Source organism: Prescottella defluvii (genome assembly GCF_000738775.1).
Taxonomy (GTDB): domain Bacteria; phylum Actinomycetota; class Actinomycetes; order Mycobacteriales; family Mycobacteriaceae; genus Prescottella; species Prescottella defluvii.
Genome location: NZ_JPOC01000057.1, coordinates 1 through 57671, shown reverse-complemented (window position 1 = coordinate 57671; position 57671 = coordinate 1). Strand labels below are relative to the sequence as shown.

Sequence of the window (57671 nt, the reverse complement as noted above, 5' to 3'; positions counted from 1 at the left end):
GATCGGCCCCGATGGCCTCGAAGGGAAGTGGGTGGTCGATCAACTGAACCTGATGGGCATGCGGAATCTTGCCCTGCGGCTCGGTCCGACCGAGGTTCTCGGGATGATCGCCAACACTATTGGCGTCGGTCGCCCATCGGAGCGGGCGACCCGCGACGCACTGGAGTCTGGAATGCTGCCGCCGCTCCTGGAACGATTGCTCGACTTCCAACCAGTCGGTGAGCAGTAGGCGGCCGCCGCATTCGCTGCTGAAGAACGGGGGGACAGGCAATGATGGATCGCGCTACTCGCGTACCGGAAGACGCCCTGGCGGCGCTGAACCCGCAGGATGTCGCTGAGTTGCGGATGCTCGTCGAACGAATTCGACTGCACGAAGGTGAATTCGGATACGTGAAGCGTTCGGAGCCGACCCGGGCTGGCGTGTTGGGGTTCGGCTACACCGTCGAGGATCCGTTGGTCACCGAATCGGTGCAGTGGCTTCACACCCACCGGTTGTTGGAACCCGCGTTCGTCGGACTCGCGAAACCAGCTGTCGAGCGACTGCCGGAGCGCGGAGATGTCGGCCCGGTGGTGGCAGGCTTCGATGTCGCCGAGGTGCTGGGATTGATGACGAGACTGGTTCTCGCTGATCGATTCTGCGAGGGTGCGCTCGTCGGCGTCTTCGACAATGGCACGATGCCGGCACTGTTCGATCGTCTACTCGTTCTGGCCACTGAGTTGTAGTCGTGGCACCTGTCCGAACCGTCGGTGGCACCTGTCACAATCACGTCAGAATCGGCGGGCACCCAGCCTGTCCCTGCACCGCACCAGGAAGATGATGAACGCCGTAACCCCGTACCTTCGTGTCATTGCCGGACTCTTCGCCGGCGTCGCGACCTGGCTGGCGATCGTCAGCCTCGTGCAACTCGACTTCGGCTCCGTCGCGATCTTCCTGATCATGGCGGCGGGCCTGTGGTACCTCGCCATCGGAAGACCGATCCGCGATCACTTCGCGCGGATCAAGGCCGAGAAGGACGCCCTGGCCGCCCGCGCCCAGGCCGGGCACGAGGCGTTCCTCGCCGGCGATACGTCCGCGGCCTTCGCGCCGCCGCCGGAGGCGCCGGCGAAGAAGCCTGTCCGTCGGGGTGTCGTCATCGCATCCGCATTCGCTGCTGTGTTCGTCCTGATCGGGATCATCGGTGACATCAGCGATGGACTCGACCCTGACTCGTCGACGGAGGACACCACCAAGACGTCCGCGACACCGGTTCCGGCGCCTGCGGCACCTGCACCGCCCGCAGCACCCGCCGTGCAGGCACCGCTTGCCCAGCAACCGACTTCGGCCGCATCGGCCGGTACCGGTACGGCGCAAGCGTTGATGCCGAACGTGATGTGCATGAACCTGCAGAAGGCGCAGGACACGATCCAGGAGGCCGGCGTTTACTACTCGCAGAGCGAGGACGCGACAGGCAAGGGGCGCATGCAGATCTCGGACCGCAACTGGGTGGTCGTGGCACAGAATCCCGCAGCCGGTGCCCCGATCTCCGAGGGTGACGCGATGCTGTCGGTCGTCAAGCAGGGGGAACCCGGAGACTGTTCCTGACACGCTCCGGCGTGCGTGAAACTGAAACAAAGGATTGAGGATTGACCAGTTCGGTAGACGATCTGAATGCACTGCTGGATCGGGCCCGGTCTGCCGCTCGGGCATTGACCGACGAACTCGAGTTCGCGCTCGCACTCGTCGCGGAAGAGGAATCCCTGGAGGTGAATCTCCAGCCGCGCGTACTGGCCTGGAACCGCGCCCGCACCGAACTCGCAATGGCTGTGTTCGGTGAATCCGACTTGCCTGCAGGCAGGTTGGCCGCCTGCGAGACGGCCATCGTCGACCGACGCCGTGTCGCTCAACTCGAGGAGGAGTACCGGCAGGCCGAGGCGGAGCTCCGCTACCTCGAACAGTCCCCGAGCGGCCTCGTGAGCGAACTTTCGGCCCTGATCGAGAGCAAGCGCGAGCGGGTGGCGAAACTCGAAGCGGAACTGGACGTCATTCGCCCGCCCAAGCCCGTGCAGCCGTCCGAACCTGTGCGGGCGCAGCAGTCGACACCCAGGCCGACCCCGAGCCCGCCGCCGGCTCCGAAGGCGAAGGTGCAGGCACAACCGATCCCCCGCCCGGCGCCGGTGCCGAAGGCGGTGCCCGCGCCGCAGCCGAAACGGTGCGGAGTGTGCCTGGAGGTCAAGAATCTGTCGCGGTACGAGGACCGTTGGCGGTGCGGAACGTGTCTTCCCCTGGAGAGGGAGATCGCTTCTTCGAAAAGGGCTCTCGCTGCGCTCGGGGCGCCGCCGCTCGAGAAGGCCGTACAGAGTGAGGTTGCCGGAATGGCCAGGATTCGAGCGGAAGGTCGGGAAGCGATCCACGCCCTCGCATCGCGGCGACGTCAGCCGCCCACCGCCGCACCATCCGCGACCAAGCCGAGGATCCAGCGCAGCGTGCCGCAGAAGTCCTCCACCTCGACAGGCAAGCCGCGCGGACGCAGCGTTCGCTGATTCGGCAGACCGTTCGTTCCGGCTGGATCTCGGCAAACGCCTGAGATTGTCGGCCAGGCGGACTAGAGTCGAAAATATGTTCGATTCAGGGGTGTTGATGGAGACGGCGGACGCGGACGTGGCCGCCGTCCTCGTCGCGAGGCATGCCCGAATCGCGAGGGAACAGTTCGGTGAGATCGACGCGGTGACGACGCTGTTCGTCACCCGCTGCGAGGAGGACGCGCGGCTCGGCCGGAACGAGGCGCACCACGGCGAATTCGCGCACGTCGAGGTCGCCGGCATTCTGGGGCTCACCGAGACGGCGGCGCGGCGAATGATCGGACTCGGCTGTGATCTGCGGTGGCGCCTGCATCAGGTTCGTGCACAGTTCCAGGCCGGGCGGATCGATCTCGCGAAAGCCCACGCACTGTCCGAGGCGCTGGCAAACGTGTCCGACGACAAACTCGAGGAGATCGAGCGCTGCCTGCTCGACGGCGCGGATCGGTCGAGCACCACCCGGCTGAAGGAACGCGCTCGACGCCTGATCGCCCGACTCGATCCCGACGGCGCGCGGGAACGACGCCGGCGTGCCACCGAGGACCGCGACGTGCGCGTGATCGCCGGCGAGGACGCAATGTCGCAGCTCGACGGACTGCTCCCCGCCGAGGACGGCCGTATCCTCGCAACCAGACTCCGTGCCATGACCTTCGACGCCTGCGGGCGCGATCCGCGGACGCAGGCCCAGCGTCGTGCAGACGCCCTCGTCACGCTCGCTTCCGGTCACACCCACCTCGAATGCCGGTGTGGACGAACGGATTGCACAGCGCGCGTCGACACAACAGCGAAACGTGGCTCCGGAGTCCAGATCCAGGTCCTCGTCGGGGTCGACGCAGCGACTCTGCTGGGATTCGACGACGCTCCCGGCTACCTGTCGGGCTACGGCGCAATTGATGCCGACCTCGCCCGCGAACTTGCCGCTGATGCCACGTGGAAACAGGTCCTCACGCTGTCCGCAGCCGACCGCGCGATGCTCAGCGGGAGCGGCGACACCGGGCCGGTCCTCGGAATCGGCCCGGCTCTGCCGTCACCCGCGCACTCCCCGCAAGCGGTCGCCTCGCGAACCCGAGAACGCTTGCGGGCAACAAGATACCGGCCGAACACGCAGTTGGCGGAGATCGTCAGGACCCGGGACGGTGTGTGCCGCTTCCCGAATTGCGGCGTGCCCGCCACCGCGTGCGACCTCGACCACACCGTCCCGTTCGATCACGACAACCCCGACCGCGGTGGACTCACCATTGAATCGAACCTGGCGTGCCTGTGTCGAACCCACCACCGGCTCAAGACACTCGGCTACTGGACCGTCCGCCAAGTCGGGGCCGGCCGACTCGAATGGGTCGACCCCACGGGCCGGGCCACCGAGACACGTCCGGAGGGGCCCTTCTCCGATCCGATGTCGCCGTCGAGCCTGCGGGCCGGGGGCGATCCACGACTCGCCGCTCGACTCACCGACAGGGACACTCTCCGAAGGCTGAACTACACGCGCGCCGAACTCGACCTCGACTTCCTCCTCGAAAGCCACATCCCATTGCAGCAACGCAGACGCCGCGGATCCGAGCAGAGACGGGCCGGCCACCACAACTCGACGGACACTACGGGCGCTGCAGCACCGTTCTGACGCCGGTGGGCGGCCGGCGGCGCCGTCGGTGCACGTTCACTCGGGCAGCCATCCCACCGGCCCCCAGGTCGATTCGGGGTGGTCACGCTCCGCCAAGGTCGTGAAGACGTCGGTGAGTTCCGCGTAGTCGGCGTCGTCGAAGTACCTGTCGAAGATGAGTTGCGCGATGGTGTTCATGAGGCTGAGGGGTAGTGCGATGCGGTGGCTGTCGGCGATGTGCAGGCCGGCGAGGATTGCCTCGTACGGTTCGCCGCAGGAGACGGCGTTCCGGACCAGGCGCACCAACTCGTCCGGTGCCGAGTCCACGGCCTTGCTCAGGTCGGTCGCCGCCGGAAGCACCAGATTCCTCGGATAGTCGTCGGGCAGTTCGTTGAACACCACGCCGTCCCCGCTGAGCGGATACGCGGTGACCACCTGCGGTTCGGAATCCGGTCGGCGCCGCCACACCACACAGATCCACACGCCGTCGAATTCGCGTTCGTCGAACACCGTGCAGCCGATGACCGTTCGCGCCAACGGTTCGACCGTTGTCGACTCGATCCGCTCCATCACCGTCTCCCGCGACCAGGTGGCGGGAAACTCGGTCTTGCCCGGCAGTCCCACCCCGGCACCGTGACCGCCGGCGGGCGGTCGGTACAGGGTGGCGGCGAACTGCTCCGCGAGTTCCCGCGACGACGGCGTCACGACCGGTTCAGGATGCTCCTCGGCCCAGTCGTCCACGCCGTTGCGCCGCAGCCACTCCCGCGGCCCGAGCTCGCCGATCTCGTCCGCGAACAGGCTGACGACGGGCAGCGGATGCGCATGCGACGGCGCCCCCCATCCGTCGCACAGGGTGCGGATGCGCGCGTGCGACACCAGCAGTCGGTACACCGGCTGCGCCGCCCCCGGGACGGCGTCGGCAGCGTAGGCCGCGAACTCGAATCCGTCCCTGCCCGCGCCGATGAAGAGCTTGCGCCCGTCCGGGTCGGCACCGATACCGAGAAGCATCACGTCCACCTCGGCAGGCCGGTGCACACCGAGACTGTCGTGCCGCATCCCTCCCGTGCCGGCCACTGACGTCCGACCGGCCTGCCAGAGAACGAGATCGAGGAACAGCTCGCGTACCAGTCGCCGGTCGTCCGCATCGAGATCACTGCCGACCCCCGACGGCCGGAGCAGCGCGTCGTGCGCATCGCACCACTCGGCGACCGTTCCGCCGGCGCTGGCGATCACCGATCGGATGGCCGCCACCCGATCGGCGTCGCGAAAGTTGTTCCGGCCCAGAGGTTCGACGCGAACCCGAGTCCCGGGGATCAGCCTCCAGCCGGTGTACGGCCCGATGCTCTCCGACACCGGAGGGCCGTTCTGCTCGCGGGACTCGGCGAGATGGTCCCAGATGGCGTGGGCGCTTGCCGGCCGGGCGTCCAGCAGGCCGCTGTGGTCGTCGAGCCGGTCGAGCAGTTCGTCGAGCACCTCGCGGGCCGGGACGGCGGTGTAGTGGCGGGGATCCCGTCCCTGATGCCAGATGCCGGGGATGCCCGTGACGTGATAGACCACGTCCGGGTCGGGTGAGGCGACGAGCGCGTCGTCGTTGCAGCGGGTGATCTCGATGCGGTCGGATACCGGCTGCGCGAGATGCCGCCAGAGTGCGCAGGCGTCGGAGTAGCGGAACGCCGACGCGGCGGATTCCACCGCCGCGGCGTGCGGTGCGGACATCCAGTCGGGCCGGATCGCACCGCTGGCCCCCCAGTGCGCGGGATTGTGCGTGTGGACGATGCCGCGCCGTGGTCCCACGGCGTACTCCAGTGTGGCGATGCGTTCGGCGGCCGAGCCGGACATGTGTGTTCCTCCCCTTGATCTGCTGACGAAATGAATCGGGCGGGCGCGGGCACCCCCCAGCGCTCGCGCCCGCCCGGTCGGGCCGCTAACGAAGTGCGACGCGCGAGCCACCCGAGAACACCGAGTCGTGCAGTTCCATCTCGGCCGGCACAGCGTCGGCGGGCATGTCGAAGACGACCTTCATCGTCACCTTGTTGCCGGGGTTGATCTCGTCCCAGAACGAGACGTCCGATTCGAGGGCGATTCCCGCCGACGTGTCGGCGGTGAACTTGCGCCCCTGGGAGTCGTACATCTCCTGGTCGCTCGGGCTCAGGCCCTTCGGCTTGTCGGAGGTGTTCTGCACGGTCATCGTCACGACCACGAACTGCCCCTGCGCCTTCTCGGTGAGGAACGGGTTGTCGCCGACCGTGGACAGGCCCGACTCGACGCCGGTGACGACGAACTCGAACTTGCCGTCGCGGACCGGTGCGTTCAGTCCCGGCAGCGCGTCCTTCACGGCCGGCGCGGCCGGCGCGGCCGGTGCGGCCGCCGGTGCCGCGGGTGCTGCCGCATCGCCGGCGACGACGGCTGCTCCCGCGGCCTGGCCGGTGGCGGGCTTCGGATCGTCCTCGCCGCCACTGCCGATCGCGCCGATCACGACGACGGCCGCGATGGCGCCGACGATCCACGGCCACTTCTTCGACTTCTTCGCCGGCTGGGCAGGCGGGGGAGTGGCCGGGAACTGGTTCGGCCCAAGGGGATTCTGAGGAGCAGTCATGGTGGGTCCTTCGGATGGAGGTCGAGTGAATCGGACGCGGGGCGTCCGTCGCCACGTTCGGTCGCAACGGACTGACAGGTTCGTTGCGGTGATGTCCCCATCGTGAGGAATGAACGAGGGCAATACCAAGGAGAAGTCTGATAACCGGGGTTATCAGTGAGGTTGAAGTGACCAATGAGGACGCCGCCGGGTGCCCGGTACTGTTTGCCCTGTTGTGTTGTTGTGAGGGAGGACATGGCAGTGATCGAAAGCCGCGCGCTGACAGAGAACGATTGGGAGCAGATGGCCCTCGACGTGCTCGGCGAACTCGGGTGGAAGCCCACCGCGGGAGCGGAGATCGCGCCGGGTTCGGGCGAGCGGGCGTCGTGGGACGAGCTCCTGATCGTGCCGCGCCTGCGGGCGTCGATCGCCCGGTTCAATCCGTACCTGCCCGACCACGTCGTGGACGAGGCAGTGGCCGCCGTCGCGACGGCCGGCTCGACCGATGCCATCGCCGAGAACGAGGTGATCCACCAGTTCCTCACCGAGGGTCTCCGGAAGATCACCTACGTCGACGAGTCGGGCGAGGAGACCACGCCCACCATCCGGCTGTTGTCTGCGGAACCGGACGACAACGACTGGCTCGCCGTCAACCAGGTGACGGTGGTGAAGGGCGACCATCACCGGCGGTTCGACATCGTGCTGTACCTGAACGGGATGCCCGTCAGCGTCCTCGAACTCAAGAAGGCCGGATCCGAGAACACCGGCCTGGTCCAGGCGCACGCGCAGTTGCGGACGTATCTGAAGGAACTCCCGCTCGCCTTCAGATTCGCTGTCTTCAACGTGATCTCGGACGGGATCACCGCGCGATACGGAACGCCGTTCACGCCGTTCAACCACTTCTCGCCCTGGAACGTCGACGACTACGGCGTTCCTGTCACGACCGAGTCCCTGACCGACGGCGCGACGCCGCTCGACACCGCGCTGCACGGACTGTTCAACCAGGAACGCTTCCTGCAGCTGCTCCGGAACTTCACCGCCTTCGACCGGGACGAGAGCGGCCTGCTGAAGCGGATTGCCAAGCCGCACCAGTACTTCGCGGTGAGCAAGGCTGTCGGCAAGACCGTGCAGGCGGTGGCCGACAACGGCAAGGCCGGCGTCGTGTGGCACACGCAGGGCTCCGGCAAGTCCATGGAGATGGAGCTGTACGCCAACCAGGTGATCCGGCATCCGGCGCTCGCCAACCCGACGGTCGTGGTGATCACCGACCGCACCGAACTCGACGGCCAGCTCTACGAGACGTTCCTGCGGTCGCGGCTGCTCCCGGAACAGCCGCAGCAGGTCCGCAAGCGGGAGGACCTGCGCCAGGAGCTGTCCGGCCGCACCACCGGCGGCATCTACTTCACGACGTTGCAGAAGTTCGGTCGCACCAAGGAGGAGCGGGATTCCGGTGCCAGTCATCCGCTGCTGACCACGCGCCGCAACGTCATCGTCATCGTGGACGAGGCGCACCGCAGCCACTACGACAATCTCGACGGCTACGCCCGGCACCTGCGGGACGCGCTGCCGCACGCGACGTTGATCGCGTTCACCGGCACACCGATCTCGTTCGAGGACCGCAACACCCAGGACGTGTTCGGCCCGACGATCGACACGTACGACCTGACGCGGGCGGTCGAGGACGGCGCCACCGTCCCGATCTACTTCGAGAGCCGGCTCGTCAAAGTTGCTTTCGCCGAGGACATCTCGGAGGACGATCTCGACGCCTCCGTCGACGAGGCGACGTTCGGGCTCGACGACACCGAACGTGACCGGATCGAGAAGAGCGTCGCGGTCATCAACGCCGTCTACGGTGCCCCCGCCCGGTTGAAGAAGCTGGCCGCGGATCTGGTCGAGCACTGGGAGATCCGCCGGGCCGCGATGCGCCCGTTCGTCGATTCCCAGGACGATCCGACGGCGACCGGGAAGGCGATGATCGTCGGCGCCACCCGCGAGATCTGCGCCAACCTGTACCGGGAGATCGTCGCACTGCGCCCGGACTGGCACAGCGACGAGCTGTCCACCGGGCGCATCAAGGTCGTCTACTCCGGCAACGCGAGCGACACGGCGCCGATCAGCGATCACGTGCGCCGGGACTCGGAGAACGCCGCGATCAAGAAGCGCATCAAGGACATCGACGACGAGCTCGAGCTGGTCATCGTCAAGGACATGATGCTCACCGGCTTCGATGCGCCGCCGCTGCACACGATGTACCTCGACCGGCCGCTCAAGGGCGCGTTGCTGATGCAGGCGCTGGCGCGGGTCAATCGCACGTTCCGCGGCAAGCAGGACGGACTGCTCGTCGCCTACGCGCCGCTGGCCGACAATCTCGCGCACGCGCTGGCGGAATACACCGAGACCGATCGGCAGCAGAAGCCGATGGGGCGCGACATCGACACCGCCGTCGACACCGTGAAGAATCTCATCACGATCATCGAGAAGATCCTGCACGGATTCGACTGGAATGCGCGGCTGCAGAAACCCGGTCGGCGGGCCTATGTCGATGCCGCCAATGCGACCGTCAACCATCTGCGCGATCCCCGCAATCCCGAGAACCAGGTGGGGGAGGGCGAGGAGACCCTCGCGGCCCGCTATCGCAAGTTCGCGTCGCAACTGTCGCGGGCATGGGCGATCTGCGGCAGTCAGGAGGCGCTCCGCGAGCAGGTCTGGAAGGCGCAGTTCTTCGAGGAAGTGCGCATCTACATGGCCAAGTGGGATGCGGAGGAACGCTACGCGCGGGGCCAGGCCGTACCCGAGGACATCCAACGGGCGCTGCGTCAGTTGATGGCGGCGTCCGTCGAATCCGGTGAGGTCCTCGACATCTACGACGCGGCGGGGATCCCGAAGCCGTCGCTGGCGGACATCAACGTCGACTTCATCCGCAAGGCGCAGGACGCGAAGAACCCCAATCTGGCGATCGAGGCGTTGCGGAAGCTGATCAACGACGAGGCGCGCAAGTCCGCCAAGCACAACGTGGTTCGGCTCCGGGCCTTCTCGGAGAAGCTCCAGACGTTGATGGTGAAGTACACCAACAGTCAGCTCACCTCCGCCGAGGTGATCGCCGCGCTGGTGGAGATGGCGAAGGAGGTGGCCGCCGAATCGAATCGCGGCAGTCACTTCACGCCGCCCCTCGACGAGAACGAACTGGCGTTCTATGACGCTGTCGCGCAGAACGAGTCGGCGGTCGAGGGGCAGGGCGAGGGCAAGCTCGCCGACATCGCCCGGGAACTGGTCTCGGTGATGCGCCGGGACGCGTCGACCGACTGGACAGTCCGGGAGGACGTCAAGGCCCGCCTTCGGTCACAGATCAAGCGGCTGCTGACCCGGCACGGGTATCCGCCGGACCGTCAGCCGGACGCGATCAAACTGGTCATCGAGCAGATGGAGGCCATCGCCCCGACGATGGCGGCCTGACCGTGGACCGGCTGCGCGGTCAGTGCAGCCGGTTCTGGGCGGCCTCGAGGCCGAGTTGCAGGACCAGCTCGGCAGCGTCGGCGGCTTCCTCGCACACGAGGTCGAGTTCCTTGCGTTCGACGCTCGAGAACGGCTTGAGGACGTAGTCGGCGGGATCCTGGCGTCCCGGCGGCCGGCCGATGCCGACGCGGGTGCGCAGGTAGTCCTTGGTGCCGAGGGACTGCGAGATCGAGCGCAGCCCGTTGTGGCCGCCCTCGCCACCGCCGAGCTTGAGGCGGATGGTGCCGAAGTCGAGGTCGAGTTCGTCGTGTACGACGACGATGCTCTCCGGCTTCACGGAGAAGAAGCGGGCGAGCCCGGACACCGCCCCACCAGACAGGTTCATGTACGACCGGGGCTTCGCGAGGATCACCTGCCGGCCCGCGATCCGGGTCTGGACGATCTCGGCGCCACTGCGCTTGTGGGCGCTGAACTTTCCGCTCACTCGCCCCGCGAGCACGTCGGCCACCATGAAGCCGATGTTGTGGCGGGTCTTCTCGTACTGCGGTCCCGGATTACCCAGGCCGACGACCAGTGCGGTGCCGGTCTCGTCACTCACCGAGGTGTCCTTTCACGATCCGTGTCGTACAAAGCAACGGCGCGCCGAACCCGAATCGGGTTCGGCGCGCCGCACGACGTTCAGCGTGGAGCTGCTCAGGCCTCGTCGGCCGGAGCCTCGGCAGCAGCCTCGGCCTGAGCGGCGACGATGTTGACGAGCAGCAGCTCGGCATCGTCGGCCAGGGTCGCGCCCTCGGGCAGCGCGACGGCACCGGCCAGGAACTGGGTGCCGATGGCGGCACCGGCGACGGAGATCTCGACCTGCTCGGGGATGTTGAGCGCCTCGACCTCGAGCTTGATGGTGGTGACCTCTTCGGTGACCAGCGCGCCGGGGCCGGGGATGCCGGTGACGACGACGGGAACCTCGACCGAGACCTTCTCGCCCTTCTTGACGATCAGCAGGTCGGCGTGCTCGATGTAGCGGCGGATCGGGTGGACGACGACCGACTTGGTCAGCGCCAGCTCGTCCTGGCCGTCGATGTCGAGGGTGATGACGGCGTTGGTGCCGTGCGCACGCAGGACGGCGGCGAACTCGCGAGCCGGGAGGTTCAGGTGCTTGGGATCGGTGCCGTGGCCGTACAGGACGGCGGGAACCTGGCCGTCGCGGCGAGCACGACGGGCGGCACCCTTGCCGAACTCGGAACGAGTGGAGGCTACGAGGCGGTTTTCGTCAGACATGGTGAACGGCTCCTACAACTCACGTGAGATTTCGCTGGCGGTCGATCGTGGTCGCGGGAGAGCCGGACTGACACGGACGGACGGCCGGGGAGCAGTACAGACTGCTCGAGCGGAGCCGTGGCCGCGTCGATCACGGTGATTCAGCGTAAAAGTACTTCGCGAATCGCCCTCGCCGAGACAACTCGAAACACTTTACCGGACGGCCTGCGGAAACGGGGAATCGGCCCGGCCGACGGCGAGGCGTCGACCGGGCCGATTCGGCGAGGCGTGAGTGTCAGGCCTTCGCGGCGCTCTTGCCGGCGCGGCGGCCGAAGAAGCTGCCGTCACCCAGCGAGGCGCCGCTGGCGTAGCCGCCGGCGGAGACACCCGAGGTGCAGCGACCCGCGGCGAACAGTCCCGGGATCGGCTCGCCGGAGACGTGGAGAACCTCGGAGTCGACGCTGGTGCGCAGGCCACCGAGGGTGAAGCCGCCGGTCATGCCGCGCAGGTCGATCGCGGCGACGGGGGAACCGATCGGCTTGACCCATTCGGTCTTCTTGCCGAACAGCGGATCCTCGCCGTTCGCGGCGTGGCGGTTGTAGACGTCGACCGTCGCCTGCAGCGCACCCGCGGGCAGGCCCATCTCGGCTTCGAGCTCCTCGACGGTCTCGGCGACCCAGTTGGGCTGCCGGCGCAGCTGCGGGCTCGACGTCGGACGAGTCATGCCCTCCTCGTACGCCTCCTCGTCGATGACCAGGAACGCCTGGTTCTGGTTCTCGATCAGCGTGGCCTGGCCGACGCGGCCCGGGTAGGTGTCCTCGTTGATGTAGCGCTGACCGCGGCCGTTGACCAGGATGCCGCGGATGAACAGCTGCGGATCGCAGAAGAACGCGACCTCGGTGGCGTCCATGTGCGCGAGGTCGGCACCGAGCGCCTGCGCCATGCGGATCGCGCGGCCGTCGTGTTCCTCGATGGAGGCGGCGGGACGCCCGACCAGCCGCGGGGCGTACGACGCGAGCATGTCGTCGTTGTACGCGAAGCTGCCGGTCGCGAGCACGACGCCCTTGCGGGCGCGGACCGAGACGTCCTTGCCGTACTGCTTGGCCTGCAGGCCGACGACGCGACCGTCGACATCGACGATCAGGGCCTGCACGCGCATGTCGTACTCGGCCTTGACGCCCAGCTCGGCGGCTTTGTCGGTGAGCGGCTTCATCAGCATGTAGCCGCCGCCCTTCTCGGAGCTGACGTGCTTGTCCTGCATCTGCGGGACGTGACCGCGCGGGGCGGGCGGGATGGTCGCGTTGAAGGGGGCGGAGTTCTCGCCACCGGTGTACTGCAGGCCGTCGTCGCCCGGCGGCTCCCAGCCCGGCTCACCCCAGAAGCTCATCTTGAACGGGACGCCACACTCGTCGACGAGCCAGTGGTAGTGGTCGACGCTGCCCTCGCAGTAAGCGTCGATCTTGGCCTCGTCGACGCCCGGGCCGAGCGCGGCCTTCATGAACGCCTTCATGTTGTCGACGGTGTCCTCGAAACCGCAGGCCTTCTGCACCGGGGTGCCACCGCCCATGTAGATGAACCCGCCGGCCATGGCCGCGGCGCCGCCCCAGCCGCCGGTGCGCTCGAGCACCAGGACCTCGGCACCTTCGGTGGCGGCGGCGACCGCGGCGGAGGCGCCGGCGACACCGAATCCGGCGACGACGACGTCGGCTTCGTAGGCCCATTCGGTGACTTGATCAGCCAGGATCGGTCGGATCGGGGTGGCGTCAGCCATGTGGTCGTCCTCTCGCGAATGAATGTGTGACACAGATCATTTACATGCGGTAGGAGTTCGGCGGCACACCGATCCCGCCCAGCGGGAACATAAGTCCGCTCCGGGTCCGGTCAGCGGAGGGTCGAGACCGTCCGGAGGAATCGCTCGACGTCGCTGTCGGAGACGAAGTAGTGCGGCGACGCGCGGACGACGGCGTCGAGACCGCGCGCGCTCATGTCCAGCAGGGTCGACGAGCGTCCACTCACCGTGACGGTGATCCGATGGTCCGCGAGGTGGTCGCGGACCCGGACGGGATCGACGCCGTCGACGGTGAACGTCACGATGCCGCTCCGGTCGACGCCCAGGTCCCGCACCTCGACGCCGGGCAGCGCGCCGAGTCCGTCGCGGAGGGCGTCGGCGCGCTCGGCGATCGCTGCTGCCACGTAGTCGATTCCGATGCCGAGGAGGTAGTCGGCCGCGGCGCCGAGTCCCAGTCGTGCGGCGACGTCGCACTCCCACAGTTCGAATCGTGTCGCATCCGGCGCAGGAAGATATTCGTCCGGTGAAATCCATTCCGCACCATGAAGATCGAGTGCGGACGGCATCAGTGATGCGGCGAGGTCGGGGCGCAGGTACAGGAATCCGGTCCCGCGGGGGCCTCGCAGCCACTTCCGCCCCGTCGCCGACAGCGCATCCACTCCGAGCGCATCGACGTCGATGGGAATCTGTCCGATCGACTGGCATGCATCGAGCAGCACCAGCGCGCCGTGTCGGTGCGCGAGGTCGACGACCTCCCGCACCGGGTTGATCAGCCCGCCGTTGGTGGGCACGTGCACCAGCGACAGCAGTCGGACCCGCTCGTCGAGCATCCGGTCGAGGGCGTCGAGGTCGATCCGCCCCGTGGGGTCGCTGGGGACCACCTCGACGGTCGCGCCCGCCGCGCCGGCACGGTGCAGCGCGGTGATCGCGTTGCTCGCGTACTCCACGCGGGAGACGAGGATCCGGTCTCCGGCGCCCAACGGGACGGACCCGAAGAACTCGCACCACGCCCGCGTGGCGCTGTCGACCAGGGCGATGGCGGCCGGTGTCGCGCCGATCAGCCGGGCGATCGAGGGGCGGACCGCGGCGAGGTCGTCGGCGCGCTCGGCGGCCGCGACGTACCCGCCCACCTCGGCCTCGCGGCGCAGGTGCCCGATGACGGTCGACAGCACCGGTTGCGGGGGCAGCGACGATCCGGCGCTGTCGAGGAACACCCGCTCGAGGCATCCCGGAGTGTCCTGCCGGAGTCGTTCGAGATCGAGCACGGCAATTCCTCCTCAGTGGTAGCCACAACGGGGAGCGGGCTCTACCCTCGAGAAGGACGCTCGACCGCCCCCGAGGGGAGGATGGCATGGTTCTTGCTGTCGAGTCCACCAGTTTGACGTCGCGGCCCGCAGCCGAGGCGTACGTCGGCGGGGTCTGTTTCAAGTTGGGTCCGCCGAGGCTGATCGGCGCGGAGCTCGAGTGGCTCACCGCGCACGCCGGCCCTGCCCCCACGCGCCCGGAACTGACTGCCATCGCCGCGGCTCTCGGCCCCCATGCACCCCCCTCGCTCGTTCCCGGTTCCCCTGCTCGGCCCCTGCCGGACGGCAGTCTCGTCACCGTCGAACCCGGCGGTCAGATCGAACTTTCCAGCGCTCCCCGTGACAGCGCTCGCGCACTGTGCGACGCCCTCGCCTCCGATGAACGGGTTCTGCGCACCCTCCTCGCCCGCCGTTCCATCGCCGCCCACTCCGGCGCCGCCGACACACGTCGCGCGGCTCGGCGGCTCCTCCAGCTGCCCCGGTATCGGGCGATGGAGGAACGCTTCGAGGGCATCGGCCCGTTCGGCAAGCTCATGATGTGCAACACCGCCGCGGTGCAGGTCAGCATCGACGCGGGTGCCGATGTCGACGAGGTGGCCGGTCGGTGGAACCTGCTGCACGCTGTCGGGCCCGCCCTGATCGCCGCGTTCGCGTGCTCGCCGCGACTGCAGGGCATCCCGCCCGGGGACTGGGCGTCGCAGCGAATGCGCACGTGGCTCGAGCTGGATCCGCCCCGCACCACCGGAACGTCCGACGTGACGGTGGATCCGGTCGGTGACTACGCCCGCTGGGTCCTCGACGTCCCGTTGCTGTGTGTGATCCGGGACGGGCCGTGCTGGACGGCGCCGCCGGGTGCGACGTTCGCGGACTGGATCGACGGCGGACTCGACGACGAACTGGGCCGCCGGCCCACCCACGCCGATCTGGACTACCACCTCACCACCGTGTTCCCGCCGGTACGAGCGGTGGGTCACCTCGAGGTGCGGTACTTCGACGCCCAGCCGGGCGATCTGTGGCGGGTCCCGATCGCGGCGGTCGAGGCGCTGTCGTCCTCCCCGGAGGCGGCGCGCGCGGCCGTGGCCGTCGCCGCCGCGACGCGGGGACGGTGGTCCGACGCGGCCCGGGCCGGACTCGGGGACGGGGAGGTGCGTGCCGCCGCGGTCGACCTGCTCGACCTAGCGGCCACGCACGCACCGGACCGGGGACTGGCGGCGGGCCTCGGTGCCGCAGCGGCGCGTTGTCGCCGCGGGCGATACGTGACGGGGGAGCAGTCGTGACGGGGGTCCGCGAGCAGTTGGAGACGGCGCTGCTGCGGGCGCGGGAACGCAGCAACATGCTGACCGAGTGCGTCGACGACGCCGACCTGGTGGCGCAGCACTCGCCGCTGATGAGCCCGCTGGTGTGGGATCTCGCGCACATCGGCAACCAGGAGGAACTGTGGCTGGTTCGCGACGTGGGCGGTCGTGACCCGGTCCGCCGGGACATCGACGAGTTGTACGACGCCTTCAAGCATGCGCGGTCCACCCGCCCCGCACTGCCGCTGCTCGGGCCCGCCGAGACGCGGCGCTATGTCGGCCAGGTTCGCCACAAGATGTGGGATGTGCTGGACGCGAGCAGTTTTCGTGGGCGACGTCTCGAACACGACGGGTTCGCGTTCGCGATGATCGCGCAGCACGAGCAGCAACACGCCGAGACCATGCTCGCCACCCATCAGCTGCGGAAGGGGGCCCCGGTGCTGACCGCGTCGCCGGTCCCGGCCGGCGCCGCGCTCCCCGCTCGCGAGGCGGTGATCCCCGCGGGGGAGTTCACGATGGGAACCTCCGACGATCGGTGGGCACTGGACAACGAGCGCCCCGCGCACCGGGTGTACGTCGAGGAGTTCGCGATCGACACCGCGCCGGTGACGAACGGCGACTACGCGCGCTTCATCGACGACGGCGGATACCGGCGGCGCGAGTTGTGGAGCGACCGCGGGTGGCGGCACCGACACGAGTCCGGGCTCGAGGCGCCGATGTTCTGGACCGGTGACGGGAGCGGCACCTGGTGGCGGCACCACTTCGGGGGCCTCGAGCCCGTTCCCGCCGAGGAACCGGTGGTGCACGTCTGCTGGTTCGAGGCGCAGGCGTACGCGCGGTGGGCCGGCAAGCGGCTGCCGACGGAGGCGGAATGGGAGAAGGCGGCGCGGTGGCACCCGGTGAGCGGGCGGTCGCGACGGTTCCCTTGGGGCGACGACGAACCCGACCGGACCCGGGCGAATCTCGGGCAGCATCACCTGGGTCCGGCGCCGGTCGGCGCGTATCCCGCGGGCGCGTCCCCCCTCGGTGTGCAGCAGTTGATGGGCGACGTGTGGGAGTGGACGGCGTCGGCGTTCACGGGCTATCCGGGGTTCGCGGCGTTTCCGTATCGCGAGTACTCCGAGGTGTTCTTCGACGGCGACTACCGGGTCCTGCGCGGCGGGTCGTTCGGCACCGATTCGATCGCGTGCCGGGGCACCTTCCGGAACTGGGACCATCCGATCCGGCGGCAGATCTTCGCCGGCTTCCGCTGCGCCCGGGACACGTGATGTGTCGGCACCTGGGTTACATCGGCCCGACACGGTCCGTCCGGGAGGTCATCTCGGCGGGCGAGTTCTCGCTGCTGCGGCAGTCGTGGGATCCGCGGGACATGCGCGGCGGCGGCACCATCAACGCGGACGGGTTCGGTGCGGCGTGGTGGGGGCCGACGCTGTCGCGGTACCGCAGCGCGATGCCGATCTGGTCGGATCCGGTGCTACCCGAGATGCTGTCGCGTGTCCGCTCGCACGCGGTGCTGGCCGCGATCCGCTCGGCGACCGTCGGGATGCCGGTCGAGCGCACCGCGTGCGCGCCGTTCGTGTCCGGGCATTGGGCGTTCAGCCTCAACGGCCGCATCGCGAACTGGCCGGAGTCGATGGCCGGTCCCGCGTCCGCGCTGCCCCCCGTGGATCTGCTGGGGCTCGAGGCGCCCACCGATTCGGCGTTGCTGTGGCTGCTCGTCCGGCACGCCCTGCGCGACAACAGCCCCGAGGTGGCCCTGATGCAGGTGACGGCGGCGGTGAATGAGGCGGCTCCCGGGTCGCGACTGAACATGCTGCTCGGCGACGGGCGTCAACTGTGGGCGACCACGTGGGACCACTCGCTCTCGGCACTCGTCGACGACGACCGCGCGGTGGTCAGCTCCGAACCGTACGACCGCAACCACAACTGGAAGGAGGTACCGGACGGGCACATCGTCACCGCACGTCCCGGCCACCTGATCACGACCCCGCTGTGAGCGTCATCCGAGAAGGTTCTGGAGATCGGAGAGGTATGAGAGCACCGACCCTCGAAGTCCACATCACCCCCGACCAACTGGCGGACTCGCTACGGGCGGATGCTGCCCGCGGGCTGACGTCGACCCCCAAATGGTTGCCGCCCAAGTGGTTCTACGACGCTCGGGGCAGCGAACTGTTCGAGCGGATCGCGCGGCTTCCGGAGTACTACCCGACCCGGACCGAGCGAGGCCTGCTCGAGGAGCACGCCCGCGAGATCGCCGCTCTCGCGGCACCGCAGGTCCTGGTGGAACTGGGGTCGGGCTCGTCCGAGAAGACCCGGCTGCTGCTCGACGCGCTGGGAACACGGGGGTCGCTCGAGAAGTACGTTCCGCAGGACGTGTCCGAGAGCGCACTGCGCGATGCGACCCGCCGGATCGCGGCGGAGTTCCCGGAGATCGACGTCCACGGGGTGGTGGGTGACTTCACGGACTCGCTGCATCACCTGCCGGGTGGGGGACACCGGATGATCGCGTTCCTCGGTGGAACGCTCGGGAACCTCGTGCCCGACGAGCGCCGCGCCTTTCTGGCCGGCGTCGCCGACGTCCTGGACCCGGGCGAGCATCTGCTGCTCGGCGTCGCCCTGGTGACCGATCCCGCCGTGCTGGTGCCCGCGTACGACGACGCCGCCGGGATCACCGCCCAGTTCGACCTCAACGTGCTGTCGGTGTTGAACAAACAACTGGGCGCCGACTTCGACCTGGACCGGTTCCGGCACGTCGCGCTGTGGGATCCGGTGGAGGAATGGATCGAGATGCGCCTCGAGGCCGACACCGCGATGACCGTCCGGGTGCCCGACCTCGGCCTGACGGTGCCGTTCGCGGCGGGCGAGCAGATCCGCACCGAGATCTCCGCGAAGTTCCGCAGGAACGGCATCCGCGCGGAACTCACCGCGGCCGGCTTCGACGACATCCAGACCTGGACCGACGAGAACGAGAGGTTCGCGCTGGTGTGTGCCCGCCGGGGCTGACTACTCGGCGGCGAACGGATCGGGCAACGTCAACTGCATGTAGGTCATGTCCAGCCAGCGGTCGAACTTCCGTCCCACCTCGGGCATCTGGGCGACGATCCGGAACCCGAAGCGCTCGTGCAGCGCGATGGACGTGGTGTTCGACGACTCGATGCTCGCCACGATCACGTGGATCCGGGCGGTGCGGGCCCGCTCGATCAGCTGCGCCATGAGCGCAGTCGCGATGCCCCGACGGTGGTGGTCGACATGCACGTACACCGAGTTCTCGACGGTGTGGCGGTATCCGTTCTTGGGCCGCCACACCCCGTACGACGCGTAGCCCGCGACTGTGCCGTCGACGTCCGCGACGAGGATCGGGAACCCGAGACGGCCGCGGTCGTCGAACCACCGCCGCCGCTCGGCCAGGTCGGCCGGCACGTCGTCCCAGTTCGCCGTCGTATTGGCGATCGCCTCGTTGTGGATCTCGAGGATCCTCGGCAGATCGCCCTCGACGGCGTCACGAATGAGCATGCCGTCCCTGTCCCGTCCCTGTCGCTACTCGCCCGCGCTGCGGCGCGCCTTCTCGAGCGCCGCGAGCGTGCGGAGGATGGTCGCCTTCTGGCCGTTGAGGTCGTTGAGGCGGGCACGTGCGGCCAGACCCTGAGCGGCCTCGGCCAGCCCGATCTGGGTGTCGACCTTGGTGAGCTGGTCGAGCAGACCCGTCACCCGCTCCTCGAGCGCTGCGACGTCGAGCTTCTTCGCCGGCGCGACGGCGGCGGTCGGCTCGGGGGCAGGCGCCGACGAGGCGGCGCGGGGGCGCGCGGGTGCCTTGCGGGCCGGCGCCGACTCGGCCTCGAACGCGGTCACGATACGAGCAGCCTTGGGGCGCATCGACTTGCGGATCAGCGCCGGGTCCGGCGGCTCGGGCAGACGGATCTGGTTCAGGGCCGCACGGGCATCGCGGGCGTTGACCCGCCACTCGCGCTCTTCGTCGTCGTCGGACTGCAGCGTGCCGCCGATCGGGCGCAGGCCGTACATCCCCATGAACTTGCGGGCCTCGTCGATCACGGTCTCGTGCTCACGGCACGTGTCGCAGCGCGGTTCGTTGCGGAACACTTCGATCGATTCGGCGCTTCCGCACCACACACAAGACCCGGGAGTCCATCGGCGAACCGGTTGAGAATTCGGAACAGAGGCGGCGGCGGGGTTTTGCAGGGTCTGCGCGTCGATCACGACGAGCCACAATAAGGCACCGCTCGGAGCGCGGCTACACCGAGGTCCACTTTTCCCGCCGCGCGTGATCAAACTCATGTTCGGGAGCTCTGGATCTCGGCAAAGTCTTGTGCCGCACGCCATCTCCGCTACGTGAAGACACCCGTGAACCAGTCGACGAGGGGACGCATCGCCCGCCAGGCGAGCTGGACGTGCCCGGTGGCGTCCACTGAATCGAGCCAGTCCGGGCACCCGTAGTTGCGCCCTGCGGTGAGCGACCGATGCCGCAGCAGATCGAGGCGAGGATGGTCGGCGGCGACACCGCGCGGGCGAGTGACGAGACGGTCCCCGCCGATGTCGAAGCCGGCGGATTCGAGCTTGCGCACGATGCGCTGCAGGGCACGGCCGCGACGCTCGTCGTCGACGGACTCGCGATAGCGCGCGAGTTGCTCGGGAGTGTGGGCGTAGTGGCCGCCGGCCACGAACAACCCCGACGCGTCGATCTGCACGTAGAATCCGACACCCGGGCAGGTTTCGACGAAACCACCCTGATGAGTCTTGTACGGCGACTTGTCCTTCGAGAACCGGACGTCGCGGTGCGGGCGGAAGACCTTCCCTGAACCGAACTCGGGTTCGAGGTCGGCAAGCAGCTCGACCATGGGCGCGCGGACGTCGGTGTCGTAGACGGGCTTGTGGGAGGTCCAGAAGGCCTTGCTGTTGTCGGCCTCGAGATCCTCGTAGAAGTCCAGTGCGGTGGTTGGGAAACCTGCGAACACACCGAACAGGCTACGCCCGTGCGCCTTTCCGGTGGGCGTACCCACCGAAAAGGCGCACGAGCGCGCAGTGCCTCTTAGGCGATGCCGTCGAAGAGGGAGGTCACCGAGCCGTTCTCGAAGACCTCCTGGATGGTGCGGGCCAGCAGCGGCGCGATGGACAGCACCGTCAGCGTCGGGAACCGCTTCTCCTCCGGGATCGGCAGCGTGTTGGTCGCGATGACCTCCTTGGCGCCGCAGTTCGCGAGACGCTCGGCGGCCGGATCGGAGAACACGCCGTGCGTGGTCGCGATGATCACGTCACCGGCACCGGCGTTCTTGAGCACCTCCACGGCGCCGGCGATGGTGCCGCCGGTGTCGATCATGTCGTCGATCAGGACGCAGGTCAGACCCTTGACGTCACCGACGACGCGGTTCGACTTCACCTGGTTCGGCACCAGCGGATCGCGGGTCTTGTGGATGAACGACAACGGTGCGCCGTCGAGGGCGTCGGCCCACTTCTCGGCGACCTTCACACGGCCCGCGTCGGGGGAGACCACGCAGATGTTGTCGGTGCCGTAGTTGTCGCGCACGTACTGGGCGAGCTGCCCCTGCGCGTGCATGTGATCGACCGGGCCGTCGAAGAAGCCCTGGATCTGGTCGGTGTGCAGGTCGACCGTGATGATCCGGTCGGCGCCCGCGGTCTTGAGCAGATCCGCGATGAGGCGGGCCGAGATGGGCTCACGTCCACGGTGCTTCTTGTCCTGGCGGGCGTACGGGTAGAACGGCAGCACCGCCGTGATCCGCTTGGCGGATCCGCGCTTGAGCGCGTCGATCATGATCAACTGCTCCATGATCCACTGGTTCAGCGGCGCCGGGTGGCTCTGCAGCACGAATGCGTCGCTGCCTCGCACCGACTCTTCGAACCGGACGAAGATCTCGCCGTTGGCGAAGTCACGAGCAGTCTGCGGCGTGACCTGGATGTCCAGTTCCTTGGCCACCTGCTCCGCCAATTCGGGGTGTGCGCGGCCCGAGAAGAGCATCAAGTTCTTCTGCACGTCGCTGGATATCGCGCTCACTGGTCTTCGCCATCCTTTGGTTCTAGCTGATCGGTTTGTTGCTGGGCTGCTAGTGCCGCTGCCTCGGCAGCGGGAGTACCGGGTCGATTCCGCTCGACCCAACCCTCGATGTTGCGTTGCTTGCCACCCGAGACGGCGAGCGCCCCCGGTGGCACGTCGTTGCGCAGGACAGTGCCCGCGCCCGTGTAGGCGCCGTCCCCGACGCGGACGGGTGCGACGAACATGGTGTCGGATCCGGTGCGCACATGCGAACCGACGACGGTGCGACTCTTGCTCACGCCGTCGTAGTTGACGAAAACGCTGGATGCTCCGATGTTGCTGTGCTCGCCGACCGTCGCGTCACCGACGTAGGTCAGGTGCGGCACCTTCGAGTGCGCGCCGATGTCGGCGTTCTTGGTCTCGACGAAGGCACCGAGCTTGCCGGACACACCGAGCGTGGTGCCGGGCCGCAGGTACGTGTACGGGCCGACGGTCGCGCCCGGTCCGATCGCGGAGCCCTCACCGTGCGTGCGGATCACCGATGCGCCCGCCCCGACGACGACGTCGGTGAGCGTGGTGTCGGGGCCGACGACGGCGTCCTCGCCGATCCGGGTGGTGCCGCGGAGCTGGACACCGGGGCGCAGTGTGACATCGCGATCCATCGTGACGTCCACGTCGATCCACGTGCTCGACGGATCCTCCACGGTCACCCCGGCCCGCATGTGCCGCTCGAGGATGCGGCGGTTGAGTTCGCCGGCGAGCTGGGCCAACTGGACCCGGTCGTTGGCTCCGGCGACGAGAAGATTGTCGGTGATGTGCTGGGCCCGAACGGTTTTCCCGGACTGTCGGGCGATCGCGATGACATCGGTGAGGTACAACTCGCCCTGCGCGTTGTCCGCGCTCAGCGACGACAGCGCGTCGCGGAGCGTCGCGGCGTCGAACGCGTAGACCCCCGAGTTGACCTCGGTGATTGCGCGCTGCGACTCGGTGGCGTCGGCCTGCTCGACGATCGCGGCGACCTCCCCGTCCGTGGTGCGCAGGATTCGCCCGTACCCGGTGGGGTCCGGTGCCGTCGACGTAAGGACGGTCACCGCCGCCGCGGGTTCGGCGGTGTGGGTGCCGACCAGCGCGCGCAGCGTCTCGGCGTCGAGCAGGGGGACGTCGGCGGCGGTCACCAGGACGGTGCCGTCGAAGTCGTCGGGCAGCGACGTCAATCCGCAGCCGACGGCGTGCCCGGTGCCGTTCTGTTCGTCCTGGACGGCGGTCGCGACAGCGCGTCCCAGTTGCTTGGCGACCTCGTCGACGGCGGCTCCGACCGCCTCACGATCGTGTCCGATCACCGTGACCAGTTCGGTGGGCTCGACGGCCGCCGCGGCGTACAGGGAGTGAGCGAGCATCGAGCGCCCGGCCAGAGTGTGCAGCACCTTGGGGGTCTTCGACCGCATTCGAGTCCCGGCACCGGCGGCGAGGACGATGACGGCGGTCTTCGGTGGCATGAAGCTCCCTCGAGTGTCGATCTACGCTTGGCCGCTTGCGCGGGCGGACTCGTCGCGCACGTTCCGACAGAGAATATCGCGACGAGTTCTCGTGATGGCAACGCGCCCGACACTAGCTGTGGGTGGCACGGTCGTCCGGAGAACCGGGCGGCCCGGGATCGGGGAACCGTGCGAACAACCGTTCTCGTCGGGAAACGAACGTTAACGGGACGGTAGCAACACCGAACCTACCGCTCGGTAGGCGGTGGCGGGAATCACACTCGACCGAGTGGAGATGAATGAGTGGGGGAGCTCCGCCGCCAGGACTCGAACCTGAACTATCTGAACCAAAATCAGAGGTGCTGCCATTACACTACGGCGGATTACCGCGATCGCGAGCTGACGCTCACAACGCGGGACCGATCCTCGCACGTCGACGCGCCGCGCGTCGAACCGCAGGCGAAAATCGTCGCGGAGTGCGCTATAGGCTGGCCTCTACCAGCGCCGTCCGTGTTCTGTACGGCGTGTCGGAAAGGACGGTTATCCCGAGTGTCGCGACCATCACGAGAATCCCAGGGTGCCGAACGCGCGCCGCGAACACGGATGACGGGCACCCAGCGTCGGGAGCAGTTGATAGAGATCGGACGCGCACTCTTCGCCGAACGCGGGTACGAGGCCGCCTCCATAGAGGAGATCGCCGCGCGGGCCCAGGTGTCCAAGCCGGTCGTCTACGAACACTTCGGTGGCAAGGAAGGGCTCTACGCCGTCGTCGTCGACCGCGAGATGTCCAAGCTGCTCGAGATGATCACCTCGTCGCTGATCCAGAACCGGTCGCGGGTCCGGGTCGAACGGGTCGCTCTCGCGCTGCTCACCTACGTCGAGGAGCGGACCGACGGATTCCGCATCCTGGTTCGGGACTCTCCGGTCGCCGCGAAGGAGGGCACCTACTCGAGTCTGTTGAACGAGGCGGTCCGGCAGGTCGGCCACATTCTGGCCGGCGACTTCGCGCGCCGCGGATTCGATCCGGAGCTCGCGCCGCTCTACGCACAGGCTCTCGTCGGCATGGTCGCCACGACCGCGACGTGGTGGCTCGACGAGCGGACGCCGTCGAAGGAGGTCGTCGCCGCCCACCTGGTGAACCTGTGTTGGAACGGGCTCACCAACCTCGAGGCCGATCCGCAGCTCGGCGAGTGATCGACCCCGGCCCGGCCGGTCGCGGGCGGCGGGCGTGGGGTCGGGCCGGGTGTCGGGCCGGTGTCGGTACGCGCGCATAGAATCGAACAGTCTGCATTTCACGACATCAGGAGCGCCGTCGTTGTCTTCCGTGTCCCCATCAGCTCCGTCCTCGTCCGCAGTGGCCACTCCGCTCGCCGGGCTCGCGAGGACAGCCCTCGCGGACAGTGCCATCGGCCGGGTGCGCGAATGCATCGGCCGGTCGTCCGTCGAGATCGTCGCCCCCAACCCCGCGCGGCCGTTCGTGGCCGCGGCCCTCGCCGAGCAGGTCCAGCTGTTGCTGGTGACCGCGACCGGTCGTGAGGCCGACGACCTCACCGTCGAACTGCGCGAGATCCTCGGGGACGCGGTGGCTCAGTTCCCGTCGTGGGAGACGCTGCCGCACGAGCGCCTGTCGCCCGGGGCCGACACGGTCGGGCGCCGGCTCCAGGTGCTCCGCCGTCTCGCACGACCCGAGGACCCCGACTACGGCCCGCCGCTGCAGGTGATCGTGACGACGGTCCGCTCGCTGGTGCAGCCCATGGCGCCGGGGCTGGGGGAGATCGAGCCGGTCCTTCTGCGGGTCGGGACCGAGCACGAATTCGAGGGACTGATCTCGCGGCTCGTCGAGTTGGCGTACACGCGCGTCGACATGGTCGGCAAGCGCGGCGAGTTCGCGGTCCGCGGCGGCATTCTCGACATCTTCCCGCCCACCGCGGACCATCCCGTGCGCGTCGAGTTCTGGGGCGACGAGATCACCGAACTGCGCGCGTTCTCGGTCGCCGATCAGCGGTCGCTGCCCGAACTCGAGGTCGCCACCGTCATCGCTCCGCCGTGCCGCGAACTGCTGCTCACCGAGCAGGTGCGCGACCGTGCCGCGCAGCTCGCCACGGAGAACCCCGCCGACGCGGCGCTGGTCGAGATGCTCGACAAGCTCTCCGCCGGCATCCCGGTCGAGGGCATGGAGGCGCTGCTGCCGCTGCTGCAGCCCGGCGAGCTGCAACTGCTCTCGGACGTGCTTCCCGATGGTGCCCACGTGCTGCTGTGCGATCCGGAGAAGATCCGCACGCGCGCAACCGACCTGGTTCGCACCGGGCAGGAATTCCTGGAGGCGTCGTGGACGGCGGCCTCGATCGGCGGCGCCGCTCCGATCGACACGTCGGTGCTCGGCGGCGGCATCGACCTGGGAGCCTCTGCATACCGCTCGCTGCGCCAGGTGCGCGAGAGCGCCGAGGCGCATGGTCGGCCGTGGTGGACCATCAGTCCGCTGGCCTCCGGCAGCGACACCGAGACGGTGTTGCCGGTGCAGTCGGCGCCGGAGGTGCGCGGTTCCGACGAGATGCTCTCGATGCTGTTCGCGAACCTGCGCGCGCACGTCACCACCGGCGGACGCGCGGTGGTCGTGGTGGCGGGTTCCGGTACCGCGCAGCGGGTGCTCGAGCGGTTGCGTGACGCCGACGTCCCGGCGGGCGAACTGGCGCCGGGCGCCGAACCGGCCCGCGGGCTGGTCGGGGTGCTGTGCGGGTCGCTGCACGAGGGGCTGGTGCTTCCCGGCGACGGTGCCGCCGAGGCGAACGGTTCCGAGGCCGACGGTGTCCCGGGACTGGTCATTGTCACCGAGTCCGATCTCACCGGCAACCGGGTCGCGGCGGCCGGGGACGGTAAGAGGATGCCGGCCAAGCGCCGCAACCAGGTCGATCCGCTGGCGCTGCACGCCGGCGACATGGTGGTGCACGACCAGCACGGCATCGGCCGCTTCGTGGAGATGGTCGAGCGCACCATCGGTGGTGCGCGCCGCGAGTACCTCGTCATCGAGTACGCCGCGAGCAAGCGGGGTCATCCCGGTGACCGGCTGTTCGTGCCGATGGAGGCGCTCGATCAGCTCTCGCGCTACGTCGGCGGCGAGTTGCCGGCGCTGAGCAAGCTGGGCGGTTCCGACTGGGCCAACACCAAGCGTAAGGCGCGCAAGGCTGTCCGCGAGATCGCGGGCGAACTGGTGCAGTTGTATGCCGCGCGACAGGCCGCGCCGGGTCACGCTTTCGGCCCGGACACGCCGTGGCAGAAGGAGATGGAGGACGCCTTCGCGTTCACCGAGACCCACGACCAGCTGACCGTGATCGACGAGGTCAAGGCCGACATGGAGAAGGCGGTCCCGATGGACCGTGTCGTGATCGGCGACGTCGGCTACGGCAAGACCGAGGTCGCGGTCCGCGCCGCGTTCAAGGCCGTGCAGGACGGCAAGCAGGTCGCGGTGCTGGTGCCGACGACGCTGCTGGCCCAACAGCATCTGCAGACGTTCACCGAGCGGATGGCGGCGTTCCCGGTGAAGGTGCGGGGGCTGTCCCGGTTCACCGACGCCGCCGAGTCCAAGGAGATCATCGCGCAGTTGGCGGAGGGGGAGATCGACGTCGTCATCGGTACGCACCGGCTGCTGCAGACCGGCGTCCGGTGGAAGGACCTGGGCCTGGTGATCGTCGACGAGGAGCAGCGCTTCGGTGTCGAGCACAAGGAACACATCAAGGCGCTGCGCACGCACGTCGACGTGCTGACCATGTCGGCGACGCCGATCCCGCGAACCCTCGAGATGAGCATGGCCGGGATCCGCGAGATGTCGACGATCCTCACCCCGCCCGAGGAACGGCACCCGGTCCTCACGTACGTCGGGGCGTACGCCGACAAGCAGGTCGCGGCCGCGATCCGGCGCGAACTGCTGCGCGACGGCCAGGTGTTCTACGTGCACAACCGGGTGAGCTCGATCGACAAGGCCGCCAAGCGGATTCGGGACCTCGTCCCGGAGGCGCGGGTGGTGGTGGCGCACGGGCAGATGAACGAGGAGACGCTCGAGAAGACCGTGCAGGGCTTCTGGCAGCGTGAGTTCGACGTGCTGGTGTGTACCACCATCATCGAGACCGGCCTCGACATCTCCAACGCCAACACCCTCATCGTCGAGCGGGCCGACTCGCTCGGCCTGTCGCAGCTGCACCAGTTGCGCGGTCGCGTCGGCCGCAGCCGGGAACGGGGTTACGCGTACTTCCTGTACCCGCCGGAGAAGCCGCTCACCGAGACCGCGTACGACAGGCTCGCCACCATCTCGCAGAACTCCGACCTCGGCGCGGGTATGGCCGTCGCGATGAAGGACCTCGAGATCCGCGGCGCCGGCAACGTGCTCGGCGCCGAGCAGTCCGGCCACGTCGCGGGCGTCGGTTTCGACCTGTACGTGCGACTCGTCGGCGAGGCGGTCGAGGCGTACCGCGCGGTCGCCGACGGCCGACCCGTCACGACCGAGCCGGAGACGAAGGAGGTGCGGATCGACCTGCCGGTGGACGCGCACATTCCACCCGACTACGTCACCAGCGACCGGCTCCGCCTCGAGGGCTACCGCAAGCTCGCGGCGGCCGCCGACACCGACGCCATCGCCGCCGTGGTGGACGAACTCGTCGACCGGTACGGTCCGCTGCCCGAGGAGGTGGGCCGCCTGGTGTCGGTCGCGAAGCTGCGCCTGCTGTGTCGCGAGTACGGGATCGAGGAGGTCGCGGTCACCGGAACCCAGCTCAAGATCTCACCGATGCAGCTGCCGGACTCGAAGCAGTTGCGGCTCAAGCGGATCTACCCCAGCGCGCAGTACCGGGCCACGACCGGCCTGGTGCAGATGCCGTTGCCGCGTGCCGGATCCGGCGGCGTGGGCGCCGATCGGGTGCGGGACGTCGAGCTGCTGCAGTACATCGCGGACTTCCTGCTCGCGATGGACGGCAAGGCGGCCGGCGCGGTGGACGTGTCGACGCAATCGGCTGCGCAGGCAGGGGTCTGACGCGGATGAGCGACCGGGGCGAGCACGGCGAACAGTGGCGCGCGGGTGATGCCCTGATCGAGGCCGTCGAGGTGATGGATCGACTGTGGGGGTTCGGTGGCTGGGAGGTGACCCAGACGCACGACTCGCTGCGGCCGTACCTGCTCGAGGAGGCGTACGAACTGCTCGACGCCGTTCAGGTCGGAGATCCGGTCGGAGTTCGTGAGGAACTGGGGGATCTGCTGCTGCAGGTGCTCTTCCACTCCCGGATCGCGGAAGCGGCCGGTCAGTTCACCGTCGACGACGTCGCGGCGACACTCGTCGCGAAGCTCGCGCACCGCAGCCCGCACCTGACCGACGGGGTCACCGGTCCCGTCGACGTCGCCGAGCAGGAGCGCGCGTGGGAACTGCGGAAGGCCGCGGAGAAGGCCCGACAGTCGTGCATCGACGGGATTGCGCTGATGCAGCCGGCGCTGGCGCTCGCCGAGAAGGTGATCTCGCGGGCCCGCAAGGCCGGACTGCCCGACGATCTCGTTCCGGACGAGCTGCGGCTGGTGCATCTGGGAGGTCCCGGCAGTGCCGAGGACGAACTACGCAAGGCGACACTGCGATTCGTCGACCGGATCCGGGCCGCCGAGTCCGCCGCACACGCGGACGGCGTCGCGTGGGGCGGACTCGGGGCGGACGACTGGCGAACCTACTGGAGTAGCTGAGCCGCCATCAGCTGGGTGAGTCGTTGTGGTGCTTCGCGATTCGACCGTTCCCGTCGAGCTCCAGCGTCACGTCGATACCGACCTTGCGCAGGAACTCGTAGTCGTGACTGACGATCACCATCGCACCGCGATAGGCGTCGAGCGCCTCGGCCAGTTGTTCGACGCTGGTGACGTCGAGATTGTTCGTCGGCTCGTCGAGGATCAGTAGCTGCGCGGGAGGATCGGCCAGGAGCAGTTTGGCGAGCGACACCCGGAAGCGTTCGCCGCCGGACAGCGTCGCGACCGGCCGGTCGGCGGCACTGCCTCGGATCAGCAGACGCGCGAGCTGATTGCGGATCGTGCCGGCTGCCGTGCCGGGCGCGACCGCCTGGACGTTCTCGAGTGCGCTCAGGCGGTCGTCGAGGTTGTCGAGGCGCTGGGGAAGATAGCCGACGCGGTCCGTCGACAAGACACCGTGGACACGGCCCGGATCCCCGGTCGTGCCGTGCAGAAGATTCTCGAGCAGCGTCGACTTTCCCGCGCCGTTGGGGCCCACGAGCGCGACCCGCTCCGGACCCTGGACGACGATCGAGCGGTCGCCGTCATGGAACTCGGCCAGTCGCCGACCCCGTGGTACATCGGGGTCGGGGAGGACGAGTCGGATGTGTTCGTCCTCGCGCACGCGCAGGTCGGCGGCGTCGACGGCGGCCTGGGCGGCCTCGACCTTGGAGTCGAGTGTCGAACGCATCGATCCGGCGGATGCCTGCGCCTTGCTGGCACGATTCCCCGCCAGGATCTTGGGGATCCCGCCGTCCTTCTGCGTCTTCTTCGCGGTTCGTTCGCGTCGGGCCAGCTTCGTCTCGGCTTCGACTCTCTGACGCTTCTCGACCTTGAGCGCCTGCTCGGCCGAGCGCGCGGCCTGCACGGCCGCGGCCTGCTCCTGCTCGCGATACTCCTTCCACGCGCTGTACGGACCGCCGAACACCTCGATCCTGCTGCCGTGCAGTTCTGCGGTGGCGTCCATGTGCTCGAGCAGTTCCAGATCGTGACTGACGACCACGAGCGTGCCGGTCCAGTTGTCGACCATCTCCGCCAGTCGCGCACGCGTGGGCCGGTCGAGGTTGTTCGTCGGCTCGTCGAGCAGCGTGATCGGGGTGCGGCGGATCCGCAGTCCGGTGATGGCGATGAGCATGGCCTCGCCGCCGGAGACCGTGGCGACCGGTCGGTCGAGATCGGCTGCCGTGAAGCCGATCTCGTGCAGTGCCTCGTCTGCGCGCGCCTCGATGTCCCAGTCGTCGCCGACCGTGTCGAAGTGTCGAGGATCCGGATCGCCGCCCTCGATCGCCCGGAGGGCTTCGACGATCCCGTCGATGCCGAGGAGTTCGGCGACGGTCGACTCCTTGCGCGTGGTCAGCGTCTGGGGGAGGTAACCCACTTCTCCGACGGTGTCGATCCGCCCCGATGTGGGCTGGAGCAGTCCGGCCACCAGTCGGAGCAGCGTGGACTTGCCCGCGCCGTTGCGGCCGACGAGTCCGGTGCGCCCGGTGGTGAAGGTGCCGCTCACGCGGTCGAGCGCGACGGTACCGTCGGGCCATTCGAAGGTGGTGTCTCTCAAAGTGATTGCGGAGGCACTCATGCGTTGCCGTCCCTTTCGTGAAAGGTTGCTGATCAGCAGGGCTGAGGGAACGACCGATCACGAGAGGTCGCCGGGACGGGCAAGCATGCGTCGTACGGGTGGGTCGACATCGCTGTGCACACGGGAAGCGTGATCGGCGCGAGCCGGAAGTGCCGGGGAAGGGAGCCCTGAAATGGGCATGGGTCGTCAGCCGAGGCGCGGTCCGCGCCCGATCGGCAACGCCACCGGCAAGTCCGGTGGCTAGATTTTGTCGACCTCGATGTCCATGAGCGGCACTCTATCAGCGTCGCCCGGACGGTCACTGCTTGCGGCAGTTGAGGATGGCAGCGTGCGGCTTCTCCCAGTAGCCGCGCAGCAGGTCTGCTTCGGCGTCCGCCTCCGGTGTCCGCACCTGGGCATGGTCGAGCCACTGGACCAGCTGGAATCCGGCGGTGTGCATGGCGTCGTCGATGCTCGGCCTGTTCCACACGTACGCAGTGACGGTGTCCTCGTCGGCTTCGTGGTTCGACGGGTCGAAGAGGTCGAGCTTGACGCTGCTGCCGTCCCCGTCCGGGCCGATCGGGGTCAGCCGGAAGCCGTAGCGCTCGTAGTACGACGGATCCCGGACATAGTCGGGATGGATCGGCAGGGTGACGAGACGTCCGCCCGGACGGAGCGGTCGTGCCATCTGGGCGCACATGTCGTGGAGTTCGGCCCTGGTGGTGGCGTACGGCAACACGTACACGGCCAGGATCAGATCGAAGCACCCCTCCAGATCGTCGGTGAGATCGGAGGTGAACGAGATGTCGCGTGGGCTGCTCGCCTCCCACCGGCGGGCGTAGTCGAGCATGCCGTCGGAGACGTCGTAGCCGACCACCCGTGCGCCCTGTTCTTTCAGCCACCGCGAGTACATGCCGTTGCCGCAACCGAAGTCGAGGACATCGCGTCCTTCCAGATCCCCGAGGGCGGCCAGGACGTTGGGGATCTCGAGGTGCCGTCTGAAGGGCCAGCCGGCCATGCCCTCGTAGAGATCGGCGAGTTCGTCGAACTGGCTCTGCATGTGCGCCCCTTTGTCCGAATCGGTTCGATCCCGTCACCGTAGGGCGAAATGCGGATACCCGCTCGTTCAAGCGCGAGATCGGTCCGCCGGAACGTACCGAGCGTGTTTCCTCACGTGAACAGCGTCGACCCCCAGTAGTCGCCGTCGCCGATACCCGGCGGGACCGCGAAGACCGCGGAGCCGACGTGCTTGATGTACTCGTTCAGCGCGTCGTTGCGGGCCAGGCTCTGCTGCATCGGCACGAACTGCTTCTGTGGGTCGCGGCAGTACGCGATGAAGAACAGTCCGGCGTCGAGGTGGCCGAAACCGTCTGTGCCGTCAGTGAAGTTGTAGCCGCGGCGCAGGATCTGGATGCCGCCCAACTCCTCGGCCGACGCCAACCGCACGTGCGCGTCGGCATCGATCACCGGCCTGCCGCCGGCACCCTTGGCGTCGAGTTGGAGGTCGTCGAACTCGTCCTTCCGCCCCAGCGGTGCGCCGCTGCCCTTGCTCCGGCCGAACACCCGCTCCTGCTCGTGCAGGGTGGTGCGGTCCCACGGCTCGATCAGCATGCGGATGCGCCTCGCCACCAGGTAGGAACCGCCCGCCATCCAGGCCTGATCGTCGGCGGGATCGACCCACACGAACTCCGATACCGCCGCCGGGTCCTCGGCCTTGATGTTGCGGGTCCCGTCCTTGAAGCCGAACAGGTTTCGCGGCGTCGTCTGACTCGTGGACGTCGACGACGTGCGGCCGAACCCCAGCTGCGACCAGCGGACCGCGACGACGCCGAAACCGACGCGCGCCAGGTTGCGCACCGCGTGCACCGCGACCTGCGGGTCGTCGGCGCAGGCCTGGATCGCGATGTCGCCGCCCGAGCGGGCCGGTTCGAGCGCGTCGCCGGTGAACTTCGGCAGGTCCACCAGCGCGGCCGGCTTCCTGTCGGCGATCCCGAATCGATCCTTGCCGTTCGCCTCGAAGAGCGACGGACCGAACCCGATCGTCAGCGTCAGCTTCGACGCATGCAGGTCCGTTGCCTCACCGGTGTCGCTGGGAGGCTTGTACTCGCCGGCGCCGACCGCGCCGTCGGCGGCGGCCTCCTCACCCGCGGTCATCCGCTCGGCCATCTCGGTCCACTTCTGCAGCATCGCCACCAGTTCGTCGCGTGACTCGGTGATGACGTCGAACGCGACGAAGTGCATGCGATCCTGCGCGGGCGTGACGATCCCTGCCTGGTTGACGCCTCGGAAAGCCACTGTCTGCGTTGTCGATTCGGCCGCAGCGGGCGCGGTCAGCCGTCCCGCCGTGGCGCCGGCCCCGGCCAGTACCGCGCCCGCTCCGACTGCTCCGACTGCCCCGAACAGTCGTCGCCGGGACAGACCCCTATCCGGCGACGACACCCTGCACCTGGCTCACTTCGGCGGACAGCGCGTCGATCTTCTGGGACAGCGCCTGACGCTGCGGCTCGGTCACGGTGTCGTACGAGACGAAGCCGTCGGCCTGGCGGAACTGCGCGAGCGCCTGGTCCAGTTCGGCGAACCGCTGGTCGATGCGTCCGGCCAGTTCCGGGTTGCGTTCGTCGAGGATCGGACGCAGCGCCGCGATCGCGGCCTGCGACCCGTCCGCGTTCGCCTGGAAGTCGTACAGATCGGTGTGCGAGAAGATGTCCTCCTCGCCGGTGATCTTGGTGCGCGCGATCTCGTCGAGCAGGGTCTGCGCCCCGCCGGCCACCTGGATCGGGTCGACGACGAAGTCCGGCGCGGCCACGCCGTCGGCGAGTTCCTGGATGTCGGCGACGAGCTGGTCGGCGATCGCGTTCGTGTCGGGCTGCAGTCCCGCCACCCACAGGTCCTTCTCGAGACGGTGGAAGCCGGTCCAGTTCCAGCCCGGTTCGACGTCCACCTCGCGCAGGTCGATCCGCGGATCGAGATCGTCGGGGAAGCTCTCGGCGATCGGCTCGATGCGCTCGTAATAGGTACGGGTGAGCGGGTACTGCGCCTTCGCTGCGGCGACGTCACCGGCCTTGATCGCGGCCACGAACGTGGTGACGGTCTCCTGCAGGGCGGTGAGCTGGCTGTCGACGTAGCGCTTGTATCCGGCGGCCGCCTCGGCGAGGCGACCGTCGGAGTCCGTCGCGGCCACCGAGTCGCCGGTGACGGTGAAGGCGGTGCGGATCCCGTCGCCGACCATGCCCGGCTTGCACGCGGTGTGGTAGGTCCCGGGCTCGGCGAGATTGACGATCAGCTGACGGGTCAGTCCCGGGCCGACGTTCTCGACCTCGCCCATCACCCGGTCGCCGTCACCGAAGACGTAGAACTCGGTGACCTTGGCGCCGTTGTTGGTGATCGAGAACGTGGTGTTCCCGGTCTCGGCGGTGCTGCCCGAGATCTCGCACGAGGTGTCGGTGGCGGTCACCACGATCGCCTCGTCGCCCGCGGCCGACTTGGATGTGCACGCGGCGAGGGCGAGGGGAGCGATCGCGAGCAGGGCGAGCGCGGAGGTGGAACGACGCACGGGCGGAACCTTTCAGGAAACGGTGAGCGAGGAGTCTTGTGCGGCAGCGGGCTTCGGCCGGGCGGGGACCGGGCGCAGGAACAGCGGCAGTACGATCGCGAGGTACGCGACCCACGCGACGAGCTGGAACACCGTCGGGTCGGGCCGGAAGTTGAAGATGCCCGACAGGACGGTGCCGTACCAGCTGGAGGTGTCGAAGACCGACGAGATGTCGAACGCGATCGTGGAACCGCCGGGCAGCCATCCGGCGATCTGCAGTGCCCGCACGCCGTAGGCGAGGATGCCCGCCGCCACCACCACGAGGAACGCGCCGGTGTAGCGGAAGAAGCGGGCGAAGTCGATGCGTACGGCGCCGACGTACAGCAGGACGGTGAGGACTGCGGCGACCGCGATGCCGAGCAGTAGACCGAGCAGCGGCCACGCGCTACCGGCGGTGTTCTCGGCGTAGCCGACCAGCAGCAGTGCCGTTTCGACGCCCTCCCGGCCGACGGCGAAGAAGGCCATCGCCGCGACGGCCACCGGCCCGACGGCCAGCGCACGGTTCATTCCGACGCGCAGGTGGCCCGAGATGGACGCGGCGGCGGTGCGCATCCACAACACCATCGCCGTGACGATGCCCACCGCGACGAGCGACGCGAGACCACTGATGAGTTCGGCGGCCGTCCCGGTGACGGTGGAGGTGCCGAAGTGGATGCCGACGAAGATCGCGACGACCATCGCGACCGCCGCGCCGACGCCCACCCACACCCACTTGAGGGCGTCACGACGCTCGGACTTGACCAGGAACGCGACCAGGATCATCACCACGATGCCGGTCTCGAGCCCCTCCCGGACACCGATCAGGCCGCTGCCGAACAACTGTGTCGCGATGGACGGTGCGTCGGCACCGGCGGCGAGAAGTGACACTTCGGCGTCTCCTGATTCGAGTCGGACGGCCGGTGCAGGATAGGCAAGGCAAACCTGGAGCGACCACGCCGAAAGTAGCATCCCCTAAGGCCGCCCGAAAACCACCCCCCACCAGGTGTTTTTGTCCGAAATGGGGAGTTGGTCCTGAATCCGGCGAGCGTCACGACCGCGCGGTCTGGATGATGGACGGCGTGATGAGAGATGCCGCCACGCGTACCGGGGATCCACGGACACGCGCGCCGGGGCTGCCGCCGGCCCGACCGCCGAAACGGCGGCGTCCGCTGCGCACGTTCCTGATCGTGACGTCCTCGCTCCTCGTCGGGGTCGCGGTCGTGACCCTCGCGGTCGGACTCGACGAGCTGGATCAGCGGAAGCCACGGATCGAGATCCCCGAGGGCATTCCGCCGGGACCCGGCGCGCCGCTCCCGCCGATCGACATCAACGCGGCCGGGCGGACCGCGAACCTGCTGCGGGAGTGGGCGGCACCGCTGTCGGACGCGCTGGCGATCTCCCCGACCGCGATGGAGGCGTACGGCTACGCGGCCGCCGTCATGACGGCGACGCGTCCCGAATGCGGCATCGGATGGACGACCCTCGCGGGCATCGCCGCCGTCGAAAGCAGGCACGGCACCCACGGCGGCGCCCGCGTCGACGACGGCGGGCAGGTCTCGCCGCCGATCCGCGGAATCCCGCTCGACGGCGCACCCGGCGTCGCGGAGATCCCCGACACCGACCGCGGCAGGATGGACGGCGACGCCACCCACGACCGCGCCATGGGGCCGCTCCAGTTCATCCCGGAGACCTGGGGCCGGTGGGGCGTCGACGCCAACGGGGACGGAGCCGTCGACCCGGACAACATCGACGACGCCGCACTCACCGCGGCGCGCTACCTGTGCGCGCGTGGCGGCGACCTCACCACCGCGGACGGCTGGACGGCGGCACTCATGGCCTACAACCTGTCCGGGGAGTACCTGCTCGACGTCCGGGATCGAGCCGCGGCCTACTCGGTGGGGGTGCGTCGGTGACCACCGCCGCGACGGGCGTGACGAGGGCCACGCCGTGCGCGCCGCAGGACGGGAGTCGGTTACTCCGGTTAGGCTCAGACCTGGCACTATGCATCCGGCGGCTCACCGTGGTCGCCTGCCCGTAGACAACCCAGACGCTGCCTGTCCGGACCGGCATCCACTGTCGTCCGCAGCAGCCGTACGAAGCCGCCGAAGGAGAACCATTCGTGGCCATCATTGAGCAGGTCGGAGCTCGCGAGATCCTCGATTCCCGTGGTAACCCCACGGTTGAGGTCGAGGTACTGCTCGAGGACGGCAGCTTCGCCCGCGCCGCCGTCCCCTCCGGTGCCTCCACCGGTGAGCACGAGGCCGTCGAGCTGCGTGACGGTGGCGACCGCTACCTGGGCAAGGGTGTCGAGAAGGCCGTCGAGGCCGTCCTCGGCGAGATCGCCCCGGCCATCATCGGCCTGGACGCCACCGAGCAGCGCACCGTCGACCAGGCGCTCCTCGACGCCGACGGCACCCCGGACAAGTCCCGCCTCGGCGCGAACGCGCTGCTCGGTGCGTCGCTGGCCGTGGCCCGCGCCGGTGCCGAGTCCTCCGGACTGGAGCTGTTCCGTTACGTCGGTGGCCCCAACGCCCACGTGCTGCCCGTCCCGATGATGAACATCCTCAACGGTGGCGCGCACGCCGACACCGGTGTCGACGTCCAGGAGTTCATGGTCGCGCCCATCGGTGCGCCCACGTTCAAGGAGTCGCTGCGCTGGGGTGCCGAGGTGTACCACTCGCTGAAGTCGGTCCTCAAGGCCAAGGGTCTGTCGACCGGCCTCGGTGACGAGGGCGGCTTCGCCCCCGACGTCGCGGGCACCAAGGAAGCACTCGACCTGATCGCCGTCGCGGTCGCGCAGACCGGTCTCACGCTGGGCACCGATGTCGCGCTGGCGCTCGACGTCGCGGCCACCGAGTTCTACACCGACGGCACCGGCTACAAGTTCGAGGGCAAGAACCGCACGGCCGACGAGATGGCCGCGTTCTACGCCGACCTGCTGGCCCAGTACCCGCTGGTCTCGATCGAGGATCCGCTGGACGAGGACGACTGGGAGGGCTGGGTCTCGCTCACCGAGCAGATCGGCAACAAGATCCAGCTCGTCGGCGACGACCTGTTCGTCACCAACCCGGAGCGCCTCGAGGAGGGCATCGCCAAGGGCGCGGCCAACGCACTCCTGGTGAAGGTCAACCAGATCGGCACCCTGACCGAGACGCTGGACGCCGTTGACCTGGCCCACCGCAGCGGCTACAAGACGATGATGAGCCACCGTTCGGGTGAGACCGAGGACACCACCATCGCCGACCTGGCCGTCGCGGTCGGCAGCGGTCAGATCAAGACCGGTGCCCCCGCCCGCAGCGAGCGCGTCGCGAAGTACAACCAGCTGCTGCGCATCGAGGAGAGCCTCGGCGACGCCGCCCGGTACGCCGGCGAGGTGGCGTTCCCGCGCTTCGTCTTCGAGGGCTCCGCCAGCTGATGAATCAGCGCGGTAGGTCGCGGTCGGGGCGCCCCTCTCCGGGTGGGCGTCCCGGTCGCAGCGGTGCCGGAACCGGGCAGGGCCCTCGCGGGCCCCGTCGGAACCGTGCCGGCACTCCTACCGCCTCCGGGCGGGTCGGCTCGGACGCGTCGAGTTCACTCGACGCCGACGGCGACACGACCGGACCTTCCGCCAGTAGTGCCGCTGGGTCCCGTGCCCGCTCGCCGCGAGCGGGCACGGGACGCCGGTCGGCACCGGCCCGGTCCGAGCGCACGTTCTTCGGGCTCTCGACGGGTCGCGCAGTCATCCTCGCCGTCGTGATCTGCGCATTGGCGCTCACCCTCGCGATGCCGCTGCGCACGTACCTGACCCAACGCACCGAGGCGGACCGTCTCGCGTCCGAGCAGCAGGATCTCGAACGGCAGCTCGACGAGTTGCAGCAGCAGAAGGAACAGATCGAGGACCCCGCGTGGATTGCCACGCAGGGCAGAGAACGTCTCGGCCTGGTCCGGCCCGGGGAAACCCCGTACAAGGTGCAGTTGCCCGGCGACTACAAGCCCCCGCAGAAGGATGCGCCGCCGCCCCCGCCGTCCACCGGCGCGTGGCACAGCGACCTGTGGCAGCGGCTCACCGAACTGCCGGCGCCCGCCCAGCCCGAACCAGAAACACCGCCGGCGACCCCCGTGGTGCCGGCTCCCGCACCAGAAGAACCAGGAGTACCCACCGGGTGAGCGAATCGTCCGTCCCCCAGGAAGACCTCGACGCAGTGGAGGCCCAGCTGGGTCGCGCCCCGCGGGGCGTCCTCGAGATCGCCTACCGCTGCCCGGACGGGCAGCCCGGCGTCGTGAAGACGGCCCCCCGGCTGCCCGACGGCACGCCGTTCCCCACCCTCTACTACCTCACGGACCCCCGGCTCACCGCCGAGGCCAGCCGGCAGGAGTCCGCGGGCGTGATGCGGGAGATGACCGAGCGCCTCGGCACCGATCCCGAACTGGCCGCAGCGTACCGTCGCGCCCACGAGTCCTACCTTGCCGAGCGCAACGAAATCGACTCCCTGGGAACCGACTTCACCGGCGGCGGCATGCCCGACCGGGTCAAGTGCCTCCACGTCCTGATGGCGCACGCGCTCGCGAAGGGGCCGGGTGTCAACCCGTTCGGTGACGAGTCGGTCGCACTCGCCGCGCGAGGCAAGCTGCGCGGCACCGCGATTCCCGCGGACTGGCCCGAGTACCGCGGACCCGGCGAGGCGGGAGAGCACGAGTGACCAGGGTCGCCGCGATCGACTGCGGCACCAACTCGATCCGACTGCTCGTCGCGGATGCCGACGACAGCGGACGACTCACCGACGTCACCCGGCTGATGCGGATCGTGCGACTCGGTCAGGGCGTCGACGCCACCGGGGCGTTCGCGCCCGAGGCGATCGAGCGGACTCGCGTCGCGCTGACCGAGTACGCCGACATCATCCGCGACACCGGGGCGACGGCGGTGCGGATGGTCGCCACGTCGGCCACCCGTGACGCCGCGAACCGCGAGGACTTCTTCGCGATGACCCGTGAGGTTCTCGGTGCCGTGATATCCGGCGCCGAGGCCGAGGTCATCACCGGTGACGAGGAGGCGCGGCTGTCCTTCGCCGGTGCGGTCGGTGAACTGGATCCGGCGGAGGGGCCGTTCGTCGTGGTCGATCTCGGCGGCGGGTCCACCGAGATCGTGCTCGGCGACGCCGCCGGCGTCCACGCCGCGTACTCCACCGACGTCGGCTGTGTGCGAGTGACGGAACGCTGCCTGCACGACGACCCGCCCACCGCGGAGCAGATCGAGTCCGCCCGCGCGTTCGCATCGGACCGGCTCGCGCAGGCGTTCGCGACGGTTCCGGTCGAGCGGGCTCGGACCTGGGTCGGCGTTGCCGGCACCATGACCACGCTGTCCGCCGTCGCGCAGGACCTGCCCGAGTACGACGCGGAGCGGGTGCATCTGTCCCGGCTCGGCATCGACCAGCTGCACGACGTCGCACGCCGCCTCGTGACGATGACCCACGACGAGCGCGCAGCCCTCGGCCCGATGCACCCCGGCCGGGTCGACGTGATCGGCGGCGGGGCGATCGTCACCGCTGTTCTGGCCGACGAGTTTTCGCAGCGCGCGGGAATCGGCGAACTCGTCGTCAGCGAACACGACATTCTGGACGGAATTGCAATGTCGGTCCCGCTGGGCGGGTCGTGAATTAGCTCACTGTTTGATCCGCCTACACTGTTCCTTGGTTTTCCACTGTCGTGGCCACCGGAGTCGGGCCGGTGGTGGGCCCCCATAGCCCAATTGGCAGAGGCAGCGGACTTAAAATCCGCGCAGTGTGGGTTCGAGTCCCACTGGGGGCACCCTCCGTCCCGACGTCCTGCTGCACATGGCACCGCCGGTCCCGCCCACCGCATTCCGGTGGGTGGGACCGCTGCCGTCGGATGGGCCGTGGATGCGGGGGCTAGCGGCAGTGCCAGTGCCCGTACGCGTTCGGGTTCTGCCAACGTCGGCACGGGGCCGTCCGGTCGGCGCCGGCCTGAGTCGCCGCTGTCGCGGATTGCTCGCCCGCGAACAGCTGAGTGTCAGCCGAGGCCGTGGTGGCGGTGATTGCCAGTGGCGTCACCGCGAGCGTGGCGGTCACCAGAATGTTCGCGAGCATCCGCCCTGCCCGCGCGGCGCTGCGGTAGGGAGAGTTCTCCTGTGTCATCGGTCGATCCTTTCCACGACCGCGGGTCGGGATGGCGCATCGTGCCTGCGCCACTCCCCATGTTAGGGCCGATCACTGCCCTGGCGGGAGGCCCTCGAGGCGAATCGCGGAACCGCCGCGCGCGGGGCAGCGGCCACCAATCCTGGCGCATGCCGTACAGTGGGACCGTCAGGTGCGCCATCAAGGCGGCATGCCGGCTCGGATTCTGATCCTGGGCCGCCGAAGCGACGTCACCGTCGAATCCCTGACCTCCTCACGAACTCACAGGTCGAGCGCTCGCGAGTCGGGCCCGCCGTCGACCGGAAGATCACAGCCAGGCGCGTTGCGCCGATACGTGTTGTCGCCGAAGTGAATTCGCGACGACCACGAAGGAATACATGCACTCCAGTACCATCTGTTCGCCGGTCGATACCGGCCCGGACTCCTCGGGAGTCCCTCGAGAGCACGCTCGCGGCCGGTCCGCGACCCTCCGGGCGCGCGCCTTGGAGATCGTCGGCATCCTCTACCGATGCGAACGCGACGCCGCCGTGCAACTGCTGACGCGACACTCCCAGGACAACAATCTCAGGGTCGCAGCCCTCGCGGAGGCGTTGGTCACCGTTGTGGACGGAGCGTCGGACCATCCGGATGGTGGTGCGCAGACTACCCTTGCGACGCACTTCTGGCTCCGTGAGATCCGTCGGCTCGGCCGAACGCACCGCCGCAGCGATCGGTGGGTCCGTCACGTCGCGACGGCCGGCGGCTGCGTCGGCGCATCGCGGAACGAAGCGTGGAGATCTTCTGTCCGGCAAAGTGATCCGAATCGCGTCGACTTCTCGACGCAAGTGTGATTGACTGAAAGTGGTCATAGTGTTTTGTGGTTGCATGTCTGTGCGCTCGCAATTCCTTTAGTTGTGGGGGATAGATCTCCTCTTCGGGTATCGCTTTCGGCAGTACCGGCCCGGGTCGCTCGAACATCGGCGATTCGTGATCGGCAAGCATGAGGAGTACAAAATGGCAACCGGCACCGTGAAGTGGTTCAACGCTGAAAAGGGCTTCGGCTTCATCGCTCCCGAGGACGGCAGCGCTGACGTGTTCGCGCACTACTCGGAGATCCAGGGCGGCGGCTTCCGCAGCCTCGACGAGAACCAGCGCGTCTCCTACGATCTGGGCCAGGGCGCCAAGGGCCCCCAGGCCACGAACATCACCGCGATCTGATCGCGCGTCGCCCGATCGGGTGACAACTGACGACAGGCCCCGCTCCGTGGAAACGGAGCGGGGCCTGTCGTGTTGTCTCGTGTTGTCTCGTGCTGTCGGAGGGTGGTCGCTCAGCGTTGCGAGTCGATGACCGCCTGCTGCGCGGCGGGTGTGACGGCGTCGACGTAGCCCCTGAAGTCGTCGTGCTTCTCCAGGAATCCCGCGACGAACGGGCAGATCGGTACGATCCGCTTCCCGCGGGCAACGGTGTCCTCGAGTGCCGCGCGGATCAGCGTGCTCGCCAGACCCCGGCCGGCGAAACGCTCGCCGATCTCGGTGTGGAAGAAGATCCGCTGGTCACCGCTGTCGACGAATTGCGTGAACCCCGCGGTGGTGTCTCCGACACGGACCTCGTAACGGTTGAGATCCTGTGCGGCGTTCACTTCGGGCTGTGCATCCAGGTCGTCGGCCATGACTCCACTATGTCAGGAACCGGTCGTGTCAGGAACCGACCTTGGGGGTTGCGCGGTCGATGATCGGCGCCAGATCCAGCCCCGTGGGCAACGTGCCGAACGCGGTACCCCAATCTCCGGCGAGCCGGGTCGCGCAGAAGGCGTCGGCGACCGCGGGATGCCCGGACCGGACCAGGAGCGCACCCTGCAGTGCGAGCGCCATGTCTCCGACCACCCGCCGCGCCCGGTGCTGCAGCGTCTCGACATCGGTGAACGCGTTCTTCAGGTTCGCGACCGCGGCATCGAGTCGGACGTCGGCCCCGGCGCTGTCGTCGAGTTCGTCGAAGAACGCCTCCAGCGACTCGGGCTGGCGCGCCATCGCACGCAGGACGTCGAGGGCCGCGATGTTGCCCGACCCCTCCCACACCGACAGCAGCGGCGCCTCCCGGTAGAGCCGAGGCATCCGTGACTCTTCGACATAACCGTTGCCGCCCAAGCATTCCAGGGCCTCGGCGGCGTGCGCCGGTCCCCGCTTGCACACGTAGTACTTGCTCACCGCGAGGGCGACACGGCGCAGGATCGACGCCTGCGGGTCGCCGTTGTCGGCGCGGTCGGTGAGCGCCGCGAGCCACAGTGCGACCGTCGTCGACGCCTCCGATTCGACGGCCAGGTCCGCGAGCACGTTCCGCATCAGTGGCTGGTCGACGAGGCGTGCACCGAACGCGCTCCGGTACGCCGCATGGTGCGCGGCCTGCGTGACGCCGACACGCATGCCGGTCGCGGTGCCGATCGTGCAGTCCAGTCGCGTCATGTTGACCATCTCGACGATGGTGCGCACCCCGCGGCCCTCATCGCCGACCCGCCACGCCACCGCCTCGTCGTACTCCACCTCGCTACTGGCGTTCGAATGGTTGCCGAGCTTGTCCTTGAGTCGCTGCAGGTACATCGCGTTGCGGGAGCCGTCCGGCAGGATCCGGGGGAGCAGGAAGCACGTCAGGCCGCCGGGCGCGTGCGCGAGCACCAGGAAGATGTCCGACATCGGCGCCGACGTGAACCACTTGTGCCCCGTGAGCAGGTAGGACCCGTCCGACTGAGGGACGGCGCGGGTGGTGCCGGCGCGGACGTCGGAGCCGCCCTGCTTCTCGGTCATCGACATGCCGGCGATCAGCCCGGGCTTGGTGAGCGGGGCCCGCAGTTCCGGGTCGTACACCCGCGCCGTGAGCAGTGGTTCGTACTGCAGCGCGAGGTCGGGGTTGTGTCGCAGCGCGGGCACCGCGGCGTACGTCATCGAGATCGGACACCCGTGGCCGGCGTCCACCTGCCCCCACACCGCCATCTTCGCGGCGCGGACGAGGTGCGCATTCGACCGGGGGTCCGCCCACGGGGCGCCGTGCAGGCCCAGTTCCACGGCCGTGTCCATCAGCTGGTGATAGGCGGGGTCGTACTCGACCTCGTCGATGCGGTGGCCGTAGCGGTCGTGGGTGCGCAGTGTCGGGGGATGGGCCTCGGCCAGGTCGCCCAGCGCCTGCGCCTCGGAGCCGCCGGCGAGGCGTCCGACGCGGTGCACTTCGTCGAGGGCCTCGTGCGCGCCCTCGTGCTGCAGCGCCTCGAGGATCGGCGCGTAGTCGGCTGCGTCGTACTCGATCAGTGGCGGAACCTGGTTGGTGACCTCGTGCGTGACCCTCATACGACCCCCTCGTGCGGCGGTGACGGCGATCCTTCGATCAGCAGTCAATGACGCTGGCGGGCGATCGTCAAGGCCCGACGGGAATACAATACGAGACGGTAGCGTATTGATATTGCAGTACTGCTCTCGATCTCGGAAGGTTCGGCCATGACAACCTCGTCCACATCGCGCGCACCCGCCGTCGCGGCGCCGCGACACCTCGGGCTGGCGCTCGTCGTCATCGCGACGGCCCAGTTGATGGTGATCCTCGACAGCACCATCACCAACATCGCGCTACCCAGCATCCAAGCCGACCTCGGCATCTCGGCATCGGGACTGGCCTGGATCGTGAACTCGTACGTGCTGGCGTTCGGTGGATTGCTGCTGCTCGGCGGCCGCTCCGGTGATCTTTTCGGCCGTCGACGCATGTTCCGCGTCGGTATCGTCGTCTTCACCGTCGCGTCCCTGCTCGGCGGCTTCGCTCCCAACGCGGAACTGCTGATCGCCGCACGCATCCTGCAGGGTGTGGGTGCCGCGATCGCCGCGCCCACGGCGCTCTCGTTGATCGCGACCACCTTCCCCGAGGGAGGACCGCGCAACAAGGCGATGGGCGTGTATGCCGCGATGTCGGGCATCGGATCGACCATTGGCCTGCTCCTCGGCGGCGTGCTCACCGACTACCTCGACTGGCGCTGGATCTTCTTCGTCAACGTGCCGATCGGTATCGCGCTGCTGTTCGGCACCGCCGTCCTGCCGGCGGGCGACCGTGTCCGCGGCCGTCTCGACGTGCCCGGTGCCGTCACCGGCACCCTCGGCCTGGTCGCACTCGTCTACGGCATCACCCGTGGCGGCGAGGACGGCTGGACCGATCCGCTGACCCTCGGCCTGTTCGCATCCGCGGTGGCGCTGCTGGCGGCGTTCCTCGTGATCCAGACCCGTTCCGACCATCCGATGATGCCGCTGCGGCTCCTGAAGGACCGCAACCGATCCGGTTCGTACGCGGCGATGCTCATCATCGGTGCAGCGATGTTCGCGACGTTCTACTTCCTGTCGCTGTACATGCAGCAGGTGCTGGAGTACTCGCCGGTTCAGACCGGTCTGGCCTACCTGCCGTTCAGCTTCGGCATGGCGCTCGCCACCGGGGTCGGATCGAAGTTGGCGGGACGCCTGCCCGCCCGCCTGCTCGCCGGACCGGGTCTGGTCGTCGCCGCGATCGGCATGGCGTGGTTGGCGATGCTCGAGCCGGGCTCGTCGTACCTGACGCATCTCATGCCCGCGATGTTCGTGACTGCCGTCGGCCTCGGCAGCAGCTTCCTGCCGATGACACTCGGTGCGGTCTCCGGCGTCACGCACGCCGACGCCGGAATCGCGTCCGCCCTGCTCAGCACGGCGCAGCAGATCGGTGGCGCGATGGGCCTGGCGATCCTGTCGACGGTCGCCACCGCCACCGCGAACGACTCGCTGCCCGACGCCGACCACGCCTACTTCCAGGCCGTGGCGACGGGGGACGGGGCGCTGCTCGAGCGGGCCGCGGACGCGCTGACGAGCGGATTCACGGCGGCGTTCGCCGGCGCGGCGGTGCTGTTGATCGTCGGGGTGGTCGTCACCTTCACGGCGATCAACGCCCGGGCGGCGACGGGGGAGAAGCCCCCGGTGCACGCGGGCTGAGGCAACTGGGAGTTTGGTGTGGCGGCGACGTCGCCGCCACACTGAACTCCCGGTGAAGGGAGAGAAGGTGTCGCAGTCAACGCGTGCGGGGCGTCCCCGCGACATGGAGCGCGAGCGCGATCTGCTGCTCGCGACGCAGGATCTGCTCGCGGAGGTGGGCTACGACCGGCTGTCGATCGACTCGGTCGCAGCTCGGTGCGGTGCCGGCAAGGCCACCGTGTACCGGCGCTGGGCAGGAAAGAGTGCGTTGGTCGCCGATGCGGTTGCGCTGCTGCATGATTCGTATCTCGAGCCCGACACCGGCAATCTGCGTGAGGACCTCGTGATGGCGGCGTCGGCGTGGCACGACCCCGACGTGCGGCGCGACGCCGTCGTCGCGGGGTTGCTCACTGCGATGGCGCACGACGGTGAACTGCGCGACGCGGTCCGTGCGGCGGTCACCGAGCCGCGCCGGGCCGTCTACCGGTCGATCGTGGCCCGTGCCGTCGAGCGTGGGGACGTTCCGGCGACGTGTGACACCGAACTGATCGGCACGGTCTTCCCCGCGTTGACGTTCCACCGTGTCACGGTGACGGCGCAGCCGGTGGGTCGAGAGTTCATCGAACGCGTCGTGGATCGCGTGGTGCTACCGGCGCTGACCTGCGGTTGAGTCGGTAGCACTCGGGTTCGGAATATCGGTCCGGTGTTCACGGTTAGTGGAATATAGTTGAAACTTGGAATACCTTGGAGGTAGGCATGCAATTCGGAATCTTCACCGTCGGCGACGTGACCATGGACCCGACCATCGGACGGACCCCGACCGAGGCCGAGCGCATCAAGGCCATGGTCGCGATCGCCGTGAAGGCCGAAGAGGTGGGTCTGGACGTCTTCGCCACCGGCGAGCACCACAACCCGCCGTTCGTGCCGTCGTCGCCGACGACGATGCTCGGCTACATCGCCGCTCGCACCGAGCGGATCATGCTGTCGACATCCACGACGCTCATCACCACCAACGATCCGGTGAAGATCGCCGAGGACTACGCGATGCTCCAGCATCTGGCCGACGGTCGTGTGGACCTCATGCTCGGCCGTGGCAACACCGGACCGGTGTACCCGTGGTTCGGGCAGGACATCCGGCAGGGCATCCCCCTCGCGATCGAGAACTACGCATTGCTGCGCAAGCTCTGGCGGGAGGACGTGGTGAACTGGCAGGGCAAGTTCCGTACCCCGTTGCAGTCGTTCACCTCGACGCCGCGTCCCCTCGACGACGTCCCGCCCTTCGTGTGGCACGGCTCGATCCGCAGTCCCGAGATCGCCGAGCAGGCCGCCTTCTACGGTGACGGCTTCTTCGCGAACAACATCTTCTGGCCGAAGGACCACTTCATCCAATTGATCAACCTCTACCGTCGCCGCTACGAGCACTACGGGCACGGCTCGGCCGACCAGGCGATCGTCGGTCTCGGTGGCCAGGTGTTCATGCGCAAGAACTCGCAGGATGCGGTCCGCGAATTCCGCCCCTACTTCGACAACGCCCCTGTCTACGGTCACGGGCCGTCGCTCGAGGAGTTCACCGAACAGACCCCGCTCACCGTCGGCAGCCCGCAGGAGGTCATCGACAAGACCCTCACGTTCCGTGAGAGCTTCGGCGACTACCAGCGTCAGCTGTTCCTGGTCGATCATGCGGGCCTGCCGCTGAAGACGGTCCTCGAGCAGTTGGACCTGCTGGGTGAAGAGGTCGTTCCGGTGCTGCGGCGGGAGATGGACGCGTTGCGTCCCGCGCACGTCCCGGAGGCCCCCACGCATGCGAGCCTGCTGGCCGCCGCGAAGAAGACGGAGGTGCTGTCATGACCGACTCGAACACCCGCACGCTGACGGTGATCTCGGCCGGGCTGACGCAGCCGTCGTCGAGCCGGTTGCTGGCCGACCGCCTCGCCGCGGCCACCGTCGACGCACTCGCCGGTCGGGGCATCACCGCTGATGTCGAGATCGTCGAACTGCGCGACCACGCGCACGCGCTCACCGACAACCTGCTCACCGGGTTTCCCGGTGGCGGGTTGCGTGAGGTCGTCGACCGCGTCGCGAAGTCCGACGGACTGGTCGCGGTGACACCGATCTTCAACGCGTCGTACAGCGGTCTGTACAAGTCCTTCTTCGACGTCCTCGACCAGGGGACGCTCGACGGCATGCCGGTGCTGGCCGGGGCGACCGGCGGGACCGGCCGGCACTCGCTCGCGCTCGAGCACGCGATCCGTCCGATGTTCGCGTACCTGCGGGCCGCGACCGTTCCGACCGCGGTCTACGCGGCGTCCGAGGACTGGGCCGGATCCGGCGACCAAGGACTCGCGCAACGGATCGATCGTGCGGCCGGTGAGTTGGCTGCCGCGATGGCCGCGCGGGAGAACGCCCGCCCGGCCGATCCGTTCGCGGACTCGGTGCCGTTCGAGGAGTTGCTGGCCCGGCAGTCACAGTAACTGACTCACGAGTAAGATTCCCGCAACGGACGTCGTCTACGGATACGGGGGATCGGGCTGTGCGGGAATCGGACTGGGGGAGTCGTCTGGACGTGTCGCTGCGCAATGCGTGGGGCCTGACGTTCGGTGACGGTGTCTCGCCGGTGGAGCGGACACCGTCCGTGCTGGTCCACCGCGAGCAGCACCGGGATCTTCATCGCTACGGATCACGGTCCGAGGGCGCCCCGGTGCTGCTCGTACCGCCGCTGGCGGTCCCGATGCACTGCTACGACCTGCGGCCCGGCCAGAGCCTCGCGGCACACCTGATCGGATCCGGTCGCACGCCCTACGTCGTGGACTACGGGACGATGGGCTACGCCGACCGGAACCTCGGATTCGAGGACTGGACCGACGACATCGTCCCGGGCGCCTTGCGACGGGTCAGCGACCTGCACGACGGCGCCCCGGTGGACGTCATCGGCTGGAGCCTCGGCGGCACGCTCTCGCTGCTCACCGCGTCGGCGCATCCCGACCTGCCGATCGCGTCGATCACCGTGCTCGGCACCCCGACCGACTACTCGAAGATCCCGACGATGGCGGTGGCGCGGGCACTCGGGAAGATCACGGGCCACCGCCCCGTCACCGAACTGACCCGGCTGATGGGTGGGCTGCCGGCCCCGCTGGTGCAGGTGGCGTACCGCGCCATGGCGCCGTCACGGGAACTGCTCAAGCCGTGGTTCGTCGCGCGCAACCTCCACGACACCGAGACCCTCGCCCGGATGGAGGCCATCGACCGGTTCATGGCCCGGATGCCCGGGTATCCGGCGCGGCTGTTCTACCAGATGGCGGAGGAACTGGTCCTCGGCAACGGACTCCTCGAAGGCCGGGTCACGATGGGCGGCACCACGATCAAGCTCGCCGAACTCGCCGTCCCGGTGCTGGCGGTCGGCGGCACCGACGACGTCATCGCCACCGCCGACTCGGTCGGTGCCATCGTCGACGTCCTCCCGGGCTCGCCGTCGGTGCGGTTCGAGACCGCACCCGGCAGCCACCTCGGGCTGCTCGCCGGACCCGGCGCGAAGGACACCACATGGCGGCACATCGACGCGTTCCTCGGCGAGCGAGCCGGCGGCCGGGATCAGGGCACGGGCTCAGCTTCCGAACAGTGAGCCGAGTGAGGCGAGCGATCCCGGGGGCGTGGGTGTCGGCAGGACGGACGTGGTCAGCACCGACACCGTGTTCGCGTCGCGGTTGGTGACGTAGACGTACGCGCCGTCCGGGGCGACCGCGATGCCGTTCGGCCAGCCGCCGACCGGAATGTCGCCGAGCAGTCTGTCGGTTCGGGTATCGATCACCGAGATGTTGTCGAAGACGAAGTCCGTGACGTACACGTGCGCGCCGTCGGGGGTCACCGCGATCGCGGACCGGCCGTACCCGCCGTCGATCGTCGACGTCAGCTTGCCGGCCGTGAGGTCGATCGCCGAGACGGTGTTGCCGGGATTGTTCGCGGTGTAGGCGCGGGTGCCGTCGGGTGTCAGGGCGACGGCCTGCGGACGAGCGGAGAGAAACACCGAGTAGCGCGTGGCGTTCGTCGCCGTGTCGATCGCCAGCAGCGTGCCGCTCGCGTCGTGGACGACGTACGCCGTGGCACCGTCCGGGTTGATCGCCACGTCCTGGGGGCCACGGTCGACGGGAATCGTCGCGGTCACCGTCCCCGTCGCGACGTCCACCACCGACAGGGTGTTGGTGACCGTGCTGGTCACGTAGAGACGGGCGCTGTCCGGGGACACGGCGACGGCTGTGGCCCCGGATTCGACCGGGATCGATGCGGTGACGGTGTCGGTGGCCGCGTCGATCACCGTCACCGAGGAGGCCACGGACGTGACGTACACGCGGCGGCCGTCGGGTGCGATCGCGATGTCGCGGGCCGGTCCGGCGACATCGACCGTGGCGGCGATCGTGCGCGATGCGGTGTCGATTGCCGTGACCGTTCCGACGACGTCGTTGGTCACGTACGCGCGCGTTCCGTCCGGGGTGATCGCGATGCCGTGTGGATACGGGCCGGCGGGAATCGTCGTGACGACGGCCTCGGCGTGCGCCGATCCGGGCAGCGCGAGCATCGAGGCGACAGGAAGGAGCAGCGCGGCGGCGAGGGACGCGAGACGCCCGCGGGCTGCGCGTCGTGCGATCGGTGTCATGGGTGATCCTTCAGCTGCCGAAGGGGAGTCGGAGGCTGCCGGAGCCGCCGGTCGGTGACGTCGTCAGCGGCGTCGGCACCCGCTCGCCCACGCCGTCGACGAGGTACGCGGAGCCGTTCTCGATGCTGAGGACGGCCGGGTCGCGGAAGCCGGCGAACCGGAGCGCGACCGGTGTGCTCTCACCCGCCGAGACCTTTCGTATCGTGTCCTCGGCGGGTGGCTGGCCGAGGGATCCGAACGGGACGGACATCCAGTACGAGTCGAAATCGAGGAAATAGACGTCGCCGTTGTCGACGATCAGGCCGGCGATCTGGTGGTCCGCCAGGAAGGGCAGTGTGACGGGAGTTGTCGTGCCCGAAGGCAACTCGACGACGCGATTCCCCGAGAGCTCGGCGACGTAGACGCTGCCGTCTTCCGCCGCGAGGTGGACGGGGCGGTCGAGCTGTCCGAACGGAAGGACCGTCGGGGCCGAATCGCCCTCGCGCAGAGCGAGGATCCGACCGTTCCAGGTGTCGGCGACGTAGACGGTTCCGTCCTCGACCGCGATCGCCGACGGCGCCGAGAGCCCGTCGAACGGGAGCACCACCTGGGTGGGCCGGCCGTCGAGCAGTGCGAGTACGCGGTTGTTGCGAGTGTCGGCGACGTACACGTTGCCGTTCTCCACCGCGACACCGGCCGGTGAGTGCAGTCCCGTGAACGGCAGCGGGATCGGCTCGTCCTCGCCTGCAACGATTTTGATAACCCGGTGGAATTCGGCGTCGGCGACGTACAGGTCGCTGCCGTCGACCGCGTACGCGCCGCCCTCCAGCGTGGGCAGGTACGGCCGCGACTGCATCGAACCCATGGCGCGCGGCGCCGGCGGGTAGCCGGTGGGGTCCGCGAACGCCCCCCCGGCGCCGCCGACGACGAGGCCCGCCGCGATCGCCGTCGCCGCGATTCCCGCCACGCTTCTTCTCACCAACGTCATCGAATCCCACCCCTGGTTCGTCCGGCTGTGTAGCTTCGGGCGGAGCCTAGTGGCCGCCGAACACCCGAAACGGGGTTTCGCCGGATTCGGCATCGGTCACCCGATCCCTCCGTCGCCGCGGGTGTCGAGCACACTTGTCGGCATGCTCTCCGCCGAAAATCTGTTCACCCTCATGCGTCGATTCCCCGACGTCGAGGCACCCAACCTGTTTGCCGTCGACGCCGCCGACCGGTTGATTCTCGACGAGGCGGCCGACGCCCTGGGCTCGGTCGCGGGTGACGCGATCGCCGTGATCGGCGATCACTACGGTGCACTCACCCTCGGCACCGCCGTCCGATTCGGCGTGACCGGGATCCGGGTGTACCAGGATCCGCTCACCGGGGAACGCGCGCTCGCGAACAATGCGTCGACGTTCGAGTTGACCGACAGCTACCGGTCCTGCGGGCTCGGGGAGGAACTGTTGACCGGCGCCCGCGTCGTCCTGCTGCAGTTGCCGCGCAGCCTCGACGAACTCGACGAGATCGCCGACGCGATCGCCCGCTACGCCGACCCCGGCGTCGTCGTCTTCGCCGGCGGACGTGACAAGCACATCACCCCGACGATGAACGAGGTGCTGGCCCGGTCGTTCGTCAACGTGCGTGCCAGCCGTGGCCGGCAGAAGTCTCGCGTCCTGATCGCCGACACGCCACGGGAGATCGCGACGGCCGCGCGGTTCCCGATCTCGGATCACCTCGACGTCCTGGACATCGACGTCTTCGCGCACGGCGCCGTCTTCGCCGGCACCAAACTCGACATCGGCACCCGGTACCTGCTCGAGTTCCTGCCGCGCGCGATGCCCGACGCCCGAACCGCGGTCGACCTCGGCTGCGGCACCGGCATCCTGGCCGTCGCACTCGCGTCGTGGCGCCCCGGACTCGAGGTCGTCGCGACCGACCAGTCGGCGGCAGCGGTCGCCTCGGCGGAGGCCACGGCCCGTGCGGCAGGCGTCGGCGACCGGGTGCGGGGACTGCGCGACGACGCCATGGCCTCGCTCCCGGATGCGAGCGTCGACCTGATCGTCTGCAACCCGCCGTTCCATGTGGGCGCCGCGGTTCACACCGGCATCGCCGACAGGATGTTCGCCGAGGCCGGACGCGTCCTGCGCCCCGGCGGCGAGATGTGGACGGTGTTCAACTCGCATCTCGAGTACAAGAGTGTGCTGGCCCGCGCGGTGGGGCGTACCGAGGTGGTCGGGCGCAACCCGAAGTTCAGCGTCACGCGGTCCGTCCGCGCGTAGTGGACGCGGGGTAGAGACGACTACTGGACGGGTCCGCCGCCGGCCGCGTCGCCGTCGACCTGGCCGCGGTGGCGGCCGATGTCCTCGACGATGACGCCGTCGACGATCTCGGCGTCCTGCAGTTCGCCGGTGTCCTCGACGTACCCGTCGTCCTCACGGTCGTCGCCGCTCGGCAGGGTGTCGGGTTCCTCCTCGGCGAGGCGCTGGTCCAGGCTCTCGCCCTGTTCGGCCTCCCTCAGCGTCGTGCCGAAGCGGTCCGCCTCGCTCCACTCGTCGGGCGGGTCGACCACGTCGTCACCATCGGCGTTGCGAACCTCGTCAGAATCGAGGCTCTCACTGACATCGAGTGTCTCGTCGAATCCGTCATCGATTCCCATGTGACCATTGTCGGCCGGATCGCGGATTTCCGCTGGATTGTGGCCGATCGACGCTACCGTTGATCAGGTGCTCGTATAGCGGTGGCCGACGCGTCCCCGGTACAGTCCGAATTGTCCAACTCGGCTCGTCGCGTGGGAACTTTCCTCTCGGTGCCGGACGTTCAACGGACAACGACGCCGGTCCGAACCGACCGGAGACGAGCCCCGACGGGCACGACAGACGACCACGAGAAGGGATGTGCACGGTGCGCACCACCAGCAACCCGGTGTTCAAGAACCTGCCCAAGCAAGAGGGCAGCGGATACGCCACCTTCGGATCCGCGCAGGCCGGTGCCGCGCAGGTCACGCAGGAATACGGGCAGCAGCAGTACCCGGCGCCCGACCAGTACCAGACCACCCAGCGGGCCATGACGATCGACGACGTGGTCACCAAGACCGCGATCACGCTCGGCGTGCTGTCGGTGGCCGCGATCATCTCGTACTTCCTCGTCGACGGTAACCCCGGCCTGGCGGCTCCGTTCGTCATCGGCGGCGGCCTCATCGGCTTCGTCCTGGTCATGGTGGCGTCGTTCGGCCGCAAGATGGACAACCCGGCGATCGTGCTCGCCTACGCGGCCTGCGAGGGCGTGTTCCTCGGTGCGCTGTCGTTCATGTTCACCGACGTCACCTTCGGCGGGGTCGGCGGTTCGGCCCTGATCGGCCAGGCCGTGCTCGGCACGTTCGGTGTGTTCTTCGGCATGCTCGTCGTCTACAAGACCGGCGCCATCCGCGTCACCCCGCGTCTGACCCGCATGATCATCGGTGGCCTCATCGGCGTCATGGTGCTCATGATCGGCAACCTGATCGCCAGCTTCTTCACCGACGGCGGCTTCGGCCTGCGTGACGGCGGCGCCGTCGCGATCATCTTCAGCCTCGTCTGCATCGCGCTCGCCGCGTTCAGCTTCCTGCTGGACTTCGACGCCGCCGACCAGCTGATCCGCGCCCAGGCGCCGGAGAAGGCCGCCTGGGGCGTCGCCCTCGGCCTCACCGTCACCCTGGTCTGGCTGTACGTCGAGATCCTGCGTCTGCTGAGCTACTTCAACAACGACTAGTCTCACCACGCCTCACGAACGGGCGGTTTTCTGACGGGCCACTCGGCCGACGGTCAGAGAACCGCCCGTTCGTCGTCGGTGGCCTGTGGATAACCCGCCGGTCGTGGCAACGACGGTGCGTCTGGGTCCGTCATGCTGCCCGGATGGGGGAGTACGACGAACCGTTCCTGCGGTCGACCATGGCCGGCACGCTCACCGACCACCAGCTCTACCACGACTTTGTTCGTCTCTATCGCGGCGTCTACCTGCGAAAGGGGATCGAACTCACGGCTGCGGTGCGCGCGCAGGCGGCCGCGCTGTTCGCCGGGCCGGCAGCGACCCTGACCGGGTACTCGGCAGCGGCGCTGTACCGCACGAAGTGGATCGACGCGGGTGAGCCCGCAGAGGTGATTCGTTCCGGGCACTGGCGGGCCCCGCCGGGGATGATCGTCCACAACTGCCGGATCGAGCCCGACGAGTGCGGTGTCGTTCGCGGGATTCGGGTGGCCACCCCGGCCCGGGCGGCCTTCGACCTCGGACGGCGTCTGACACGGATCCCGGCGATCGTGGCCATCGACGCTCTCTGCAATGCCACCGGCCTGAAACCGGCGGACGTGTTGCTACTGGCCGGCCGCTATCCCGGCATGCGTGGTGTCGCTCGTCTGCGCGCGATCCTGGACGAGGTGGACGGTGGGGCCGAGTCCCCGCCGGAAACGCATACTCGGCTGGTCCTGGTGGATGCGGGCCTGCCACGGCCGTCGACGCAGATCCGGGTTCGGGACACGTCCGGGCGGGTGTTCGCGCGCTCCGACATGGGCTGGCAAGAGTGGCGCGTCCTGGTCGAGTACGACGGCGCCGACCACTGGAACAGGGCGCAGCGTGCGCGGGACATCGAACGGCTCGCCCAGATCGAGGAACTGGGGTGGACGGTGGTGCGGGTGGGGGCCGAACTGCTGTACGACCGGCCCGGTGATCTCGTCGACCGGGTTCGGGAGAAGCTCCGCACCGCCGGAGCTCTGGTCTGACGACGAACGGGCGGTTTTCTGGCCGGCCTCTCGGCCGATGCTCAGAAAACCGCCCGTTCGCGGATTCAGCTGAGGACTAGCTCAGGCGCTCGAGCACCATCGCCATGCCCTGGCCGCCGCCGACGCACATGGTCTCGACACCGAACTGCTTGTCCTGGGTCTGCAGGTTGTTGATCAGCGTCGCGGTGATGCGGGCGCCGGTCATGCCGAACGGGTGGCCGACGGCGATGGCGCCACCGGAGACGTTCAGCTTGTCCTCGTCGATGTTCAGCGCGCGGGCCGAGCCGAGCACCTGCACCGCGAAAGCCTCGTTGATCTCGAACAGGTCGATGTCGCTGACCGACTTGCCGGCGAGCGCGAGGGCCTTCTTGGTGGCCTCGATCGGGCCCAGGCCCATGATCTCGGGGGACAGGCCGGAGACACCGGTGGAGACGACGCGGGCCAGCGGGGTCAGACCCAGCGCCTTGGCCTTGGTGTCGCTCATGATGACCAGTGCGGCCGCACCGTCGTTCAGCGGGCAGCAGTTGCCGGCGTTGACGGTGCCGTCCGGGCGGAAGACCGGCTTGAGCTGGCTGACAGCGTCGTACGTGACGCCGGCGCGCGGGCCGTCGTCCTTGGTGACGACGGTGCCGTCGGCCAGGGTGACCGGGGTGATCTCACGCTCGAAGAAGCCGGCCTTGATGGCTTCCTCGGCACGGTTCTGCGAACGGACGCCCCAGCGGTCCTGATCCTCGCGGGAGATGCCCGTCACCTGTGCGACGTTCTCGGCGGTCTGGCCCATCGAGATGTACGCGTCCGGGACGATGCCGTTCTCGCGCGGGTCGCTCCACTGCACGCCACCCTGCGCGGCGGTCGCGGTGCGCTCCATGGCCTCGGCGAAGAACGGGTTCTTCGTGTCGGGCAGCGAGTCCGAGTTACCGGCGGCGAAGCTCGACACCGACTCGACACCGGCGGAGATGAAGACGTCGCCCTCGCCGGCCTTGATCGCGTGCAGCGCCATCCGGGTGGTCTGCAGCGACGACGAGCAGTAGCGGGTGATGGTGGCACCGGGGAGCGTGTCGTAGCCGAGCTTGATGCCGACGATGCGGGCCATGTTGAAGCCGGCCTTGCCGCCGGGCAGGCCACAGCCGAGCAGCAGGTCGTCGATCTCGGTGGGGTCGAGCTCGGGAACCTTCGCCAGCGCGGCGGCAACCATCTGCGCGGCGAGGTCGTCCGGACGCATGCTTGCCAGCGAACCCTTCACGGCGCGGCCGATGGGCGAACGGGCAACGGAGACAATGACTGCCTCGGGCATGGAAACTCCTTCGTACGTTGGTCTCTTCGACCATGAACTTACGTTGCCTGCGCCACATCACCACGCAGCAGTCAGCCATCGTCGGCCCGGAACCCGCTCCGGGGGTGCTTTCGGAGGGCTGCAGGTCTCCCGACCTGGCCGGATGCGCACAGCTCAGGAACGTGTTCTTGGCTGCCGAGTGACGAACACCCGTCCCACTCAGCGAGAGCGCCCGCGGTTCGGTGCAGGTGGGGAGCAGGTGAGGAGCAGGTGGGGAGCAGGTGGGGAGCAGGTAAGGACCCTTAGCGGCACATGTCCGAATCGGATCTGGAAGCATGGGGCCATGCGCATCGCGGATCATGTCGTCGATCTCATCGGCGATACCCCTCTGGTCAAGCTGTCCTCCGTCGTCGGCGAGAACTCCGGGTTGGTGGCCGCCAAGATCGAGTACCTCAATCCGGGCGGCAGCTCCAAGGACCGCATCGCGGTCAAGATGATCGACGCCGCCGAGGCATCAGGCGAGCTGAAGCCGGGCGGCACCATCGTCGAACCCACGTCCGGCAACACCGGCGTCGGCCTGGCCCTGGTCGCGCAGAAGCGCGGCTACAAGTGCGTGTTCGTCTGCCCCGACAAGGTCAGCGAGGACAAGCGCAACGTGCTGCGCGCGTACGGCGCCGAGGTCGTGGTGTGCCCCACCGCGGTCGCGCCGGAGCACCCGGACAGCTACTACAACGTCTCCGACCGTCTGGTGCAGGAGATCCCCGGTGCTTGGAAGCCCAACCAGTACTCCAACCCGGGCGGCCCCGACAGCCACTACGAGACCACCGGTCCGGAGATCTGGCGTGACACCGAGGGCAAGGTGACGCACTTCGTCGCCGGCGTCGGCACCGGCGGCACCATCACGGGCACCGGCCGCTACCTCAAGGAGGTTTCCGGCGGCAAGGTCAAGGTCATCGGTGCCGATCCCGAAGGCTCGGTGTACTCGGGTGGCACCGGACGGCCGTACCTGGTCGAGGGCGTCGGTGAGGACTTCTGGCCCACCGCCTACGACCCGTCGGTGCCCGACGAGATCATCGCCGTCTCCGACGCGGACTCGTTCGAGATGACCCGGCGCCTCGCCCGCGAGGAAGGACTGCTCGTCGGCGGTTCGTGCGGCATGGCCGTCGTCGCGGCGCTGAAGGTCGCCGAGCGTGAGCCCGACGCCGTCATCGTCGTGCTGCTCCCCGACGGTGGCCGCGGCTACCTGTCGAAGATCTTCAACGACGAGTGGATGGCGTCGTACGGCTTCCTGCGCACCCCGCTCACGGGTGAAGCGGTCGAGCACTCCGTCGGCGACGTGCTGCGCGGCAAGTCCGGGGAACTGCCGGACCTGGTGCACACCCATCCGGGGGAGACGCTGCGCGACGCGATCGAGATCCTGCGCGAGTACGGCGTCTCGCAGATGCCCGTCGTCGGTGCCGAGCCGCCCGTCATGGCCGGTGAGGTCGCGGGCAGTGTGTCCGAGCGCGATCTGCTCAGCGCCGTCTTCGAAGGCCGCGCCGCGCTCGCCGACCCCGTCGAGAAGCACATGAGCAAGCCGTTCCCGTTGATCGGTGCGCAGGAACCGGTGTCGGCGGCCACGAAGGCGCTCGGCGACACGGACGCGCTCATGGTGGTCGACGACGGCAAGCCCGTCGGCGTCATCACCCGGCACGACCTGCTCGGTTTCCTCAGCGCGGGCGCGTAACGCCCCGACAGTTCACGCAGAATCCCCGGCTGGCACCGCCGGGGATTCTGTCGTTTCC

The 57671-nt window shown here is 68.7% G+C and carries 51 protein-coding genes and 2 tRNA genes (1 of these 53 running past the window's edge); 29 read left to right on the top strand and 24 right to left on the bottom strand.

Annotated elements, in window-relative coordinates:
• The 5 genes from IJ15_RS0119605 to IJ15_RS0119585 form a co-directional block, all read left to right on the top strand.
• On the top strand, positions 1–229 hold the 3' portion of the coding sequence (locus tag IJ15_RS0119605) for a hypothetical protein (RefSeq protein ID WP_031940043.1). The gene continues 215 nt to the left of window position 1, outside the view; only the last 229 of its 444 coding nucleotides appear in the window; the start codon falls outside the window, past its left edge; it ends in the stop codon at positions 227–229.
• A gap of 44 nt (positions 230–273) precedes the next feature.
• Positions 274–723: a DUF6508 domain-containing protein gene (locus IJ15_RS0119600; protein WP_156112164.1), complete on the top strand. Its 450-nt coding sequence runs from the start codon at positions 274–276 to the stop codon at positions 721–723.
• A gap of 94 nt (positions 724–817) precedes the next feature.
• The gene (locus IJ15_RS0119595; protein WP_031940041.1) at positions 818–1582 is read left to right on the top strand and encodes a PASTA domain-containing protein; all 765 of its coding nucleotides are present in this window, start codon (positions 818–820) and stop codon (positions 1580–1582) included.
• A gap of 41 nt (positions 1583–1623) precedes the next feature.
• On the top strand, positions 1624–2520 hold the full coding sequence (locus IJ15_RS24910; RefSeq protein WP_156112163.1) for a hypothetical protein: 897 nt from the start codon (positions 1624–1626) through the stop codon (positions 2518–2520).
• Positions 2521–2596: 76 nt separating this feature from the next.
• Positions 2597–4174, top strand: coding sequence for an HNH endonuclease signature motif containing protein (locus IJ15_RS0119585; RefSeq protein WP_081880829.1), 1578 nt, complete (start codon positions 2597–2599; stop codon positions 4172–4174).
• A gap of 36 nt (positions 4175–4210) precedes the next feature.
• On the opposite strand, the gene IJ15_RS0119580 is transcribed toward IJ15_RS0119585, so the two are convergent.
• On the bottom strand, positions 4211–5992 hold the full coding sequence (locus IJ15_RS0119580) for an EndoU domain-containing protein (protein ID WP_031940039.1): 1782 nt from the start codon (positions 5990–5992) through the stop codon (positions 4211–4213).
• A gap of 85 nt (positions 5993–6077) precedes the next feature.
• Positions 6078–6749, bottom strand: coding sequence for a DUF4352 domain-containing protein (locus tag IJ15_RS0119575; RefSeq protein WP_031940038.1), 672 nt, complete (start codon positions 6747–6749; stop codon positions 6078–6080).
• Between the two features lie 234 nt (positions 6750–6983).
• On the opposite strand from IJ15_RS0119575, the gene IJ15_RS0119570 reads away from it, so the two are divergent.
• Complete coding sequence (locus tag IJ15_RS0119570) at positions 6984–10181, top strand: type I restriction endonuclease subunit R (RefSeq protein WP_031940037.1); 3198 nt, start codon at positions 6984–6986, stop codon at positions 10179–10181.
• 19 nt (positions 10182–10200) lie between these two features.
• Here the strand turns inward: IJ15_RS0119570 and pth are convergent, their stop codons facing one another.
• The 4 genes from pth to IJ15_RS0119550 form a co-directional block, all read right to left on the bottom strand.
• Positions 10201–10779 (bottom strand): aminoacyl-tRNA hydrolase, encoded by a 579-nt coding sequence (gene pth / locus IJ15_RS0119565; protein WP_031940036.1) that lies wholly within the window; start codon positions 10777–10779, stop codon positions 10201–10203.
• A 95-nt stretch (positions 10780–10874) separates the two neighbouring features.
• Positions 10875–11456, bottom strand: a complete 582-nt coding sequence (locus IJ15_RS0119560) for a 50S ribosomal protein L25/general stress protein Ctc (protein ID WP_031940035.1) — start codon at positions 11454–11456, stop codon at positions 10875–10877.
• A gap of 274 nt (positions 11457–11730) precedes the next feature.
• Positions 11731–13206 carry an FAD-dependent oxidoreductase gene (locus tag IJ15_RS0119555; RefSeq protein WP_031940034.1) on the bottom strand — a complete coding sequence of 492 codons (1476 nt, stop codon included), beginning with the start codon at positions 13204–13206 and terminating at the stop codon, positions 11731–11733.
• A gap of 110 nt (positions 13207–13316) precedes the next feature.
• A complete protein-coding gene (locus tag IJ15_RS0119550) occupies positions 13317–14489 on the bottom strand; it encodes an aminotransferase class V-fold PLP-dependent enzyme (RefSeq protein WP_031940033.1) in 1173 nt (390 codons plus the stop codon).
• 86 nt (positions 14490–14575) lie between these two features.
• Here IJ15_RS0119550 and egtA point away from each other — a divergent pair, with 86 nt between their 5' ends.
• Genes egtA through egtD form a run of 4 tightly spaced genes read left to right on the top strand, consistent with a single transcriptional unit; the run spans position 14576 to position 18826 of the window.
• Positions 14576–15805, top strand: a complete 1230-nt coding sequence (gene egtA / locus IJ15_RS0119545) for an ergothioneine biosynthesis glutamate--cysteine ligase EgtA (protein WP_031940032.1) — start codon at positions 14576–14578, stop codon at positions 15803–15805.
• On the top strand, positions 15802–17091 hold the full coding sequence (egtB, locus tag IJ15_RS0119540; protein ID WP_197059869.1) for an ergothioneine biosynthesis protein EgtB: 1290 nt from the start codon (positions 15802–15804) through the stop codon (positions 17089–17091). The genes egtA and egtB overlap by 4 nt, the downstream gene beginning before the upstream one ends.
• The gene (gene egtC, locus IJ15_RS0119535) at positions 17091–17819 is read left to right on the top strand and encodes an ergothioneine biosynthesis protein EgtC (protein WP_031940030.1); all 729 of its coding nucleotides are present in this window, start codon (positions 17091–17093) and stop codon (positions 17817–17819) included. The genes egtB and egtC overlap by 1 nt, the downstream gene beginning before the upstream one ends.
• A 35-nt stretch (positions 17820–17854) precedes the next feature.
• The gene (gene egtD / locus IJ15_RS0119530; protein WP_031940029.1) at positions 17855–18826 is read left to right on the top strand and encodes an L-histidine N(alpha)-methyltransferase; all 972 of its coding nucleotides are present in this window, start codon (positions 17855–17857) and stop codon (positions 18824–18826) included.
• Here the strand turns inward: egtD and IJ15_RS0119525 are convergent, their stop codons facing one another.
• The 6 genes from IJ15_RS0119525 to IJ15_RS0119500 form a co-directional block, all read right to left on the bottom strand.
• Positions 18827–19336, bottom strand: coding sequence for a GNAT family N-acetyltransferase (locus IJ15_RS0119525; RefSeq protein WP_031940028.1), 510 nt, complete (start codon positions 19334–19336; stop codon positions 18827–18829). It abuts the gene before it with no gap.
• Positions 19337–19360: 24 nt separating this feature from the next.
• Positions 19361–20038: a hypothetical protein gene (locus IJ15_RS0119520; RefSeq protein WP_081880833.1), complete on the bottom strand. Its 678-nt coding sequence runs from the start codon at positions 20036–20038 to the stop codon at positions 19361–19363.
• 128 nt (positions 20039–20166) lie between these two features.
• Positions 20167–20793, bottom strand: a complete 627-nt coding sequence (locus tag IJ15_RS0119515) for a DUF2461 domain-containing protein (protein WP_031940026.1) — start codon at positions 20791–20793, stop codon at positions 20167–20169.
• Between the two features lie 74 nt (positions 20794–20867).
• Positions 20868–21848, bottom strand: a complete 981-nt coding sequence (locus tag IJ15_RS0119510) for a ribose-phosphate diphosphokinase (RefSeq protein ID WP_031940025.1) — start codon at positions 21846–21848, stop codon at positions 20868–20870.
• Positions 21845–23323 carry a bifunctional UDP-N-acetylglucosamine diphosphorylase/glucosamine-1-phosphate N-acetyltransferase GlmU gene (gene glmU / locus IJ15_RS0119505; RefSeq protein ID WP_031940024.1) on the bottom strand — a complete coding sequence of 493 codons (1479 nt, stop codon included), beginning with the start codon at positions 23321–23323 and terminating at the stop codon, positions 21845–21847. The genes IJ15_RS0119510 and glmU overlap by 4 nt, the downstream gene beginning before the upstream one ends.
• A gap of 291 nt (positions 23324–23614) precedes the next feature.
• Positions 23615–23685: transfer RNA gene (locus IJ15_RS0119500), tRNA-Gln, on the bottom strand.
• Positions 23686–23905: 220 nt separating this feature from the next.
• Between IJ15_RS0119500 and IJ15_RS0119495 the strand changes: the two genes are divergently transcribed.
• From IJ15_RS0119495 to IJ15_RS0119485, 3 genes are all read left to right on the top strand, one after another.
• Positions 23906–24496, top strand: coding sequence for a TetR/AcrR family transcriptional regulator (locus tag IJ15_RS0119495; RefSeq protein ID WP_031940023.1), 591 nt, complete (start codon positions 23906–23908; stop codon positions 24494–24496).
• Positions 24497–24656: 160 nt separating this feature from the next.
• Positions 24657–28322, top strand: a complete 3666-nt coding sequence (mfd, locus tag IJ15_RS0119490; protein WP_031940022.1) for a transcription-repair coupling factor — start codon at positions 24657–24659, stop codon at positions 28320–28322.
• Between the two features lie 5 nt (positions 28323–28327).
• The gene (locus IJ15_RS0119485; RefSeq protein ID WP_031940021.1) at positions 28328–29014 is read left to right on the top strand and encodes a MazG family protein; all 687 of its coding nucleotides are present in this window, start codon (positions 28328–28330) and stop codon (positions 29012–29014) included.
• A gap of 7 nt (positions 29015–29021) precedes the next feature.
• Here the strand turns inward: IJ15_RS0119485 and IJ15_RS0119480 are convergent, their stop codons facing one another.
• From IJ15_RS0119480 to efeU, 5 genes are all read right to left on the bottom strand, one after another.
• On the bottom strand, positions 29022–30629 hold the full coding sequence (locus tag IJ15_RS0119480; RefSeq protein ID WP_031940020.1) for an ABC-F family ATP-binding cassette domain-containing protein: 1608 nt from the start codon (positions 30627–30629) through the stop codon (positions 29022–29024).
• A 298-nt stretch (positions 30630–30927) separates the two neighbouring features.
• Entirely contained in the window at positions 30928–31668 is a 741-nt protein-coding gene (locus IJ15_RS0119475; RefSeq protein ID WP_031940019.1) for a class I SAM-dependent methyltransferase, read from the bottom strand.
• Between the two features lie 110 nt (positions 31669–31778).
• Positions 31779–33047: an iron uptake transporter deferrochelatase/peroxidase subunit gene (gene efeB / locus IJ15_RS0119470; protein WP_031940018.1), complete on the bottom strand. Its 1269-nt coding sequence runs from the start codon at positions 33045–33047 to the stop codon at positions 31779–31781.
• Positions 33031–34161 (bottom strand): iron uptake system protein EfeO, encoded by a 1131-nt coding sequence (gene efeO, locus IJ15_RS0119465; RefSeq protein ID WP_031940017.1) that lies wholly within the window; start codon positions 34159–34161, stop codon positions 33031–33033. Before efeO ends, efeB begins: the two co-directional genes overlap by 17 nt.
• A gap of 12 nt (positions 34162–34173) precedes the next feature.
• A complete protein-coding gene (gene efeU, locus IJ15_RS0119460) occupies positions 34174–35067 on the bottom strand; it encodes an iron uptake transporter permease EfeU (protein WP_031940016.1) in 894 nt (297 codons plus the stop codon).
• 194 nt (positions 35068–35261) lie between these two features.
• Here efeU and IJ15_RS0119455 point away from each other — a divergent pair, with 194 nt between their 5' ends.
• From IJ15_RS0119455 to IJ15_RS0119430, 6 genes are all read left to right on the top strand, one after another.
• Positions 35262–36092 (top strand): lytic transglycosylase domain-containing protein, encoded by an 831-nt coding sequence (locus IJ15_RS0119455; RefSeq protein WP_051919256.1) that lies wholly within the window; start codon positions 35262–35264, stop codon positions 36090–36092.
• Between the two features lie 206 nt (positions 36093–36298).
• Positions 36299–37594, top strand: a complete 1296-nt coding sequence (gene eno / locus IJ15_RS0119450; protein WP_031940014.1) for a phosphopyruvate hydratase — start codon at positions 36299–36301, stop codon at positions 37592–37594.
• Positions 37595–37911: 317 nt separating this feature from the next.
• Entirely contained in the window at positions 37912–38325 is a 414-nt protein-coding gene (locus IJ15_RS26755; protein ID WP_156112162.1) for an FtsB family cell division protein, read from the top strand.
• Positions 38322–38858, top strand: a complete 537-nt coding sequence (locus tag IJ15_RS0119440) for a DUF501 domain-containing protein (RefSeq protein ID WP_031940012.1) — start codon at positions 38322–38324, stop codon at positions 38856–38858. The genes IJ15_RS26755 and IJ15_RS0119440 overlap by 4 nt, the downstream gene beginning before the upstream one ends.
• Positions 38855–39811, top strand: coding sequence for a Ppx/GppA phosphatase family protein (locus IJ15_RS0119435; RefSeq protein ID WP_031940011.1), 957 nt, complete (start codon positions 38855–38857; stop codon positions 39809–39811). The genes IJ15_RS0119440 and IJ15_RS0119435 overlap by 4 nt, the downstream gene beginning before the upstream one ends.
• 78 nt (positions 39812–39889) lie before the next feature.
• Positions 39890–39963 (top strand) — tRNA-Leu (locus tag IJ15_RS0119430).
• 101 nt (positions 39964–40064) lie between these two features.
• Here the strand turns inward: IJ15_RS0119430 and IJ15_RS0119425 are convergent.
• Positions 40065–40310: a hypothetical protein gene (locus tag IJ15_RS0119425; protein WP_031940010.1), complete on the bottom strand. Its 246-nt coding sequence runs from the start codon at positions 40308–40310 to the stop codon at positions 40065–40067.
• A gap of 993 nt (positions 40311–41303) precedes the next feature.
• Here IJ15_RS0119425 and IJ15_RS0119415 point away from each other — a divergent pair.
• A complete protein-coding gene (locus IJ15_RS0119415; RefSeq protein ID WP_031940008.1) occupies positions 41304–41507 on the top strand; it encodes a cold-shock protein in 204 nt (67 codons plus the stop codon).
• Positions 41508–41617: 110 nt separating this feature from the next.
• Here IJ15_RS0119415 and IJ15_RS0119410 read toward each other — a convergent pair whose 3' ends face one another.
• Complete coding sequence (locus IJ15_RS0119410; protein WP_031940007.1) at positions 41618–41959, bottom strand: GNAT family N-acetyltransferase; 342 nt, start codon at positions 41957–41959, stop codon at positions 41618–41620.
• Positions 41960–41987: 28 nt separating this feature from the next.
• Complete coding sequence (locus IJ15_RS0119405; RefSeq protein ID WP_031940006.1) at positions 41988–43625, bottom strand: acyl-CoA dehydrogenase family protein; 1638 nt, start codon at positions 43623–43625, stop codon at positions 41988–41990.
• A gap of 147 nt (positions 43626–43772) precedes the next feature.
• Between IJ15_RS0119405 and IJ15_RS0119400 the strand changes: the two genes are divergently transcribed.
• The 5 genes from IJ15_RS0119400 to IJ15_RS0119380 all read left to right on the top strand — a co-directional run bounded on the left by IJ15_RS0119400 (position 43773) and on the right by IJ15_RS0119380 (position 48870).
• Positions 43773–45272, top strand: coding sequence for an MFS transporter (locus tag IJ15_RS0119400; RefSeq protein WP_031940005.1), 1500 nt, complete (start codon positions 43773–43775; stop codon positions 45270–45272).
• 67 nt (positions 45273–45339) lie between these two features.
• The gene (locus IJ15_RS0119395; protein WP_156112161.1) at positions 45340–45921 is read left to right on the top strand and encodes a TetR/AcrR family transcriptional regulator; all 582 of its coding nucleotides are present in this window, start codon (positions 45340–45342) and stop codon (positions 45919–45921) included.
• An 86-nt stretch (positions 45922–46007) separates the two neighbouring features.
• Positions 46008–47099: an LLM class flavin-dependent oxidoreductase gene (locus IJ15_RS0119390; protein WP_031940003.1), complete on the top strand. Its 1092-nt coding sequence runs from the start codon at positions 46008–46010 to the stop codon at positions 47097–47099.
• Positions 47096–47722 (top strand): FMN reductase, encoded by a 627-nt coding sequence (locus tag IJ15_RS0119385; RefSeq protein WP_031940002.1) that lies wholly within the window; start codon positions 47096–47098, stop codon positions 47720–47722. Before IJ15_RS0119390 ends, IJ15_RS0119385 begins: the two co-directional genes overlap by 4 nt.
• Positions 47723–47781: 59 nt before the next feature.
• Positions 47782–48870, top strand: coding sequence for an alpha/beta fold hydrolase (locus IJ15_RS0119380; RefSeq protein ID WP_051919241.1), 1089 nt, complete (start codon positions 47782–47784; stop codon positions 48868–48870).
• Here the strand turns inward: IJ15_RS0119380 and IJ15_RS0119375 are convergent.
• Entirely contained in the window at positions 48853–49899 is a 1047-nt protein-coding gene (locus IJ15_RS0119375) for a beta-propeller fold lactonase family protein (RefSeq protein ID WP_051919239.1), read from the bottom strand. The two genes, IJ15_RS0119380 and IJ15_RS0119375, sit on opposite strands and share 18 nt — an antisense overlap.
• A 10-nt stretch (positions 49900–49909) precedes the next feature.
• The gene (locus IJ15_RS0119370; protein WP_051919236.1) at positions 49910–50845 is read right to left on the bottom strand and encodes an NHL repeat-containing protein; all 936 of its coding nucleotides are present in this window, start codon (positions 50843–50845) and stop codon (positions 49910–49912) included.
• A 163-nt stretch (positions 50846–51008) separates the two neighbouring features.
• Between IJ15_RS0119370 and IJ15_RS0119365 the strand changes: the two genes are divergently transcribed.
• Positions 51009–52142, top strand: coding sequence for a class I SAM-dependent methyltransferase (locus IJ15_RS0119365; RefSeq protein WP_031939998.1), 1134 nt, complete (start codon positions 51009–51011; stop codon positions 52140–52142).
• Between the two features lie 20 nt (positions 52143–52162).
• On the opposite strand, the gene IJ15_RS0119360 is transcribed toward IJ15_RS0119365, so the two are convergent.
• Positions 52163–52519, bottom strand: a complete 357-nt coding sequence (locus IJ15_RS0119360; RefSeq protein ID WP_031939997.1) for a hypothetical protein — start codon at positions 52517–52519, stop codon at positions 52163–52165.
• A gap of 245 nt (positions 52520–52764) precedes the next feature.
• Between IJ15_RS0119360 and IJ15_RS0119355 the strand changes: the two genes are divergently transcribed.
• Complete coding sequence (locus IJ15_RS0119355) at positions 52765–53610, top strand: Bax inhibitor-1/YccA family protein (RefSeq protein WP_197059867.1); 846 nt, start codon at positions 52765–52767, stop codon at positions 53608–53610.
• A gap of 143 nt (positions 53611–53753) precedes the next feature.
• Positions 53754–54614 carry a DUF559 domain-containing protein gene (locus IJ15_RS0119350; protein WP_031939995.1) on the top strand — a complete coding sequence of 287 codons (861 nt, stop codon included), beginning with the start codon at positions 53754–53756 and terminating at the stop codon, positions 54612–54614.
• 76 nt (positions 54615–54690) lie between these two features.
• On the opposite strand, the gene IJ15_RS0119345 is transcribed toward IJ15_RS0119350, so the two are convergent.
• Positions 54691–55908 (bottom strand): acetyl-CoA C-acetyltransferase, encoded by a 1218-nt coding sequence (locus IJ15_RS0119345; RefSeq protein ID WP_031939994.1) that lies wholly within the window; start codon positions 55906–55908, stop codon positions 54691–54693.
• 322 nt (positions 55909–56230) lie between these two features.
• On the opposite strand from IJ15_RS0119345, the gene IJ15_RS0119340 reads away from it, so the two are divergent.
• The gene (locus IJ15_RS0119340; RefSeq protein WP_031939993.1) at positions 56231–57613 is read left to right on the top strand and encodes a cystathionine beta-synthase; all 1383 of its coding nucleotides are present in this window, start codon (positions 56231–56233) and stop codon (positions 57611–57613) included.
• Positions 57614–57671 lie beyond the last annotated feature (58 nt).

Bases quoted from the DNA above. Each gene is read 5' to 3' on its own strand.
- IJ15_RS0119360 (WP_031939997.1), bottom strand. From the start codon at position 52,519: ATGGGAATCGATGACGGATTCGACGAGACACTCGATGTCAGTGAGAGC.
- IJ15_RS0119400 (WP_031940005.1), top strand. From the start codon at position 43,773: ATGACAACCTCGTCCACATCGCGCGCACCCGCCGTCGCGGCGCCGCGA.
- IJ15_RS0119375 (WP_051919239.1), bottom strand. From the start codon at position 49,899: ATGACACCGATCGCACGACGCGCAGCCCGCGGGCGTCTCGCGTCCCTC.
- IJ15_RS0119365 (WP_031939998.1), top strand. From the start codon at position 51,009: ATGCTCTCCGCCGAAAATCTGTTCACCCTCATGCGTCGATTCCCCGAC.
- IJ15_RS0119560 (WP_031940035.1), bottom strand. From the start codon at position 11,456: ATGTCTGACGAAAACCGCCTCGTAGCCTCCACTCGTTCCGAGTTCGGC.
- IJ15_RS0119415 (WP_031940008.1), top strand. From the start codon at position 41,304: ATGGCAACCGGCACCGTGAAGTGGTTCAACGCTGAAAAGGGCTTCGGC.
- IJ15_RS0119485 (WP_031940021.1), top strand. From the start codon at position 28,328: ATGAGCGACCGGGGCGAGCACGGCGAACAGTGGCGCGCGGGTGATGCC.
- IJ15_RS0119525 (WP_031940028.1), bottom strand. From the start codon at position 19,336: ATGCTCATTCGTGACGCCGTCGAGGGCGATCTGCCGAGGATCCTCGAG.
- IJ15_RS0119385 (WP_031940002.1), top strand. From the start codon at position 47,096: ATGACCGACTCGAACACCCGCACGCTGACGGTGATCTCGGCCGGGCTG.
- IJ15_RS0119390 (WP_031940003.1), top strand. From the start codon at position 46,008: ATGCAATTCGGAATCTTCACCGTCGGCGACGTGACCATGGACCCGACC.
- IJ15_RS0119340 (WP_031939993.1), top strand. From the start codon at position 56,231: ATGCGCATCGCGGATCATGTCGTCGATCTCATCGGCGATACCCCTCTG.
- IJ15_RS0119495 (WP_031940023.1), top strand. From the start codon at position 23,906: ATGACGGGCACCCAGCGTCGGGAGCAGTTGATAGAGATCGGACGCGCA.
- egtD (WP_031940029.1), top strand. From the start codon at position 17,855: ATGAGAGCACCGACCCTCGAAGTCCACATCACCCCCGACCAACTGGCG.
- egtC (WP_031940030.1), top strand. From the start codon at position 17,091: ATGTGTCGGCACCTGGGTTACATCGGCCCGACACGGTCCGTCCGGGAG.
- IJ15_RS0119570 (WP_031940037.1), top strand. From the start codon at position 6,984: ATGGCAGTGATCGAAAGCCGCGCGCTGACAGAGAACGATTGGGAGCAG.
- IJ15_RS0119405 (WP_031940006.1), bottom strand. From the start codon at position 43,625: ATGAGGGTCACGCACGAGGTCACCAACCAGGTTCCGCCACTGATCGAG.
- IJ15_RS0119580 (WP_031940039.1), bottom strand. From the start codon at position 5,992: ATGTCCGGCTCGGCCGCCGAACGCATCGCCACACTGGAGTACGCCGTG.
- IJ15_RS0119585 (WP_081880829.1), top strand. From the start codon at position 2,597: ATGTTCGATTCAGGGGTGTTGATGGAGACGGCGGACGCGGACGTGGCC.
- IJ15_RS0119600 (WP_156112164.1), top strand. From the start codon at position 274: ATGGATCGCGCTACTCGCGTACCGGAAGACGCCCTGGCGGCGCTGAAC.
- IJ15_RS0119350 (WP_031939995.1), top strand. From the start codon at position 53,754: ATGGGGGAGTACGACGAACCGTTCCTGCGGTCGACCATGGCCGGCACG.
- IJ15_RS0119425 (WP_031940010.1), bottom strand. From the start codon at position 40,310: ATGACACAGGAGAACTCTCCCTACCGCAGCGCCGCGCGGGCAGGGCGG.
- IJ15_RS0119475 (WP_031940019.1), bottom strand. From the start codon at position 31,668: ATGCAGAGCCAGTTCGACGAACTCGCCGATCTCTACGAGGGCATGGCC.
- IJ15_RS0119595 (WP_031940041.1), top strand. From the start codon at position 818: ATGAACGCCGTAACCCCGTACCTTCGTGTCATTGCCGGACTCTTCGCC.
- IJ15_RS0119455 (WP_051919256.1), top strand. From the start codon at position 35,262: ATGAGAGATGCCGCCACGCGTACCGGGGATCCACGGACACGCGCGCCG.
- glmU (WP_031940024.1), bottom strand. From the start codon at position 23,323: ATGCCACCGAAGACCGCCGTCATCGTCCTCGCCGCCGGTGCCGGGACT.
- IJ15_RS0119345 (WP_031939994.1), bottom strand. From the start codon at position 55,908: ATGCCCGAGGCAGTCATTGTCTCCGTTGCCCGTTCGCCCATCGGCCGC.
- IJ15_RS0119480 (WP_031940020.1), bottom strand. From the start codon at position 30,629: ATGAGTGCCTCCGCAATCACTTTGAGAGACACCACCTTCGAATGGCCC.
- egtA (WP_031940032.1), top strand. From the start codon at position 14,576: ATGGTTCTTGCTGTCGAGTCCACCAGTTTGACGTCGCGGCCCGCAGCC.
- IJ15_RS0119575 (WP_031940038.1), bottom strand. From the start codon at position 6,749: ATGACTGCTCCTCAGAATCCCCTTGGGCCGAACCAGTTCCCGGCCACT.
- IJ15_RS0119555 (WP_031940034.1), bottom strand. From the start codon at position 13,206: ATGGCTGACGCCACCCCGATCCGACCGATCCTGGCTGATCAAGTCACC.
- IJ15_RS0119410 (WP_031940007.1), bottom strand. From the start codon at position 41,959: ATGGCCGACGACCTGGATGCACAGCCCGAAGTGAACGCCGCACAGGAT.